At 70.2% G+C, this 56413-nt stretch carries 53 protein-coding genes, 1 tRNA gene and 1 pseudogene (2 of these 55 only partly in view); 43 read left to right on the top strand and 12 right to left on the bottom strand.

Annotated elements, in window-relative coordinates; translation table 11 throughout:
- From moaC to ACFPYL_RS24200, 8 genes are all read left to right on the top strand, one after another.
- Positions 1 to 70 carry the end of a cyclic pyranopterin monophosphate synthase MoaC gene (moaC, locus tag ACFPYL_RS24235; RefSeq protein ID WP_379160828.1) on the top strand. The gene continues 404 nt to the left of window position 1, outside the view, so the window shows 70 of its 474 coding nt (coding positions 405-474); its start codon lies off the left edge, out of view; the stop codon is at positions 68 to 70.
- Positions 67 to 546: a MogA/MoaB family molybdenum cofactor biosynthesis protein gene (locus tag ACFPYL_RS24230; RefSeq protein WP_379160826.1), complete on the top strand. Its 480-nt coding sequence runs from the start codon at positions 67 to 69 to the stop codon at positions 544 to 546. Before moaC ends, ACFPYL_RS24230 begins: the two co-directional genes overlap by 4 nt.
- On the top strand, positions 543 to 1145 hold the full coding sequence (locus tag ACFPYL_RS24225) for a GNAT family N-acetyltransferase (RefSeq protein WP_379160823.1): 603 nt from the start codon (positions 543 to 545) through the stop codon (positions 1143 to 1145). The genes ACFPYL_RS24230 and ACFPYL_RS24225 overlap by 4 nt, the downstream gene beginning before the upstream one ends.
- Before the next feature lie 61 nt (positions 1146 to 1206).
- A complete protein-coding gene (sepX, locus tag ACFPYL_RS24220; RefSeq protein WP_379160820.1) occupies positions 1207 to 2058 on the top strand; it encodes a divisome protein SepX/GlpR in 852 nt (283 codons plus the stop codon).
- Positions 2055 to 2528 (top strand): SRPBCC family protein, encoded by a 474-nt coding sequence (locus ACFPYL_RS24215; protein ID WP_379160898.1) that lies wholly within the window; start codon positions 2055 to 2057, stop codon positions 2526 to 2528. The genes sepX and ACFPYL_RS24215 overlap by 4 nt, the downstream gene beginning before the upstream one ends.
- 59 nt (positions 2529 to 2587) lie before the next feature.
- Positions 2588 to 2663 (top strand) — tRNA-Ala (locus ACFPYL_RS24210).
- 156 nt (positions 2664 to 2819) lie between these two features.
- On the top strand, positions 2820 to 3056 hold the full coding sequence (locus tag ACFPYL_RS24205; RefSeq protein ID WP_379160817.1) for a helix-turn-helix transcriptional regulator: 237 nt from the start codon (positions 2820 to 2822) through the stop codon (positions 3054 to 3056).
- A 50-nt stretch (positions 3057 to 3106) separates the two neighbouring features.
- Positions 3107 to 4327, top strand: coding sequence for a tyrosine-type recombinase/integrase (locus ACFPYL_RS24200; protein WP_379160813.1), 1221 nt, complete (start codon positions 3107 to 3109; stop codon positions 4325 to 4327).
- A 92-nt stretch (positions 4328 to 4419) separates the two neighbouring features.
- On the opposite strand, the gene ACFPYL_RS24195 is transcribed toward ACFPYL_RS24200, so the two are convergent.
- Positions 4420 to 4599: a hypothetical protein gene (locus ACFPYL_RS24195; RefSeq protein ID WP_379160810.1), complete on the bottom strand. Its 180-nt coding sequence runs from the start codon at positions 4597 to 4599 to the stop codon at positions 4420 to 4422.
- 142 nt (positions 4600 to 4741) lie between these two features.
- Positions 4742 to 7339, bottom strand: a complete 2598-nt coding sequence (gene mobF, locus ACFPYL_RS24190; RefSeq protein ID WP_379160807.1) for a MobF family relaxase — start codon at positions 7337 to 7339, stop codon at positions 4742 to 4744.
- A 322-nt stretch (positions 7340 to 7661) separates the two neighbouring features.
- On the opposite strand from mobF, the pseudogene ACFPYL_RS24185 reads away from it, so the two are divergent.
- Positions 7662 to 7972: pseudogene (locus ACFPYL_RS24185) on the top strand (integrase core domain-containing protein); the annotation flags it as partial.
- A 41-nt stretch (positions 7973 to 8013) separates the two neighbouring features.
- Here the strand turns inward: ACFPYL_RS24185 and ACFPYL_RS24180 are convergent.
- Positions 8014 to 8625 (bottom strand): TetR/AcrR family transcriptional regulator, encoded by a 612-nt coding sequence (locus ACFPYL_RS24180; protein WP_379160804.1) that lies wholly within the window; start codon positions 8623 to 8625, stop codon positions 8014 to 8016.
- A gap of 120 nt (positions 8626 to 8745) precedes the next feature.
- On the opposite strand from ACFPYL_RS24180, the gene ACFPYL_RS24175 reads away from it, so the two are divergent.
- The 15 genes from ACFPYL_RS24175 to ACFPYL_RS24105 all read left to right on the top strand — a co-directional run bounded on the left by ACFPYL_RS24175 (position 8746) and on the right by ACFPYL_RS24105 (position 27357).
- On the top strand, positions 8746 to 9966 hold the full coding sequence (locus ACFPYL_RS24175; RefSeq protein WP_379160801.1) for an FAD-dependent oxidoreductase: 1221 nt from the start codon (positions 8746 to 8748) through the stop codon (positions 9964 to 9966).
- A gap of 101 nt (positions 9967 to 10067) precedes the next feature.
- Positions 10068 to 11018 (top strand): LysR family transcriptional regulator, encoded by a 951-nt coding sequence (locus ACFPYL_RS24170; RefSeq protein WP_379160798.1) that lies wholly within the window; start codon positions 10068 to 10070, stop codon positions 11016 to 11018.
- An 89-nt stretch (positions 11019 to 11107) separates the two neighbouring features.
- The gene (locus ACFPYL_RS24165; RefSeq protein ID WP_379160795.1) at positions 11108 to 12331 is read left to right on the top strand and encodes an ROK family transcriptional regulator; all 1224 of its coding nucleotides are present in this window, start codon (positions 11108 to 11110) and stop codon (positions 12329 to 12331) included.
- Positions 12332 to 12696: 365 nt separating this feature from the next.
- Positions 12697 to 13974 carry an ABC transporter substrate-binding protein gene (locus ACFPYL_RS24160; protein ID WP_379160793.1) on the top strand — a complete coding sequence of 426 codons (1278 nt, stop codon included), beginning with the start codon at positions 12697 to 12699 and terminating at the stop codon, positions 13972 to 13974.
- A gap of 191 nt (positions 13975 to 14165) precedes the next feature.
- Complete coding sequence (locus ACFPYL_RS24155) at positions 14166 to 16286, top strand: ABC transporter permease (protein ID WP_379160791.1); 2121 nt, start codon at positions 14166 to 14168, stop codon at positions 16284 to 16286.
- Entirely contained in the window at positions 16283 to 17074 is a 792-nt protein-coding gene (locus ACFPYL_RS24150) for an ABC transporter ATP-binding protein (protein WP_379160788.1), read from the top strand. The genes ACFPYL_RS24155 and ACFPYL_RS24150 overlap by 4 nt, the downstream gene beginning before the upstream one ends.
- Positions 17071 to 17832 (top strand): ABC transporter ATP-binding protein, encoded by a 762-nt coding sequence (locus ACFPYL_RS24145; protein ID WP_379160786.1) that lies wholly within the window; start codon positions 17071 to 17073, stop codon positions 17830 to 17832. The genes ACFPYL_RS24150 and ACFPYL_RS24145 overlap by 4 nt, the downstream gene beginning before the upstream one ends.
- Positions 17829 to 19370 carry a GMC oxidoreductase gene (locus tag ACFPYL_RS24140; protein WP_379160783.1) on the top strand — a complete coding sequence of 514 codons (1542 nt, stop codon included), beginning with the start codon at positions 17829 to 17831 and terminating at the stop codon, positions 19368 to 19370. Before ACFPYL_RS24145 ends, ACFPYL_RS24140 begins: the two co-directional genes overlap by 4 nt.
- Positions 19371 to 19374: 4 nt before the next feature.
- On the top strand, positions 19375 to 20679 hold the full coding sequence (locus tag ACFPYL_RS24135; RefSeq protein ID WP_379160780.1) for a C-glycoside deglycosidase beta subunit domain-containing protein: 1305 nt from the start codon (positions 19375 to 19377) through the stop codon (positions 20677 to 20679).
- 58 nt (positions 20680 to 20737) lie between these two features.
- Positions 20738 to 21871 carry a Gfo/Idh/MocA family protein gene (locus ACFPYL_RS24130; RefSeq protein ID WP_379160778.1) on the top strand — a complete coding sequence of 378 codons (1134 nt, stop codon included), beginning with the start codon at positions 20738 to 20740 and terminating at the stop codon, positions 21869 to 21871.
- A gap of 168 nt (positions 21872 to 22039) precedes the next feature.
- Complete coding sequence (locus ACFPYL_RS24125; protein WP_379160776.1) at positions 22040 to 23170, top strand: FAD-dependent monooxygenase; 1131 nt, start codon at positions 22040 to 22042, stop codon at positions 23168 to 23170.
- A 25-nt stretch (positions 23171 to 23195) separates the two neighbouring features.
- Positions 23196 to 24170, top strand: coding sequence for a VOC family protein (locus ACFPYL_RS24120; protein ID WP_379160773.1), 975 nt, complete (start codon positions 23196 to 23198; stop codon positions 24168 to 24170).
- A gap of 11 nt (positions 24171 to 24181) precedes the next feature.
- Positions 24182 to 25165 carry a fumarylacetoacetate hydrolase family protein gene (locus ACFPYL_RS24115; RefSeq protein WP_379160770.1) on the top strand — a complete coding sequence of 328 codons (984 nt, stop codon included), beginning with the start codon at positions 24182 to 24184 and terminating at the stop codon, positions 25163 to 25165.
- Between the two features lie 27 nt (positions 25166 to 25192).
- The gene (locus tag ACFPYL_RS24110; protein WP_379160767.1) at positions 25193 to 26362 is read left to right on the top strand and encodes an alpha/beta hydrolase family protein; all 1170 of its coding nucleotides are present in this window, start codon (positions 25193 to 25195) and stop codon (positions 26360 to 26362) included.
- On the top strand, positions 26359 to 27357 hold the full coding sequence (locus tag ACFPYL_RS24105; RefSeq protein WP_379160764.1) for a cyclase family protein: 999 nt from the start codon (positions 26359 to 26361) through the stop codon (positions 27355 to 27357). Before ACFPYL_RS24110 ends, ACFPYL_RS24105 begins: the two co-directional genes overlap by 4 nt.
- Positions 27358 to 28324: 967 nt before the next feature.
- On the opposite strand, the gene ACFPYL_RS24100 is transcribed toward ACFPYL_RS24105, so the two are convergent.
- On the bottom strand, positions 28325 to 28828 hold the full coding sequence (locus ACFPYL_RS24100) for a MarR family winged helix-turn-helix transcriptional regulator (protein WP_379160761.1): 504 nt from the start codon (positions 28826 to 28828) through the stop codon (positions 28325 to 28327).
- A 144-nt stretch (positions 28829 to 28972) separates the two neighbouring features.
- Between ACFPYL_RS24100 and ACFPYL_RS24095 the strand changes: the two genes are divergently transcribed.
- The 5 genes from ACFPYL_RS24095 (at position 28973) to ACFPYL_RS24075 (ending at position 35247) form a co-directional block, all read left to right on the top strand.
- Positions 28973 to 29386, top strand: a complete 414-nt coding sequence (locus ACFPYL_RS24095) for a hypothetical protein (RefSeq protein WP_379160758.1) — start codon at positions 28973 to 28975, stop codon at positions 29384 to 29386.
- Entirely contained in the window at positions 29383 to 31140 is a 1758-nt protein-coding gene (locus tag ACFPYL_RS24090; protein ID WP_379160755.1) for a glycoside hydrolase family 15 protein, read from the top strand. The genes ACFPYL_RS24095 and ACFPYL_RS24090 overlap by 4 nt, the downstream gene beginning before the upstream one ends.
- A gap of 21 nt (positions 31141 to 31161) precedes the next feature.
- Positions 31162 to 32193 (top strand): SDR family oxidoreductase, encoded by a 1032-nt coding sequence (locus tag ACFPYL_RS24085; protein WP_379160752.1) that lies wholly within the window; start codon positions 31162 to 31164, stop codon positions 32191 to 32193.
- Positions 32194 to 32506: 313 nt separating this feature from the next.
- The gene (locus ACFPYL_RS24080; protein WP_379160750.1) at positions 32507 to 33661 is read left to right on the top strand and encodes a permease; all 1155 of its coding nucleotides are present in this window, start codon (positions 32507 to 32509) and stop codon (positions 33659 to 33661) included.
- Positions 33658 to 35247, top strand: coding sequence for a phytoene desaturase family protein (locus ACFPYL_RS24075; protein WP_379160747.1), 1590 nt, complete (start codon positions 33658 to 33660; stop codon positions 35245 to 35247). The genes ACFPYL_RS24080 and ACFPYL_RS24075 overlap by 4 nt, the downstream gene beginning before the upstream one ends.
- A gap of 100 nt (positions 35248 to 35347) precedes the next feature.
- Here the strand turns inward: ACFPYL_RS24075 and ACFPYL_RS24070 are convergent, their stop codons facing one another.
- Complete coding sequence (locus ACFPYL_RS24070) at positions 35348 to 36700, bottom strand: DUF2254 domain-containing protein (RefSeq protein WP_379160744.1); 1353 nt, start codon at positions 36698 to 36700, stop codon at positions 35348 to 35350.
- 65 nt (positions 36701 to 36765) lie between these two features.
- Between ACFPYL_RS24070 and ACFPYL_RS24065 the strand changes: the two genes are divergently transcribed.
- Complete coding sequence (locus ACFPYL_RS24065; RefSeq protein WP_379160741.1) at positions 36766 to 36960, top strand: hypothetical protein; 195 nt, start codon at positions 36766 to 36768, stop codon at positions 36958 to 36960.
- Positions 36942 to 37379: a hypothetical protein gene (locus tag ACFPYL_RS24060; RefSeq protein WP_379160738.1), complete on the top strand. Its 438-nt coding sequence runs from the start codon at positions 36942 to 36944 to the stop codon at positions 37377 to 37379. The genes ACFPYL_RS24065 and ACFPYL_RS24060 overlap by 19 nt, the downstream gene beginning before the upstream one ends.
- A 47-nt stretch (positions 37380 to 37426) precedes the next feature.
- Here the strand turns inward: ACFPYL_RS24060 and ACFPYL_RS24055 are convergent, their stop codons facing one another.
- Positions 37427 to 38167: an alpha/beta fold hydrolase gene (locus tag ACFPYL_RS24055; protein WP_379160736.1), complete on the bottom strand. Its 741-nt coding sequence runs from the start codon at positions 38165 to 38167 to the stop codon at positions 37427 to 37429.
- 43 nt (positions 38168 to 38210) lie between these two features.
- Here ACFPYL_RS24055 and ACFPYL_RS24050 point away from each other — a divergent pair, with 43 nt between their 5' ends.
- The 3 genes from ACFPYL_RS24050 (at position 38211) to ACFPYL_RS24040 (ending at position 40736) form a co-directional block, all read left to right on the top strand.
- Complete coding sequence (locus ACFPYL_RS24050) at positions 38211 to 38462, top strand: hypothetical protein (RefSeq protein ID WP_379160733.1); 252 nt, start codon at positions 38211 to 38213, stop codon at positions 38460 to 38462.
- A 55-nt stretch (positions 38463 to 38517) separates the two neighbouring features.
- Positions 38518 to 39210: a hypothetical protein gene (locus ACFPYL_RS24045; protein WP_379160730.1), complete on the top strand. Its 693-nt coding sequence runs from the start codon at positions 38518 to 38520 to the stop codon at positions 39208 to 39210.
- A gap of 80 nt (positions 39211 to 39290) precedes the next feature.
- A complete protein-coding gene (locus ACFPYL_RS24040; RefSeq protein ID WP_379160728.1) occupies positions 39291 to 40736 on the top strand; it encodes a PepSY-associated TM helix domain-containing protein in 1446 nt (481 codons plus the stop codon).
- Between the two features lie 10 nt (positions 40737 to 40746).
- Here the strand turns inward: ACFPYL_RS24040 and ACFPYL_RS24035 are convergent, their stop codons facing one another.
- Positions 40747 to 41007 (bottom strand): DUF3263 domain-containing protein, encoded by a 261-nt coding sequence (locus ACFPYL_RS24035; protein WP_379160725.1) that lies wholly within the window; start codon positions 41005 to 41007, stop codon positions 40747 to 40749.
- A gap of 10 nt (positions 41008 to 41017) precedes the next feature.
- Positions 41018 to 41425, bottom strand: a complete 408-nt coding sequence (locus ACFPYL_RS24030; RefSeq protein ID WP_379160722.1) for a pyridoxamine 5'-phosphate oxidase family protein — start codon at positions 41423 to 41425, stop codon at positions 41018 to 41020.
- A gap of 39 nt (positions 41426 to 41464) precedes the next feature.
- Here ACFPYL_RS24030 and ACFPYL_RS24025 point away from each other — a divergent pair, with 39 nt between their 5' ends.
- Entirely contained in the window at positions 41465 to 42409 is a 945-nt protein-coding gene (locus tag ACFPYL_RS24025) for an SDR family NAD(P)-dependent oxidoreductase (RefSeq protein ID WP_379160719.1), read from the top strand.
- Between the two features lie 200 nt (positions 42410 to 42609).
- Here ACFPYL_RS24025 and ACFPYL_RS24020 read toward each other — a convergent pair whose 3' ends face one another.
- Positions 42610 to 44289, bottom strand: a complete 1680-nt coding sequence (locus ACFPYL_RS24020; RefSeq protein ID WP_379160716.1) for a dolichyl-phosphate-mannose--protein mannosyltransferase — start codon at positions 44287 to 44289, stop codon at positions 42610 to 42612.
- Between the two features lie 18 nt (positions 44290 to 44307).
- Between ACFPYL_RS24020 and rsmI the strand changes: the two genes are divergently transcribed.
- The 3 genes from rsmI to ACFPYL_RS24005 are packed head-to-tail and all read left to right on the top strand — an operon-like array spanning position 44308 to position 46831.
- Positions 44308 to 45162, top strand: coding sequence for a 16S rRNA (cytidine(1402)-2'-O)-methyltransferase (gene rsmI, locus ACFPYL_RS24015; RefSeq protein WP_379160713.1), 855 nt, complete (start codon positions 44308 to 44310; stop codon positions 45160 to 45162).
- Entirely contained in the window at positions 45159 to 46013 is an 855-nt protein-coding gene (locus ACFPYL_RS24010; protein ID WP_379160710.1) for an alpha/beta fold hydrolase, read from the top strand. Before rsmI ends, ACFPYL_RS24010 begins: the two co-directional genes overlap by 4 nt.
- Entirely contained in the window at positions 46010 to 46831 is an 822-nt protein-coding gene (locus tag ACFPYL_RS24005) for a TatD family hydrolase (protein ID WP_379160708.1), read from the top strand. Before ACFPYL_RS24010 ends, ACFPYL_RS24005 begins: the two co-directional genes overlap by 4 nt.
- 10 nt (positions 46832 to 46841) lie before the next feature.
- On the opposite strand, the gene ACFPYL_RS24000 is transcribed toward ACFPYL_RS24005, so the two are convergent.
- Positions 46842 to 48110 (bottom strand): alpha/beta hydrolase domain-containing protein, encoded by a 1269-nt coding sequence (locus ACFPYL_RS24000; protein ID WP_379160705.1) that lies wholly within the window; start codon positions 48108 to 48110, stop codon positions 46842 to 46844.
- A gap of 190 nt (positions 48111 to 48300) precedes the next feature.
- Here ACFPYL_RS24000 and ACFPYL_RS23995 point away from each other — a divergent pair, with 190 nt between their 5' ends.
- Positions 48301 to 49455: a transglycosylase family protein gene (locus ACFPYL_RS23995; protein WP_379160702.1), complete on the top strand. Its 1155-nt coding sequence runs from the start codon at positions 48301 to 48303 to the stop codon at positions 49453 to 49455.
- Positions 49456 to 49485: 30 nt separating this feature from the next.
- Here the strand turns inward: ACFPYL_RS23995 and ACFPYL_RS23990 are convergent, their stop codons facing one another.
- Complete coding sequence (locus ACFPYL_RS23990) at positions 49486 to 52395, bottom strand: immune inhibitor A domain-containing protein (RefSeq protein WP_379160699.1); 2910 nt, start codon at positions 52393 to 52395, stop codon at positions 49486 to 49488.
- 118 nt (positions 52396 to 52513) lie between these two features.
- Between ACFPYL_RS23990 and rsmA the strand changes: the two genes are divergently transcribed.
- From rsmA to ACFPYL_RS23970, 4 genes are read left to right on the top strand one after another with little or no spacing between them, the layout of a single operon-like run.
- Positions 52514 to 53386, top strand: coding sequence for a 16S rRNA (adenine(1518)-N(6)/adenine(1519)-N(6))-dimethyltransferase RsmA (gene rsmA, locus ACFPYL_RS23985; RefSeq protein ID WP_379160696.1), 873 nt, complete (start codon positions 52514 to 52516; stop codon positions 53384 to 53386).
- Positions 53383 to 54285, top strand: a complete 903-nt coding sequence (locus ACFPYL_RS23980; RefSeq protein WP_379160694.1) for a 4-(cytidine 5'-diphospho)-2-C-methyl-D-erythritol kinase — start codon at positions 53383 to 53385, stop codon at positions 54283 to 54285. The genes rsmA and ACFPYL_RS23980 overlap by 4 nt, the downstream gene beginning before the upstream one ends.
- Positions 54278 to 56077, top strand: a complete 1800-nt coding sequence (locus tag ACFPYL_RS23975; RefSeq protein WP_379160691.1) for an ABC-F family ATP-binding cassette domain-containing protein — start codon at positions 54278 to 54280, stop codon at positions 56075 to 56077. The genes ACFPYL_RS23980 and ACFPYL_RS23975 overlap by 8 nt, the downstream gene beginning before the upstream one ends.
- Positions 56078 to 56125: 48 nt before the next feature.
- Positions 56126 to 56305 carry a hypothetical protein gene (locus ACFPYL_RS23970; RefSeq protein WP_379160688.1) on the top strand — a complete coding sequence of 60 codons (180 nt, stop codon included), beginning with the start codon at positions 56126 to 56128 and terminating at the stop codon, positions 56303 to 56305.
- Positions 56306 to 56312: 7 nt separating this feature from the next.
- Here ACFPYL_RS23970 and ACFPYL_RS23965 read toward each other — a convergent pair whose 3' ends face one another.
- Positions 56313 to 56413, bottom strand: the 3' end of a protein-coding gene (locus ACFPYL_RS23965) for a MarR family winged helix-turn-helix transcriptional regulator (protein WP_379160685.1). It continues 388 nt past the right edge of the window; the window shows 101 of its 489 coding nt (coding positions 389-489); its start codon lies beyond the right edge, outside the window; its stop codon occupies positions 56313 to 56315.

Below are 56413 nucleotides of genomic sequence, written 5' to 3'. Positions count from 1 at the left end.
CGCCGTGATCAGCGACGTGCGGGTCGAGACCAAGACCGGCGGCAAGTCCGGGGACTGGGCTCGCTCATGAGCTCGCTCCGCGGTGAGGTGGTCGTCGCGTCCAACCGCGCGGCGGCGGGTGTCTACGAGGACGAGACCGGTCCCGTGATCGTCGACTTCCTGACGGAGCTGGGCTTCGTGGTCGACGCACCCCTCGTCGTACCGGACGGCGAACCCGTCGGCGAGGCGATCGCCGCCGCGATCACCGGCGGCGCCCGCGTCGTGCTCACCACCGGCGGCACCGGTCTCACCCCGACCGACCGAACCCCCGAGGTCACCCGGCCGCTGCTCGACTTCGAGGTGCCGGGCATCGCCGACGCCATCCGCACGTACGGCGTCACGCACGGCATCCCCACCGCCGTCCTGTCCCGGGGCCTCGCGGGCGTCGCGGGCAGCTGCCTGGTGGTCAACCTGCCCGGCTCGAAGGGCGGGGTGAAGGACGGCCTCGCGGTCCTCCGGCCGATCCTCGTGCACGCCGTCGAGCAGGTCGTGGGGAGCGATCATTGAGCCGCGGCTGGCCGGCCCGTCTCCAGTCGGGTGACGTGACGGTCCGGCCGCTGGCCGCGTCCGACGCGAAGGCGTGGCGCGACGCGCGCCGTCGCAACGGCGCCTGGCTGACCCCCTGGGACGCGACCGTGCCCCCCGGTGCCGACGGCCGGCCGTCGACGTTCGGCAGCCTGGTGCGCCGGCTGCACCGGCAGGCGCGCGCGGGCACGACGTACCCCTTCGCGATCGAGGTCGACGGCCGCTTCGCGGGCCAGGTGACGGTCAACAACATCGTGCGCGGCTCGGCGCAGTTCGCGTCCGTGGGCTACTGGATCGACCAGCAGTACGCCGGGCGCGGGGTGATGCCGCGCGCCGTGGCGATGGTGATCGACCACTGCTTCACGCAGGCGCGGCTGCACCGCATCGAGGTCGCGATCCGGCCCGAGAACTCCAACTCCCTGCGGGTGGTGGAGAAGCTCGGGCTGCGGGAGGTCGGCTACGCGCCGAGGTTCCTGCACATCGACGGCGCGTGGCGCGACCACCGCCTCTACGCCGTCACCGTGGAGGAGTGTCCACACGGGCTGCTCGCCCGCCTGGAGTCCCAGCAGTCACATGAGTGAATTTGCGACACACCTGTGGACATCCGAAGGTCCATGAGGTAGTCCTCATAACCTCGTCCTCGTGGACCTGAGCGCACTGATCTTCGTCGCCGTCGCCGTGGCGTGGGCGATTTACCTCGTCCCGATGGCGCTCAAGCACCACACCGAGGTCAGTCGGAGCCGGTCGGTGGACCGCTTCTCCGACAAGCTCCGGGTGCTCGCCCGCCGTGAGCCCGTCGACAAGAACACGGCTCGCCTGGTCACCGAGAGCAAGGTCGAGAGCAAGGTCCAGATCAAGACCGAGCTCACCGTCGAGGTGCCGGCCCCGGTCGCGGCACCCGAGCTGACCCCCGCGCAGCTGCGGGCCCGCCGGGCCGCCGCGAAGCGCGCGACCAAGCGCCGCCGCAACGTGCTCGCCGTGCTGCTCGTCGCCAACCTCGTCGTCATCGGCGTCGCCGCGTTCTCCGTGATCGCCTGGCCGTACGTCGCGATCCCCGCGGGCCTGCTCGTCGCGTGGCTGGTGGCCTGCCGCCTGATGGTCAAGGGCGAGCGCAAGGTCCTCGCGCCGACGACCCGGATGCCGGTCGAGACGCCCGCGAAGGAGGAGCAGGTCGAGGCCACCGAGCCCGCCGCCGAGGTCGCTGGCCAGGTCGCGGCGGAGGTCTCCGACGAGATCGACCCGATGCAGGACACCTCCGCCGGCATCGCCGCGATCGTCGACCCGGCGATGTGGGACCCGGTGCCGGTCACCCTCCCGACGTACGTCACCAAGCCGGCGGCCACGCGCCGTACGGTCCGCACCATCGACCTCGACTCCACCGGCGTGTGGACCTCCGGTCGCACCGACGCCGACGCCCAGCTGGCGCGGGAGGCGGACAAGGCGGCGCGCAAGACGCGTCGCGACGGTGACGACCAGCAGGCGGTCGGCTCCTGACGGACGCGCTGCGGCTCTCCCGGTCCCGGACGTTCCCGGTCGGGGTGGCCCGTGCGTTCGACGCGGTGCTGCCGCTGCCGCTGCCCCAGCTCTTCGACCGGCGCTACGCCGCGCTGCCCGCGATCCGCGAGGTGCGCGACCAGGACGGCGAGTGGGGCACCGTCGGCCAGACCCGCACCATCGTGCTCGCCGACCGCAGCACGATGCGCGAGACCCTGGTCTCCGTCGAGCGGCCGGCGTCGTTCGGCTACCGGATCGACCAGGTGCACGGCCCGCTGCGGCCGCTGGCGGCGTCGATCGACGGACTCTGGGCCTTCGAGAAGGCCGGCACGGGCGTCCGGATCACGTGGTCCTGGACGGTCCACCCGTCGTCCACCGCGACCTCGTTGCTGATGCCCGCCCTGGGCCGGATGTGGCAGGGCTACGCCCGTCAGGCACTCGAGCGGCTCGAGGAACTGCTGGTCACCTGACGCACCGGCGGGCCGATTCGGTGACGCCAGAATGTGGGTGCTAACGTTTCCGACGCACTGGGGCTGTGGCGCAGTTGGTAGCGCGTCTCGTTCGCAATGAGAAGGTCAGGGGTTCGAATCCCCTCAGCTCCACCAAACATGCAGGTCAGGCGGTAACTCCAGGCTCCTCCCAGAGGAGACTGAGTGAAAAGTCGGCACAAACTCGGCACTTCAGCCAGCCCCGACCCGGCGTCTCGGCGCCGCCGGGGGTGGTCTCGGAGGCTCTTGGTGCGCGTTGCGCACCTGAGAGTCATGGAGACCACCAATGTGCACCCCGCCACCCTCAACGCCGTGGTGTCGATCTCGGAGCTGGCCGCTGATCTCGGCGTGAGCGTCCAGACGCTCTACGACCTGCGGAGCCAGGGCCGCGGACCGCGCGGGTTCCGGGTGGGCCGCGAGCTGCGGTTCCGGGTCACCGAGGTCGAGGCCTGGCTTGCCGGCCTCGAGGAGGCCGACGAGCGGCGACACCCGCGCCGGGGCGCGCCATGAGTGGCGGCCGGCCGCGGACCTCGATCGGCACCTACGGCGAGATCTACGTCATGACCCGCCACGGCCGGTGTGTGGCCGAGACCCGCATCCGCGATGCGGACGGGCGGCTTCGCAAGGTCACTGCCACGGCTGGCTCTCAGCGGGCCGCCACGACCCGGCTGAAGGAGCGGCTGCTGGACCGTCCTGACCGCGGCGTGAACGGCACGCTGAGCCCGTCCACGCCGTTTCCTGCGCTCGCGCAGCTGTGGCTGGCTGACCTGGACCGGCGGGACCTGACCGAGACCACCAAGAACGGCTACCGCGACCACCTGCGCCTGCACGTCGGCCCGGCGCTTGAGCACTTCACCCTCGGTGAGATCACCACCGGCCGGGTCGAGTGGTTCCTGAAGTCCCAGGCCGCCGTGTCCACCTCCATGGCCCGGCGATCGCGGACGCTGCTGAACCTGCTCTTCGGGTTCGCGCTGCGCCACGATGCCGTGGGCCGCAATCCGGTCGAGGGCACCTCCCCGCTCCCGGCGCCCAAGCGCTCACCCCAGGCGCTCACCCTGGAACAGGTCGCCGCTATCCGCGCCGCAGCCGCGTCCTGGCGCACGGAGCCGGGCCTGCCCGGCCCGAAGAGCGACGGCAACGTCCGCGACATCATCGAGGTCCTGCTCGGCACCGCAATGCGCCCCGGCGAGGCGCTCGCGCTGCGTCCCTGCGACATCACCGATGACGAGCGCGGGATGGTCTTACACGTGACCGGCACGGTCGTCTATACGCGTGCCTCCGGCACCTACCGCCAGTCCCATCCCAAGACCCACGCCTCCGCGCGCCGCATCCCGGTCCCGGACTTCGCGGCCCAGGTGCTGCGCCGACGGCTGGCCGCCCTGCGCCCTGAGGACTCGGAGCGGACGATCTTCGCCAACCGGACCGGCGGACCGCTGAGCCCCTACAACGTGCGCCGCACCTTTCGCGACTTCCTCCAGCTCGCCGGCCTGGAGGAGACCGGCATCAGCCTGCGCTGGTACCGCCGCACCGGCGCGACCGTGGTCGCCCGGGGCATGGGCAGCGACGCCGCAGCCACCTTCCTCGGCCACACCTCGAGCGCGATCACCGAGGGCCACTACATCGAGAAAGACCTCAGCGTCGACCTCACCCCTGCCGCGCACCTTCAGCGGACGCTGCGCCCAGTTGGACCCGACGGAACCCTGCTCGACCGCCCCGCTGCACGCGGGGAAGAAACCCTTCTCCGCGCTGTCGACCAGGAGGCAGACGATGCCGTCGGTTAGCGATCCCTACGGCTGTGCACCCGGTGCACAGCCGATCCCTCCGCCGCGATCACCGGCTCCGGACCGGGTCCGGAACCGTAGCCACCCGATCGTCAGCTCCGGTCCCGCACCCGGTGCGGAGCCGTAGCCTCCGGCAGTGCGTCCGACGCACCGCCGTACGGTCCCGCGTCCGACGCGGAACCGGAGACTCGGTAGTGGACCGGGTCCACGACCGCGACCTCGGGCTGCAGCCCGACGACGCTCCCGTGAGCGGGATCTGTGGGCTCGCGCATGGGTGGAGGCTAGAGAAGGGTTGTTACCGGATCCCGGGAACAACGAGGGGGAACGTTGGGGGAACGCTGTGGATAACTTCGCGTTTGCGCAGGTCAGACTGCGTACCCCCGAAAGTTCGAACGTTTTCGCTCCAGAGTCTTGTCAGAGCCCGATTTCGGGGCCGGTCGGTGCTGGCGGGAGGTGCTCGGTCACCGGGGGAACGTTGGGAACAGTGCTGCGGCGGGGACCGGCGACCGTCCCGTAGCGGTCGATGGCGTCGACCGCTTGTCGTCGGGCGTGTGCGGGTCCGAGGTCGGCGCGGTCGCGGGCGAAGACGTCGATCCATTGGCGGCGGGCGTCGTCGAGGTCGTCGGCGACCAGGTGTGCGGTGTTGTGGCGGCGGCCGCGGGTCATGGCGACGTAGGCGGAGGCGGCTCCGGTGTGCTCACCGATCACGACGTGGGCTGTGTCGACGGTCTCGCCTTGCGCGCCGTGGACGGTGGTGGCGTAGGCGAGCTCGACGTGCCGGGCCGCGTATTGGGCCGGCACGTTCCGGTCGCGGCCATGACCGTGGAGAATCAGGCTGCCGTCGTTGCCGATGCCGGTGACGGTCCAGGTCTGTCGGTTGGCGACCTGGAGGTCGGGGTCGTTGCGACGGGTCGCGATCCGGTCCCCGAGACCGATCCGCTCGCCGGACGCCGTGGTGACGGTGGCCGCGGTCTCGTCGTTGGGCGAGCGGCGGTCACGGATGCTGGCGTTGAGATCGGCGACCTGCTCACGGGTGCCGGCGATGACCAAGTCCCCCCGGGCGCCGGCCTTGGCGAGCGCGGCGAGGCGCTCGACTTCCGTCTGATGGAGCACGATCTGCCCGCGCCGGACGAGCGTGTCGAACACGGCGGCCGGGTCGTTTCCGGCCCGCATGCGCAGGGACAGGGCGGCGTAGGCGGGGTCGGTGAACCGGTGCACGGTCTCGATGGTGACCACGCCCGTAGGGTGCGCGAACGCGATGGCATGGTCGAGGACCCCGCCGCGCCCGACGGCGGGGAGCTGGTGCCGGTCCCCGACCAGCGCGACCCGGGCGCCAGCCTCGTCCGCGAGCGTCAGGAGCGCGAGGGCGACGTCCTGGTCGAGCATCCCCGCCTCGTCGACCAACAGCAGATCCCCGGGCCGCAGCCGTGCGGCCCGGCTGGGCGTGGGGTCGGGGTCGCGGCGCCAACGGCCGTCGTCGTCCCAGCGCCACCCGTGCTGGTGAATCAACCAGGACGCGGAGCGTCCCTCGGCGCCGGTCTCGGCGGCGGCGACCTCGGCCGCCTTCAAGGTGGGTGTGACGACGACGAGACGGCGTCCTCGTCGTGCGAGCCGCTGCTGTGCGGCCCGCAGTGCGGTCGTCTTCCCGGCACCAGCGGCCCCTTCGACCACGACCAGACTCCCGTCACCGGCCAGCGTGCCGACCATGGCTGCTTGGGTCGGCTCGACCCGTCCGTTGAACCAGGCCTGGCGCGCAGGTCTGGTTCCGCGTCGGGCCAGTCGGGTGATCAGGTCGGCCTCGACATCCAGTACGCGCGCCGCGGTGAGGGACCGCACGTGCTCCGGCACCTCGGTCCGCTCGAGCAACCGGGTACAGCGCTCCGTGGCCCGTGCGGCGATGTCCTCGGCGAGCTCGCGTCTCGCGGCTCGCTCCGCGACCAGCCCGGTCTGGGCGAGCAGGACCTCGGTCCTGCCGCGGATGTCGGCGGTGTTCCACGCTGAGCGCTTCGACCCGAGGCGCGAGACGACCAGGTCGGCGGCGCCGTCGCGGTCGACCCATCCCGGCTGAGTTCCCTCGAGCGGCACGGAGGAGGCAGGGTCCTGGTAGCCGAGGTCGCGCAATTGGCTGTTCCAGCGAGCGATCAGCTCGGATCCGTCCTGTGGGACGACCTTGTCTGGGCGGGCCTGCGCCCACGCGCGCCGGTCCCATCCGTCCCGTAATCGCGGCCCCGGCTCCTCGTCGGGATGCTCGGCACGCCACTCGACTTCGTAGCGATCGACGTTGCGGCGGATCTGAGCCGCCCGGGCGCTGAAGGCGCCTACATATGGCTTGAGCTGCCGGATCTCGCCGGTCTCGGGGTCGATCGTGTACCCGTGCGCAGCCAGGACGCGTCGGAACTGCGGGTCGGTGGCGACCGCGGCGTGTCCGATCCCGTTGATCGCCTCTATCGAGTCGCGGATCCCCACCGAGTGGATCCCACGCCACCTCCCGGCGGCCCAGACCCGGGCGTTGACCTGCAGGTGGAGGTGACGGTGCGGGTCACCGGCACGCGAGGTGTAGTGCCGGATCACCGCCGCCTCGACCTGCTCGACCGGGACCTGCACCTGCCGGCCCCGCGGACCCACCCGCGTCGTCGCATGCGCGGCGACCCAGCCCACGATCTCCACCGCCGCACGATCCTGGGCCGCGTCCAGCGCATCGGAGATCTCCGGGTGCAGCGCGGCCGCGAGCGACCAGGTCTTGGGACCGTTCACGACGACCTCGACGAACCGCAGCCCGTCCGCGTTCGTGCGGAGCCGACCCTTCCTCGAGCCGGTGTCGACGTCGATCCCGCCGACCCACTGCTCGTAGGTGTCGCCGTCCATCGAACCCACCACGTCGACGTCGCCGGGTGTGGCGACCAAGCGGGTCGCGACGCCGGCGCCCTCGGCGAGGTAGTAGTCATCGGCGCGCGAGCGGTCTCGCTCCACGTACGCCCGCGCCGCCTTCGCAGCGCCGCGGTAGAACTTCACCCCGCCATGCACCCGACCACCCCCGAGACCCTGTGATCTCAAGGTGCGCATCGCCGACCTACGGGACTCCGTAGCATGTGTGCCGCCTGAAATGAAGCGGCTGCGGCGACAGTTCGAGTGCGGAGAGGACGCGATTCTGGCAGCCGAGAACGGTCGGTACTAACCAACGATCAGAGGGCAATGCGGGAAAGGAGAAGATGGGCCTGGGGTGGGTCCCGGCAGAGCTACGTGCGAACCCTCCAGCGTGTGATCGGCCACCTCTCGCCGACGTCGGCACCGAAGCGAATCGCTAACCGTGAGTCCACAAACGGTTGAATCCGGTCAGTACACGAGCATCCGGTTCACCGAACACCTAGAGATCGAAGGGATCCGCCCCTCGATCGGCTCAGTCGGCGACGCCTTCGACAACGCCCTAGTGGAGTCCATCAACGGCCTGTACAAGACCGAGTGCATCCGCACCACGGTCTTCCACCCCGGGCCGTACAAGACGCTCGCCGACGTCGAGTACGCGACAGCCGGCTGGGTCGACTGGTACAACAACCGCAGGCTCCACGGCTCTCTCGGGATGATCACCCGGAGCGAGCACGAGACGGCCTACTACGAGGCCCCAACCGAGAGCCGCAACCCGCATAGCAGCGGCAGAGAACCTGGGGCGCTTCAGTCCCTGATTGCCGTCATGTGGTCCATGCGGCTACGGCGATTTCCTGCAGGGCCTCGACAAACTGGGCGTCGTCAACCGGGGTTGGAGTGGCGAAGTCGGCGCCGAATCCAGTCCGAAGGACGAGCGCCCCAAATACCATCTGGAAGACCGCGGCGCGACGTGCGTGCATGCCTGGCGTCGTCACCGGATCCGTGAGGCGATCGAACGTCGCAGCCAGGGCGTTGCTCGCGTCGACACCTCGATTCCGAACCGCTTCGTTCGTCGCGGAGATGATGATGACTGCACGCAGAAAATCGCGGTGCGTGAAGAAGATCGAGACGATGGTCCCGACGGCCTGCCCGACCAAAGTCATCTCATCGGGGTCTCCCCAGGGCTGGCTCGCGAGCTCGGTCTCGGTTGCGCGGATTCCGGCGATCCCGTGCTCGTAGACGGCGAGAAAGAGGGCGTCCTTGTTAGGCGTCCTCCGGTAGATCGTCGGCGGGGTCACCCCCGCCCGTTCGCAGACCGCCGCGATGGTGAATCCTTCGCTGCCCTTCTCGGTCAGGACGGCAACCCCGGCATCAAGGACTCGGCTCCATGCCTCGCGGCTCCGTCGCTGCTGGGCGGGGCGCACTGACAGATCCATGCGTGAAGTCTCTCCGATCGGCGGCTCGGTCTCGGTCCGCGCAACGCACTGCGCTTGACAGGCAGTGACGGCAGTCACACACTACCGTAACGTTAGCAATCGTTACTGTTAGGGAGAGCAATGAACGACAGTCGCCCCGATGGGTTGCGGAAGAAGGGAAGGGTCGCGGTCATCGGCTCTGGCCCCGCGGGTATGGCGACCGCGCTGTCGGTCGCCCAAAGTGGTCACGAAGTTCAAATCTTCGAGCGCTACCGCGAGGCGCGCCCTGCCGGGAACATCCTCAACCTGTGGCCGCCGCCGCTGAAGGCCCTGCGCGCGATGGGTGTCGACACCGACGACCTGGGTGCCCCCTGCCACGTTCAATTCCGCAACCTCAAGGGGAAGGTGCGCGTCGACGTGAAGCTCGCTCCAGAGGTCCAGGAGGAGTACCACGGCAGTTTCATCGGACTTCTCAGGCCTGACCTCTACGAGCGCATGCTCGCAGCTGTTCCGCCCGGAGTTCTCCAGTTCAACCGGAACGTCACCGGCTTCTCCCAAGACGAGCGTTCCGTGAAGCTCTCCTTCGATGACGGCGGCACGGAGGACTTCGACGTCCTCATCGGCGCCGACGGCATCGACTCCCTCGTGCGCCGCACGCTGTGGGGCGATGAGCCCAAGCGTGAGCACCGGCTGCACATCTTCGGCGGCTACACCTTCGCCTCACCTCCGGGTGCCGAGGCCGGCCAGGCGGTGCTCACCCACTCCCGCACCGTTCAGGGCAGCTGGACCGCGATCCGATCCAAGGGGCGTGACGGGTTCCAGTGGTGGGTCCTCGAGGCCACCGACCCCGACGCGCCGGCACCGGCCGACGCCCACGCGGCGGCGACCCAACTCGCCCAGGGCTTCCCAGTCCCTTTGGGCGACCTGATCGCTGGGACCGACCCGGCCAATGTGCAGCGCTGGATCCTGCGCGACCGGCCAGCACTTCCGCAGTGGTCGAAGGGACGCGCCACCCTCGTGGGCGACGCCGCCCACCCGACCTCCCCCTACGCCGCGTACGGCGCCGGGATGGCGATCGAGGACGGCTTCTTCGTCGGCCGAGCCCTCCGCGGCATCGACCTGACGGATGCAGCGGCGGTGGGCAACGCCTTGCAGACGTACGAAGACCCGCGCAAGCCGCACACCGCCCAGCAGGTCAAGCTCGCCTGGATGAACGGAAAGATCTTCCACCACACCCCTGCCCCGCTGCGTCCGGTTCGTGACTTCGTCATGGACCGCACGCCGTTCCTGCAGAAAGTCGTGGGCGACGCGAGCCCCGGCGAGATCATGAAGCAGCTCGCACTTATCGACGAGCAACTCTGACGCCGAGCAAACTTGCCAACCCTGTGTGGGTGCGGCGCTGTGAACGACTATCGATGTCGTTCGCGCCGCCGCCCTGCTCGCGAGAGCCCTAGGGTGACACCGTGGAGCACGACAGCCTCAGGAACCTGGACCTGAACCTGCTCCGGACGCTCGACGCACTCCTACAGGAGCGACACGTCACCCGAGCCGCCGAGCGCCTCGGGCTCAGCCAACCGGCTGTCAGTGCCGCGCTCAGCCGGCTACGCCGCCACTTCGGTGACGAGCTCCTGGTCCGCTCGGGCAACCGCCTCGAACTGACGGCGCTCGCTGAACAACTCCTCGGGAACGCCGAGGCCGCGCTTGCCGGGGTACGCCGCGTCTTCGACGCCACGCCGCTGTTCGACCCCGAGACCTCCCGACGCGAGTTCACCCTCGTCACCTCCGACTACGCCACCGCCATCCTCGGCGAACCCCTGACCGCGATGGTCGACGAACAGGCGCCAGGCGTCCGGCTTCGGTTCCAGGCCCAGACCGTCGGCTCGGTCGACCACCCCATGGAGACCCTGCGCGCCGTCGACGGCATGGTCCTTCCGCACGGATTCCTAGCCGACATCCCCGTACTCGACCTCTACGAGGACCAGTGGGTCTGCATCGTGTCGGCCGACAACGACACAGTCGGTGACGAACTGACACGCGAGGACCTCGAACGACTTCCCTGGGTCGACGTCTTCCACCGCCCCACTGCGTTCACACCAGCGCTGCGCCAGCTCCAGGTACTCGGTGTCGAACCGCGCGTCGACGTCGTGGTCGAACAGTTCCTCGCTCTGCCGTTCATGGTCGGAGGCACGAGCCGGATCGCCGTCATCCAGGCGCAGCTCGCCCGGCGGATGGCTGGCCCCGCCAACGTACGAGTCCTGCCTTGCCCCTGGGACGTCGTGCCCCTCAAGGAAGCCTTCTGGTACCACCCCAGCCACCGGGCAGATCCAGCCCACGCGTGGCTCCGACAGATCCTCAGTCTCGCTGCCGAAACCATCGAACGCCCCGCCCCTGGACCTCGAGAAGCACCCAAGTGAACGGCAACACTTCTGCCGCCGAACGGTGAAAGTGGGCTAACCTAGCCCTCCCACACACCCTCCTCAGGGTCCACGAACGGAAGCCACGCGTGTCCCAAGAGCGCCTCGCAAGCCTGGTCGCGGTTCTGAACGCGATCCGCCACTCGGACGGTGTCACCCAGCCCGAGCTGGTCAACGAGGTGCGCCTGGGGCGCAGCGTCGTGGCCCAGCGAGTCTCCGAACTCGAAGAACTCGGACTCGTCTCCACCGGCGGCCTGGCACCGTCAACAGGCGGCCGCGCCCCGCGACGGCTCCAACTGCGCGCCGACGCCGGCATTGTCGTCAGCGTCGACATCGCAGCCCGCGAACTCCTCGTCGCCACCGCAGACCTGTCGGGAGCGATCATCGACGTCTCCGGCGAGCCCATCGACGTCGTCGACGCCCCCGAGACCGTGCTAGCCGCCGCAGAGCGGCACATCGACAAGCTGCTGGACGGCAACGACAGCCCCCTGCTCGGCATCGGGGTCGCGATCCCCGGCCCCGTCGAGTTCAAGACCGGGCTACCGGTCATGCCGCCGATCATGCCGGCCTGGAACCGCTGGCCCCTGCGAGACCAACTGAGCCAGCGGTACGGCGTGCCCACGTGGGTCGACAACGACGTCAACGTCTTGACCCTCGGCGAGCTCCGCGCAAACCCGGACGCCAAGAGCGCCGGCAACGTCGTCTTCATGTTCGTCGACGTCGGCATCGGCGCCGGAATCGCAGTCGCGGGCCAGATCTACCGCGGTGCAAACGGCTCCGCGGGCGACATCGGACATGTCGCCATTCCCGAAGGCGGTAACGCGATCTGTCGGTGCGGGAACATCGGCTGCCTCGAGGCCGTGGCCGGTGCAGCAGCCCTCGAGCGGGAGGGGCAGGTTCTCGCGCAGACCCGTCAGAGCGCCGCGCTCGCCAAGATCCTCGACGAGACCGGAGCGGTCCGCGCCCTCGACATCACAATCGCGGCCGAAGCCGGCGACCCGACCGCGCGCGCGATGCTGCAGCGCTCAGCAACGCTGGTGGGCGGAACCCTCGCCACCCTGGTCAGCTTCTTCAACCCCAACCTCGTGATCATCGGCGGCGGTATCGCCCGCGCCCGAGACTTCGTCGTGAACGGCATCCGCGAGGGGGTCTTCCGTCGCTCCCTGCCGCTCTCGACCCAGGACCTGCGCATCGAGATGTCCGCCCTCGGTGAGCGTGGCGGCATCATCGGCGCCGCCCACCTCGTCCTCGATGAGATATTCACCGTCGACCACGTCGAGCGCCTCGTCGAAGCCGCCGGGGGCCGACAGTAGCCGACGGCATCGCGCCCGAAGCGGCACTCGCCTCCCGAGGCGGCCAGGCCGGAGCCTCAGCCGCTCCGCCGCCCGTGTGTCGCACCGCGGCTCGGGGTACCCGCGTAGCGCTCTCGCGCCGACATTCATCCGGCGAATGACGGCTATCAGCCAAGAGGCGGTCGTCGTACGTTGACTTCTTCCGTCGAGAGGAAGAAGTATGTGGTTGCTGTCACGTGACGGCGGTCACCAGCCTTGGCGGCCACCTACTCGGGGCAGGGAGTCCGGCAAAGGCCGGCCGACTTGCGATCACCCATCCGGGACGAACCAGCTTCACCGCCGGGACGCAGCGGATGGAACACCACACTCACGACAACGAGGTTCACATGAAGCGACACAAGGTTCGCTCGGCGATGGGTGCGGCCGCCGTTCTGGCGGTACTGCTCACCGGCTGCTCCGAGGAGGCCCCGAACTCCAGCAACGACGACTCGTCGACGGACTCGACCTCCGAGATCGACCAGTCGATCGGCTCCGAGTTCACCGGTGGTACCGAGGGCAAGGCGGACGACTCCGCTGAGCCGATCAAGGTCGGCTTGATCAACCAGGAGGGTGGCCAGATCTCCAACCCGGAGGCTGCCGTCGCCGTCCAGGCCGCGTTCGACTACATCAACGCCGAGCAGGGAGGCATCGGCGGACGCCCCCTCGAGGTCGAGGTCTGCAAGGTCACCGCGACCGAGGAGTCGGCACAGCAGTGCGCGCAGAAGTTCCTCAACGACGACAGCATCCCGGTCGTCATGCAAGGCGGACTCAACGTCGGCACCGACGCCGTCCACAACACCCTGGACGGCGCGAAGCCTGACGTCGTCTCCATGGCGAACCCGGGCTCGGACACGACTGCCGAGAACACCTTCGCGGTGAACCCGAGCGTGCTCGCCTCGCTGCCCGGTGTCGGCGGCTATGCGCTCTCGCAGGGCTTCAAGGACCTGGCCACCGTCGTCGCCAGCGACCCCGGCAGCCTCGCCATCGGCCAAACCGCCGAGGGCATCTACAAGTCCATGGGCCTCTCGTCGACCATCACGACCTACCCGCCGGGCAGCACCGACCTGACCAGCACCTACACCTCGGCCCTGTCGAAGAAGCCGGACGCGCTCGCCCCGGCCGTAGTCACCGCGGGCGACTGCCTCGCATCCGCCAAGGCGCTGGACTCGATCGGCTCGGACACACCCGTCCTCGGGTCGGCGCTGTGCGCCACCGAGAGCCTCCGCGACGCCTTCGGGGACTTCCCGAAGTGGTCCTACGAGTCCAGCAACCTGCTGCTCTTCGCGCCCGATGAGACCGGCCAGGTCGACTTCTACAAGGCCGTCATGTCCAAGTACGCCGGTGAGGACGCCGAGATCGGCATCGACGCCCCGCAGGCCTTCGGCGCAGCGTTCCTGCTCGCGAACGTCCTGAACACCGTTGGGCCGGACGACATCAGCTCTGACTCGATCTCCAAGGGTCTCGCCGCCTACACCGGCGGCGTCATCCTCGGCACGCCGAAGGTCGCCTTCGGCTCGGCAGCGAGCATGGGCATGCCGACGCTGTCGGGCATGGCGGACCGGTTCTACACCTATGAGGGTGACGGCAACTGGACCGCGAGCGACTGGCAGAACCTGCCCCAGTGATCTGTTGGCGCCGGCCCAACGTGGTGCTGGGTCGGCGCCAACACGCTCAAGTCACTGAGCCGCAGCAGCGGCACACACCTGGGAACCACGCACCCATCTGAATCGCCACAAACTCGACCTCGACGGGCTCTGGCCGCAGACGTCCAGCACGGCCATCGTCGAGACACACGCACAACGGATTGGAGGTAGCCGTGCAGCAGATCCTGCTCTTCGCAGTCCTCGGCCTGGGCACCGGCGCCTTGATAGCCGGACTCGGCCTCAGTCTGGTCGCCACCTACCGCGGTACCGGGATGATCAACGTCGCCACCGGCGCCATTGCGATGTTCGGCGCCTACGTCTTCTACGGGCTCCGCTCCGGCGGTTACCTCCTCTTCGACGGCCTGTACGTCGCGGGCGGAGAAGGATTCGTCCTGCCGCTCGCGCCGGCCGTCGTCCTCACACTCGTCGTGTGCGCCGTCTTGGGTATCGCCCTGCACTTCCTCGTCCTTCGGCCACTGCGCCGCCAGTCGCCCCTGGCCAAGCTCGTCGCCTCGGTTGGTGTGCTGCTGGTGCTCCAGGCTTACGTCCTGCTCGAGTTCGGAACTCAGGGCCTCCCCGCCCCTGACGTCCTTCCGACCGAACCGGTCAAGGTCTTCGGCGGCAACGTGCCCAGCAACCGGCTGCACCTGCTGGCCATCGTCATCGTGCTCGCCGTCGCCCTCGCGCTCGTCTACCGGTTCACTCGCTTCGGCGTCGCGACCCGCGCGGCTCAGGAGAGCGAGACCGAGGCGGCGCTCTCCGGCCTCTCGGCCTCACGTCTGGGGTTGGCGAACACCGTCATCGCCTGCGTCATCGCCGGCGGCCTCGGCATCTTCGTCGCTCCGCTGACCCAGCTCGACCCAGGCACCATCGCACTCGCTGTGGTCCCGGCGCTCGGCGCCGCCCTGCTCGCGAGGTTCACCTCGTTCGCTGGGGTCGCGATCGCCGGCATCGGCATGGGCATCCTCGCCTCACTAGTGACGTTCGCTCAGACGAAGACCTGGTACCCCACCACCGAAGGCGTGCCCTGGCCCGGGGTCACCGACTTCCTGTACTTCCTCATCATCGTCGTCGCCCTGCTGTGGCGCGGGCAGAGCCTCCCCGACCGGGGCGCGCTGGTCGAGCCGCGGCTTCCGCAGGCGCCGGCACCGGACAAGATCCTGCGACCTGCGCTCACCTGGGGCGTTGTCACGACGATCGGCCTGTTCGTCCTGCCCTACGACCTTCGCCAGGCACTCATCCTCTCGCTCATCGGCGCGATCGCCTGCCTGTCGCTGGTTCTGCTCGCCGGGTACGTCGGCCAGGTCTCGCTCTTCCAGTTCGGGCTCGCCGGCGTAGCCGGAGTCATCCTGTCCAAGCTGACCACCGACGCGGGCGTGCCCTGGTTCATCGCCGCCCTCGCCGGCATCGTCGGCGCCTGCGTCCTCGGACTGCTGATGGCACTGCCCGCCCTGAGAGTTCGCGGAGTCCAGCTCGCCATTCTCACCCTCGCCGGCGCTGTCGCCCTCAGCAGCTTCGGGTTCGGCAACACCCGCTGGGGAGTGCCCGCGTCCGGCGCCCACGTCCCGCAGCCGTCGGTGCTCGGCTTCTCGATCGGTACCGACTCGTCTGTCCAGGGACTCGACGGCGCCCGACCAAGCCCACTCTTCGGAGTCATCGTGCTGCTGGTGCTCATCGGCTGCGCCGTCGTCGTCGCCAACGTCCGCCGGGGCAACCTCGGCAAGCAGATGCTCGCCGTCCGGTCCAACGAGCGTGCTGCCGCCGGCGTCGGAATCTCCCCGGCCCGGGTCAAGCTCCTCGCCTTCACGATCGCCACCGTCATCATGGCGCTCGCCGGCATCTGCTACAGCTTCAACTTCAGCGCCCTGGACCCCAGCCGGTTCACCGCCTTCAACACCCTCAGTCTGGTGGCATTCGCCTACCTCGGCGGCATCACCACTATCCGCGGCGCCGTCCTCGGCGGCCTGCTCATCACCCAGGGACTGCTTAGCTACGCGCTGAACAACTTCTTCGGCGTCTCGGTCACCTTCCAGCTCATCCTCGCCGGCGTCCTGCTGATCTTCACCGTGATCACCAACCCCGACGGCATCGCCCTCGCCCCACCGCCCCGGTGGCCCGGACGGCTCATGCGACGCCTGCGCGGTGACACACCGACCGACGCGACGTCTGCGGTCGCCCCCGCAGACGGCGCAGACAGCGCAGGCGGCGCAGGCGGCGCCGGCGCGCTGCCCGTGACCGAGAACAACGGCGACAGCAACGGTGGACTCATGACGGCGAAGGGGGTGCAGCGATGACCGACCGACTACGCACCGATGGGCTCAGCGTCCGCTACGGCGGCAACCTCGCCCTCGACTCCGTCGACCTGCGCATCGGCGAAGGTGAGCTGGTTGGGCTCATCGGCCCGAATGGGGCCGGCAAGACCACCTACATCGACGCCGTGACCGGCTTCACCAAGAGCACCGGCCAGGTCTGGGTCGACGAAGAGGAGCTCACCTCCTCCAAGCCACACCAGCGGGTCAACCGCGGACTCGGCCGCACCTGGCAAGGCGCCGAGCTCTACGCCGACCTGACCGTCCGAGAGAACCTGGAGGTCGGCGGCGGCAGCCACTCATTGTTCAGTCTCCTGCGCGAAGTCGTCACCGGCCGTCAGTCGCCGCCGCGGGCCGTCGACGACGTCAGCGACCTCCTCGGCATCACCGACATCCTCGACCGTCAACCCGAGGACCTGTCCCAGGGACAGCGCAAGTCCGTCGACGTCGGCCGCGCCCTCGCCGCCGGCTCCCGGGTCCTGTGCCTGGACGAGCCAGCTGCCGGACTCGACTCGGCGGAGAGCCAACAGCTCGGCGCCACCCTTCGACAGGTCGTCGCCGACGGCACCTCGCTGCTCCTCGTCGATCACGACATGGGCCTGGTGCTCAGCGTGTGCGACCGCATCTACGTCCTCGACCTCGGCCGCGTCATCGCAGAAGGCACCCCGGACGAGATCCGCAACTCACCAGCGGTCATCGAGGCCTACCTCGGAGCCGACGACACCGCCACCGTGGGCGGCCCCGACACCAACGTGGAAGGAGCCGAACGTTGAGCACTCCACTGCTCGAGCTCGACCGACTCACCCTCGGCTACACGAGCTCTCCCGTCGTACGCGACCTGTCACTCCAGGTCGGCGCCGGCCAGGTGATCTCGCTGCTAGGACCCAACGGAGCCGGCAAGTCCACGACGTTGCGCGCCTGCTCGCGACTGCTCGACCCGATGAGCGGACGCGTGTTGTTCCGTGGCGTGGACACCGCTGACCTCAGTGCAGTCCAGGTCGCCCGCCAGGGCCTGGTACAGATGTCTGACGAGCGCAGCGTGTTCCGTGCGCTCACCGTCGAAGAACACTTCAAGCTCCGCCACCGGGGACAGCGTCTCGACAAGACCGTCGCGTACGACTACTTCCCGGCGCTCGCCAAGCTCGCCAAGCGCCGCACGGGTCTGTTGTCCGGAGGCGAACAGCAGATGCTGGGCCTCGGCCGTGCCCTCGCGCGCCGACCCGAAGTGCTCATGGTCGACGAACTCAGCCTGGGGCTGGCGCCCGTCATCGTGCAGCGCCTACTGCCGATCCTGCGGCGCTACGCCGACGAGACCAGCAGCGGAGTCCTGCTTATCGAGCAGCACGTCCAGATGGCGCTCTCCATCTCCGACCACGCCTACGTGCTGGTCCACGGCGACCTCATCCTCGACGGTCCCGCCGACCAGCTCGCACGCGACCGACACCTCCTCACCGCCAGCTACATGGGCGAAAGCGGCGGCCAGCACGCCGCCAGCGAACCCACCAACCTCCAGGACGCGAACAAGCCATGACCCGACACATCCCCGCCGATGTCGACGTCGCGATCGTCGGCAGCGGCCCTACCGGTGCTGCCTACGCACGGATCCTCAGCGAAGAGTGCCCGACCGCACGGATCGCCCTCTTCGAGGTCGGCCCCCTTATCTCCGACCCCCCGGGCACCCACGTCAAGAACATCGCAAACGCCGACGAACGCGCCCGAGCCCAGCGACTCTCCGAAGGCCCGTCCCCGCTCGGCGACGACACCTCGACCAACACCATGGACGGCTACGCCGACGCCGCGCCACGGCTCGTCCGTCCCGGCACCTTCCTTCTGCGCGACGGCTACCAGCAGCCCGGCGAGGACGGACTGCCCGGAGCGGCCATGTCAGCCAACGTCGGCGGCATGGGCGCCCACTGGACCGGCGCCTGCCCGCGTCCCGGCGACAGCGAGCGCATCTCCTACCTCAACAACCTCGACGACCTCCTCGCCGAGGCCGAACGACTCCTCGCCGTCGACGCCCACGCCTTCGACGACGCCCCCTTCGCCAGCGAGGTCCGCAAGCGGCTCGCCGACGCCCTCGACAACGGCCGCGACCCGACCCGCCGCGTCGCGTCGATGCCGCTCGCGGTGGTGCGGCACGACGACGGTCGTGTGACCTGGTCCGGGTCCGATGTCGTCTTCGGCGATGTCACCCGAGCCAACCCCAACTTCACGCTGGTCTCCGACGCCCTCGTGACACGGGTCCTCCACGCGAACGGACGCGCCGCCGGCCTCCTGATCAAGGACATGGCAGACGGGACCGAGCTCACCGTGTCGGCGCGCCAAGTGGTCGTCGCAGGCGACAGCCTGCGTACCCCTCAACTGCTCTGGGCATCCAACATCCGCCCCGCCGCGCTGGGCCGCTACCTCAACGACCAGCCCCAGACGGTGTACGCGGTCCGGTTGCGTGACGTCGACAGCGAGGCCGACAACCCCGACGTCGACGGCGACACCGCCATCGTCGCCCACTCCGGCGTGAACTGGGTTCCCTTCACCGACGATGAGCCGTTCCACGGGCAGGTCATGCAGCTCGACGCATCCCCGGTGCCGCTCGCAGACGACGACATCCCCACCCCTGGCACCATCGTCGGGCTCGGCTGGTTCTGCGCGAAGGACGTCCAGGCCAGCGACCGCGTCGAGTTCAGCGACACCGACGTCGACGACTACGGCATGCCGGCCATGTCGATCCACTACCGGCTCACCGACAACGACCACGCCTCGATCGCTGCCGCCCGAGCCGCCGTCGTGCGAGTAGGAGCAGCGCTCGGCGAAGCGTTGGACCCCGAGCCGCTCACCTTCGGCCCCGGAGCATCCCTGCACTACCAGGGCACGGTCCGCATGGGAGAGACCAACGACGGGACCTCGGTCTGCTCGCCGACCTCGGAGGTCTGGGACATCGACGGCCTCTACGTCGCCGGCAACGGCGTCATCCCCACCCCGACAGCCTGCAACCCCACCTTGACTGCAGTCGCCCTCGCCGTCGCCGGCGCCCGCGACATCGCCACCCACATTCTCGTCGAGAGGAACTGACGCCATGCTCGAACTCAGCCTGATCCAGACCCGAGGCTTCACCAACGTCACCGAGAACGGAACCGTCACCGGATTCCAGTTCCTGCTCCGCATGCCCAACTACCGCGGAGTGTGGGGCAGCCTGGTCGACGGAATCGAGATCACCGTCGACGGCCAGTCCTTCCCCGCCAACGCCGCGAGGTGGACCCTCGGCGGCCGCGCCTACACCCTCGACGAGCTACAGCGCACCGAAGGACTCCACTGGCAACTCGACGAGCTCGCGACCATCACTGTGCCGGTCCAGGGTGGCCTCAAGCCGGGCGTCCACGACCTCGCGGTCAGCGTGCTGCTCCGCTCGCCCTACATCCCTGCCTTCGTCCTGCCGCTCCGCTTCGACGACCGCCGGCAGGCGACCCTGGTCCCGGAGACCACCGACATCCCGGGCGGCTTCAAGTACGGCGTCTCCACCTACAGCTTCACCGGTGACCTCCACACACTGATGACCCTCGAGGACGCCATGGCCGACATCGCCGACCTGGGCGCAACCGGCATCGAACTCCTCACGCAGACCAACATCCCCGGCTACCCCGACCCCAGCGCCGCGTGGATCGACGAATGGCACCGCCTCACCAAGACCTACGGCCTCACCCCGACCAACATCTCATCCTGGGTCGACAACCAGATGTGGCTCGACCGCGACCTGACCGTCGAGGAGGCCACCGCGCAGCTGCAGCGCGACATGCGCCTGGCCCACGAGCTCGGGTTCACCTCGATCCGGCCGAAGTTCGGCGTCACCTCGCCCGAGCTCGACCCGCACCCGACCTGGGAGGAGACCGTGCTGCGCAGCCTCGACCTCGCCCAGGAGCTCGACGTGCTGATCCTCCCGGAGATCCACAGCCCTACCCCAATCAAGCACCCGGTCACCCAGGGCTACATCGAGTTCATCGACCGCACCGGCACCGACCACTTCAAGCTGATGATCGACACCGGCATCTTCCAAACCGTCGTCGTCGACGACGGCCACCCCGGCTTCGATCCAGACGAGGTCCCGCCGTTCCTGCAGCCCCTCAAGGTTCCCGCCTCGGAGCTGACCGAGATCCTTCCCTACGTCGGGTTCGTCCAGGCGAAGTTCTTCGAGGTCGACGAGACCGTCACCGATCTCCACGTCCCGTGGCGCGACGTCCTCACCGCCCTCCACGCCGGCGGCTACAGCGGCTGGCTCTCCAGCGAGTACGAAGGTCGTCGCGATCCCTACCGCGCCCGCGACCAGATCCGCCGCCAGCACCTCCTCATGCGCTCCATCGAAGCGGATCTCCACCGTCATGCCTGACCCGGCGAACCAAGCCGTCCGTCCCGCGACGGAAGGCAGACCGACCCTCCGCGTGGCCATGATCGGGCACGCCTTCATGGGCAAGGCGCACTCGCAGGCATGGCGGACCGCGGCCCGCATGTTCGAGCTACCCGTCGAGCCCGTCATGGCCGTGCTCTGCGGACAAGACATCGGCCGCGCCACCGCGGCAGCAGTACAGCTGGGATGGGCCGAGGCCGCCGACGACTGGCGCAGCGTCATCGCGCGCGACGACATCGACCTCGTCGACATCTGCACGCCGGGCGACAGCCACGCCGAGATCGCGATCGCAGCTCTCGAAGCATGCAAGCATGTGATCTGCGAGAAGCCCTTGGCCAACAGCACCCTGGAAGCCGAAGCCATGGCCAACGCCGCGGCCCAGGCGCACGCCACAGGAGCGCGCGCCATGGTCGGCTTCACCTACCGTCGAGTCCCCGCCGTCGCGCTCGCCCGCCAGCTCATCGCCAACGGCCGAGTCGGAGACGTCCGGCATGTCCGCGCCCAGTACCTCCAAGACTGGATCGCCGACCCCGAAGCCCCCATGAACTGGCGCCTGGAGAAAGACCGAGCCGGAAGCGGTGCGCTGGGCGACATCGGTGCCCACATCGTCGACCTCACCCAGTACCTCCTCGACGACCAGATCGCGCAAGTCACCGCCGATCTTCGTACCTTCGTGAAGGACCGACCCATCGCCGGCACCGGTGACGCACTGATACCGGATCGCCGCGGCCTGGTGACAGTCGACGACGCTGCCGCGTTCATCGCGACCTTCGCCGGCGGCGCCCTGGGCGTGTTCGAGGCCACCCGGTTCGCCACCGGCCGCAAGAACGCGATCCGCATCGAGATCAATGGCTCCTGCGGCAGCCTCGCCTTCGACTTCGAGGACATGAACGTCCTGCACTTCTACGACGCCACCGAGCCGGCGGCCACTGCAGGGTTTCGCCGCATCCTCGCGACCGAACCCGAGCACCCGTACGTCGAGGCATGGTGGCCCGCCGGGCACGGGCTCGGCTACGAGCACGGGTTCACCCACCAGATCGTCGACTTCGTCAACGCCGTCGCTGCCGGCACGGACCCGACACCCACGTTCGTGGACGGACTTCACGTTCAACACGTCCTCGACACGATCGAACGCAGCGCCGAGGCCCGTTCGTGGCAACCCGTCGCGCCATAGGCGACGTCGCGTCACCAACCAGCACTTCCAGGTCTAACTCCACTCCTGTCCACCCACCACTGATTCATCTGATGGATGAAGCAGATAGCGAAACGAGGGCTTCCTGATGACGTCAGGACAACGGACAGTTGCAGTCGCCACGTCAACTCGGAACGGAGCGCACTAGTCGTGCCCGCAGTAGAACACGTCCTCATCATTGGGGCCGGTGCCGCCGGCACCGCGGCCGCGATCCTCCTCGCCGAGGCTGGCGTGTCCGTCGACCTGATCGACAACAAGCCCGACGTCAACGCGCTCGGTTCGGGAATCACGCTGCAGGGCAACGCCCTGCGCGCCCTGCGCGATCTGGGCGTCTGGGACGCCGTCTCGAACCGCGGCTACGCCTTCGACACGCTCGGGTTGCGGGCGCCCGACCCGGACGGGACGCTCCTCGTCGAGCTGACCGACGTGCGCACCGGCGGTGACGACCTGCCCGCCACCCTCGGGATGTATCGCCCCGATCTCGCCCGCATTCTCGTCGAGCGTGCCGTCGATGCTGGCGCCAAGGTCCGCTTCGGAACGAGCTGCACCGCCCTCGACCAGGACGACGCCGGGGTCAATGTCGCCTTCGCCGACGGCTCCTCCGCCCGCTACGATCTCGTCGTCGGCGCCGACGGCGTGCGGTCGTGGACGCGTGACGCGATCGGCATCGAGCTCGAGACTCGAAGCACCGGTATGGGCATCTGGCGCATCTTCGCGCCACGTCCGGCGTCGGTGACGCGCACTGACCTCGTCTACGGCGGGCCTTGCTACATCGCCGGCTACTGCCCGACCGGCGAGGACAGCCTCTACGCCTACCTCGTGGAGGACGCGCAGGACCGGTTCGACCTCACCCCCGAGGAGTCCCTCGAGGTGATGCGCGGGCTGGCAGAGGCCTACCACGGTCCCTGGGACGAGATCCGGGCGTCGATGACGGACCCGTCCCGCGTCAACTACACCTGGTTCGAGACGCACCTCCTCGAGGGCGCGTGGAACCGCGGTCGCGTCGTGGTGATCGGCGACGCCGCCCACATGTGTCCGCCGACCCTCGCCCAGGGTGCCGCCCAGGCACTGGAGGACGCGACCGTGCTAGCGGAGCTCCTGCTCGCCCATGACGACGTCATCGACGAGCTGTGGGTCGCCTTCACCGATCGACGCCAGGCGCGAGCCGGTGAGGTCGTGGCCGCGTCGGTCCAGCTCGGCCAGTGGCTGCTGGACCACGAGCAGGGCGACGTACCCGGCCTGATGGCCCACGTCGCCCACCTCCTCGCCGAACGCCCCTGACCCCTGCATGCCGAAGGAGAATCACGTGACCGAGCAGACCATCAACGCACCCGTCGACGACCAGGGCGACCGACTCATCACCCACCTGCGCCACGTCGACCTGGCGGTGCCGGACTACGACAAGCAGTTCGCCTTCTACACAGAGATGTGGGGGCTGACGCCGGAGACAACTGACGACGGCATCGCCTTCCTCGCCGCCGAGGGGTCACCCGAGCAGTACTCCGTCCGGTTGCGCAGGGCCGACGAGAAGCGCCTCGACCTCATCTCCTTCGGCGCCGCCACCCCCGCCGACGTCGACCAGATGGCCCAACGGCTCGGCTCCGACGGTGTTCAGCTCGTCACCGAACCCGGCGCCATGGACACCCCGGGTAGCGGCTACGGGTTCCGCTTCTTCGACATCGACGGCCGCACCATCGAGATCTCCGCCGACGTCGCCGTCCGCCAGCACCGCAAGATCGAGGGGGGCGAGTCCATCCCGGTCAAGCTGTCGCATGTCGTCATCAACTCGCCGAACCCCGAGACGACCGTCGGGTTCTACGAGAGGCACATGAAGTTCGCGCTCTCCGACACCCTGTTCTCTCCGCACATGGGCGAGGTCATGTGGTTCATGCGGACCAACCCGGCGCACCACAGCTTGGCTATCGCCCGCGGCCCCCACGTGGCGCTGCACCACGCCTCCTTCGAGATGCGTGGCATCGACGAGTACATGCGCGGCACCGGCCGGCTTCTGCGCGCCGGCGTGGAGAAGGTCTGGGGCCCCGGCCGGCACATGGCCGGCAACAACACCTTCAGCTACTTCCTCGACCCGCACGGCAACACCATCGAGTACACCACCGAGCTCGTGGAGCTCGACGAGGACACCTGGCACCCCCACCTCTACGACTTCTCCGACCCCGAAGTCACCGACCAGTGGGGCACTGCCAACCCGATGAACGAGCTCGTCGCCAAGCAGTCGTTCAACGACCCGGATCGCGGTGTCTTCATCGCACCCCCCGTCTGAGCGAGCACCGGATGAAGCTCGCCACCTACCTGGACCACGCCGACACATCCTCGACCTCTGTCGGCGTGGTCCAGAACCACCGCGTTCACCGCATCGCTGACGTGCGTTCCATGCGAGACCTGATCGCCCTCGGTCTCGACGCTGCGCTCGCGGCCGGCGAACGGGCGCTCGTCCAGCCCGGCACCGACCTCGACCAGGTCCGCCTGCTCCCGCCGCTCGAGCCGGCGAGCATCCGCGACTTCGTCGCGTTCGAGGAGCATGTCGAAGGCGTTCGGCGCAGCATCGACGGCGCTGCTGGCGTGGTTGACGCCTGGTACGACGCGCCCACGTTCTACTTCACCAACCCTCACGCCATCGTCGGGCCTGACGCCGAGGTCGCGTTTCCTGCTCGCAGCCTCGCGCGCGACTTCGAGCTCGAGGTCGCCGTGATCGTCGGCGGCGAAGGCCGCTCCCTGAACTCCGACGAAGCCAGCCAGGCGATCTTCGGCTACACCATCCTCAACGACTGGTCCGCCCGCGACCTCCAGAGCCGCGAGATGCAGGTCGGCCTGGGGCCGGCGAAAGGCAAGGACTTCGCCACCAGCCTCGGCCCGTGGATCGTCACGGCAGACCAGCTGAAGCCCTATCGCGACCCCGACGGGTTCCTGGCCCTGGAATGCGTCGTCGACGTCAACGGAGCCAGGGTGGGACATGACCTGCTGTCCAACATGGGCTGGACCTTTGAGTCGATGATCGCCTACGCCTCCCGTGACAGCCGCGTCGTCGCCGGCGACGTACTCGGCTCAGGGACCACCGGGAACGGAGGCTGCCTCGCCGAGCTGTGGGGGCTCAACGGACGCCAAGACCCGCCCCCGCTCCGCGACGGCGACACCGTGACCATCACCGTGCAGGGCATCGGCACCCTCACCAACACGATCACCACCGCGCCGCCCGCTCCAGAACTACCGACGTTTCGGCGGCCAGCACGCCAACGCAATCTCCGAACGACCGCCTGAGACCCACAACGCAGCAGAGGAATCCCGATGTACGAGTACTTCGCCGGCAACTACGTATGGAACCTGGGCGTCGTCGCGACCCTCAACAGCGGCGGCATGATCGACGAAGTCGACCGCGCATGTCGCCCGCTTCGAGAACTCGCGGCGCAGGGATCCGACGTCGGGACTGAGCAGTTCATGACCGCGTGGCGCACGGTCGCAGACCAACTGGACGCCCAGGCCGTGGACGCGGAGAAGGACGGCCACCTGCGAACCGCCGGACAGAAGTACTTCCGCGCCTCCGTCTACGTCTCCCAGGCCGAACGCATGCAGAGCGCGAGGTCGATAACGCGCAACGAGGAGTACCAGCGCAGCGTCGACCTCCTCGTCAAGGCACTCGAGCTGACCGACCCCAAGACGACCCCTGTCGAGATCCCGTACACCGCCGACGGCACGACCAGCAGCCTGCCCGCGTACTTCACCGACGCGTCCACCGGAGGCCTGAAGGCCCCTGTGCTGATCATGTGGAACGGCCTGGACTCGACCAAGGAGATGATGGTCGGCTCCGGCATCCACACCGAACTCGCCGCCCGTGGGATCTCCACCCTCATGGTCGACTGCCCCGGCAGCGGCGCCGCCCTGCGGCTGCGCGGTCTCACTGCCCGCGTCGACACCGAAGTCTGGGCTGCCGCATGCGTCGACTGGCTCGAGCAGCGCGCCGGCGTACGCACCGACCGTATCGGTCTTGCCGGCTGGTCCCTCGGCGGCTACTACGCACCCCGCGCGGCGGCGTTCGAAAAGCGACTCGCGCTCTGCGTCGCGTGGGGGGCCAACCACGACTGGGGCGCCGTCCAGAAGCGACGCCTCGACCGGGAAGGCGAGAACCCCGTCCCGCACTACTGGGACCACGTCATGTGGGTGTGGGGTGAGACCGACCTCGACATGTTCATTAAGAAGGCAGAGGCCGTGAACCTCGACGGCGTCGTCGAGCACATCACCGTGCCGTTCCTGATCGCGCACGGGGGGAACGACCGCCAGATCCCCCTTGCCTACGCTCACCGCTCCTACGAACAGGCCGTCAACAGCCCGAAGCGGGAACTGCGCATCTTCACGCCAGAAGAGGGAGCAACCGAGCACATCGGCCTCGACCACCTTCCCCACGTCGCGACCTTCATCGCGGACTGGGTCACCGACACCTTCACCGAGCTCGACGCATGACGCTAGACCCGGCAAGGCACGACCCCGCCGACCCGGAGGGCGCCATCAAGGCGGCCGCCCAGCGGGTCTCCAACTGGGGGCGATGGGGGAGTGAGGACGTACACGGCACCCTCAACTTCCTCGACGATGACAAGCGTCGAGCTGCTGCGGCGCTGGTTCACGCCGGTACGCCGTATTCACTGTCCCAGTCCTTCGACATGGACGGTCCGCAGAAGGGCTGGCGCCGCCGGACCAACCCGATTCACACGATGCTCGACACCGGCACGGACCACGTAGCTGGCGTTCAAGGCTTTCCGCACGGGATCGGCGGCGCGGACGACGTCATCACCATGCCGCTGCAGTGCTCGACGCAGTGGGACGGTCTCGGGCACATCTTCTCGCACGGCAGGGCTTGGAACGACCGCCCTGCCGACCAAGTGGTCTCCGGCCTCGGAGACGCGGTCACCGGCATCGAGACCGTCGGCGCCTTGATGTGTGGACGCGGAGTCCTGCTGGATGTCGGCCGAGCAGTGCGTTCCGACGGCGAGCTCCCGGACGGCTATGCCATCTCAGAACGCGACCTCGAGGAGACCATCCGGGTCCAAGGTCCGACGTCGAACGTGGGTGCCGGCGACATCGTCATCGTGCGCACCGGCCAGCTCACGCGAGTCCGTCGGAGCCTGGCAGCCGGTGACGGCTGGGGCGACTACGCCGGCGGACCTGCCCCCGGACTCTCGTTTGGCACCGTCGACTGGCTCCATCGAACCCAGATAGCAGCCATCGCGACCGATACGTGGGGATTCGAGGTTCGACCCAACGAGTTCCACGACGCGTTTCAACCGCTCCACCAGGTCGCCATCCCTCACTTAGGCCTCTTCATCGGTGAGATGTGGGATGCAGACGAGCTTGCTGCCGCCTGTGCTACCGATGGACGGTACGAGTTCCTGCTCACTGCTGCTCCGCTGATGGTGACCGGGGCAGTTGGAGCTCCGGTGCACCCGATCGCACTTCGTTAGTTCTCGCCCCCGACGCGTACCCTCAGCGGAAGAGCCCCGCGACGGCAAGAGTCCCATCGACGTGCCACTCAGCAGGAGCTTCACCGCATCGCGAAGGCATGCTCCTCGCGCAGTGCCGGTACCTGTGCCGACGCGGAACGAAGCCTCGCGCATGCAACTGATGTGGGTAGCGGCCCCGCCCGGCGACGCTACCGCGCCCCGGCTAGGTCGTAGTGAAACGGTCGTCGCTGGATCCGACAGGTTGCTCGTCGCGCGTGATGGCGATTGCTTTGCCCCCGAATTGCCCCCGTCAGAACCGAGGACTACCAACGACGGTCAACGTCGTGAAACGCATAACCGCAGGTCAGGCGGCTAGTGTCAACGATCGCTGCCCACCACCGTTCACGGGGACAGGTTCCGCTTTATCGATTGAAATCGGCCGCTGCGCAGATCGGAGGGTCTGACTGCTCGGTTCGCGCACTACCTCAGCGACGCCGACCCGCCCGCCGGGCTCAGACCACCTGTGTCGGATTCATGCTCAAGACCACAAGAAGTCGGCACAAACTCGGCACTTCAGATGCGCCAAGGCGACGCGAGAGCGCGACGGCCGAAACGAGTTGTGCGGTACTCTGAGATTGCGAAAGCCCAATCCTGCTTGGAGATTGACGCCAGATCAGCGAGTTTGTAGGAGCTTCTCCGAAGAACGCGGCGGTGCACCTGCACCCCTGCTGGGAAGAGAAGGTCAGGGGTTCGAATCCCCTCAGCTCCACCATGTGATCTCGCAGGAGATCCCGGACAGGCCGGACCGAGATCTTGGGTCCGGCCTTCGGTTTTGTCCCGGTTCTAGGTCAAACCCCGAGCATCAGCATCGCAGCCGAGTACGGTGCAATCTCCCGTCGAACAGCCGACGCCCCGAGAGCCAGCCTGAGCGACCCAGCGGCCAGCAGTGCTGATCGCATGGCTGGGTCGCGCTCCGGTGGGAAGGCCGCTACCCCGGGTCGACCCCTTCGAGCGCACTGTTCAGAGCACTCATGGACCGCACGACTGCGCTTATCTCGCCCGGTGGAAGTCTGGTCAGTGCAGCACGGATGTCGCCTCGGCGGGCGGTCGAGACCTCGGCCAGCAGTGCACGGCCTGCTGGGGTAAGGACCACCTCTACTCGTCGACGATCGGACTCTGCACGAACCCGGTCCACGAGTCCGTTGCGGTGCAGCCGCTGACAATGTCGGCCGGCATTCGACTGGTCGACTCCGAGACGATCGGCGATCTGGTTCACCGCCAGCGCACCGTGATCGGAGAGGATGACGAGAACTCGGTGTTGGGCGACGGTGATCTCGATGGAGGCGTTGAGCACGGCGCGTACCGAGATCGCGACCAGTGCCCTGCTGGTCACGAGCAGCGCGTCGGCCGCGCCGTCGATCTCGTCGGTCTCGGTCGCGCGATGACTCCGCGGCATCGAGGTCTCCATTCTTTCGACGATGTTGTCGAACATTACATGCGGGTGCGCATGCAATTCGTTGAACTGGTCACTGTCTTTAGTGAGAGATCCAACCCGGGGTTGGGCGGGAGGGCCTCCGTGGCGCCGCGACCAGCGACGTGACTCAGCGCAACATAGAGGATCGGCAGGAGTTCGATCATGGCGCAGATGCCGGATCACGACGAAGGAGCACGGGGGCACCGCGTACGTCCTCGTTGGACCTGGGGCGCGCTGGTCGTCATGCTCGTCGGCGCCGCCGTGGTGGGCTGGGGTGTCTGGGTGGTGTCGTGGGCGTGGTCGATCGCCGGCGCGCTCGTTCTCGTCGCGGGGGCAGCTCTCGCCTGGTTCGGCGGTCTGTTCTACGACATACACTCTCGTGCTGGCGTCGGAGCAGAGATGAAGGATCTGATCGCCGGTGAGTCCCACCTAGGGCCGGATCCCCGTGCGAGGGTCGACGACGCCAAGGCTCGCGAGATCGCTCGCAGCGATGCTGAGGCGCTGCGCGAGCGTCAGGAAGCTACGGCGGCGAGCAAGCCGCAGCTGTTCGGTCGTCGGCACCGCCGAGCCCGATGAGTGGCGACGGCCAGGGGCTGTCGATCGTCCCGGAGACCCTTCGACAGTACGCGTTGATCGCCGACGGAGAGCGAGGCGCTCTGGTCGGCCCCCGCGGTGACATCGCCTTCTTGTGCGCGCCCCGGTGGCATGACGACGCTGTGTTCAGCCATCTCCTGGGGGGAGCAGGGGTCTACGCGGTCCAGCCGAGCGACCCGCGCTTCGTCTGGGGCGGCGGCTATGAGGCGGGCACCCTGATCTGGCGCAGTCGGTGGCTGGTCGGCGATTCCGTGGTCGAGTGCCGCGACGCGCTGGCCTTTCCGGGTGATCCGGATCGCGTGGTCCTGCTGCGGCGCGTGGAGGCGGTGCACGGCGACGCGTTTTTGAACATCGTCCTGGACTGCCGTGCAGCATTCGGGGCAGCGCCGATGCACCTGCGCGCCGCTGGCGACGACACCTGGGTCGGCCGGAGCGGCGAGCTTCACCTGCGATGGTCCGGTGCACCTGTACGTCTCGCGCGCGGTCGTCCACTCGACGAGACGGTGCAGCTCGAGCTGACGATCGCCACCGGGGAGTCACACGACCTGGTCCTCGAGCTCTCGCGACGGCCCTTCGAGGATGCTCCCGCGGATCCGGTCGGCCTGTGGGCGCGAACCGAGCAGTCCTGGCGCGACCAGGTCGGGCCCGACACCGGCTCGTTGGCGCCCCGCGACGCCACCCACGCCCGCGCAGTGCTCCGGGGCCTGACCAGTCGCAGCGGCGCGCTGGTCGCCGCAGCGACGACCAGCCTGCCGGAGCGCGCCGACGAGGGCCGCGACTACGACTACCGATTCGCCTGGATCCGCGACCAGTGCATCGCGGGCCAGGCGGCCGCCGTCGCGGGAGACGACTTTCTGGTGCGCAGCGCCGTGGAGTTCGTGGGCGCACGGCTTCGCGCGGACAAGGACCAGCTGGTGCCCGCCTACACGGTCGACGGCGAACCGGTGGCGAGTCAGCGCACGCTCGACCTCCCCGGTTATCCCGGAGCGCCACGCGTGCGGGCCGGCAACCGTGTCCGTGGTCAGTTCCAGCTGGACGCCTTCGGGGAGGCTCTGCTGCTGTTCGCCGCCGCCGACCGAGCCGACCTGCTCGACGCAGACGGCTGGCGGGCAGTCGAGGAGGCCGTTGCCGCGATCATGGGCCGCCACCACGAACCCGGCGCCGGCATCTGGGAGGTCGAACCGCGACGTTGGGCCCACTCGCGCCTGATCTGCGCGGGTGGTCTACGAGCAGTCGCCGACAGGAGGGGTCACGGCGCGGACGACTGGCGCCGGTTGGCCGACCACCTGGTGGCCGAGACCGAGCGCGAGTGTCTGCACGAGAGCGGACGCTGGCAGCGTTCTCCCTGCGATCCGGGCGTGGACGCCGCACTGCTGCTACCGGGCCTGCGGGGCGCCGTGCCGCCGGACCACCCGGCGTACGTCGCCACCTGGAACGCCGTCGGTGACGAGCTGGCCGAGGACGGCTACGTCTACCGGTTCCGGCAGCAGCCCGGCCCGCTGCACGACGCCGAAGGCGCGTTCCTCCTGTGCGGGTTCCTGATGGCGCAGGCCACTCACCAACAGGGGCGGCCGGTCGACGCCGTGCGGTGGTTCGAGAGGTCCCGCGCCGCGGTGGGCCCACCGGGTCTCTTCACCGAGGAGTTCGACGTCGAACGACGCCAGCTGCGCGGCAACCTGCCCCAGGCCTTCGTCCATGCCGCGTTCCTGGAGACCGCCCACACCCTCGCCCACTGAAACCGACCGAAGGAGAGCACGATGAACAGTTCCACGTCCGCCCGTCGGACCAGGGTGGTCGCCATCACCGGGGCGTCCGGAGGCATTGGCCGGGCCACCGCCCGCGCCTTTGCCGAACGCGGCGATGCCGTGGCTCTGATCGCGCGCGGCGAGCGCGGCCTGGACGGCGCGCGCCACGATGTGGAGGAGCTCGGTGGGACGGCGGCTACCTATGCGGTCGACGTGGCCGACGCGGCCGCGCTCGACGCGGTTGCTGAACGCGTCGAGGACGACCTGGGTCCGATCGACGTCTGGGTCAACGTGGCCTTCACCTCCGTCTTCGCCAGGTTCGTCGACATCGAACCGGAGGAGTTCCGCCGGGTGACCGAGGTGAACTACCTCGGGTACGTCAACGGGACCCGCTCCGCCCTGCGCCGCATGTCTGTTCGCAACCAGGGCACGATCGTGCAGGTGGGGTCGACCCTGGCCTATCGGGGGATCCCGTTGCAGAGTGCCTACTGCGGCTCCAAGCACGCCCTCCAGGGGTTTCACGAGTCGCTGCGCACCGAGCTGCTCCACGACAAGAGTGGCGTGCGCACCACGATGGTCCAGATGCCGGCCGTCAACACGCCGCAGTTCTCATGGGTCCTCTCGCGGCTGCCCGACCAGGCGCAGCCGGTGCCGCCGATCTACCAGCCCGAGGTCGCCGCGCGAGCCGTGGTGTACGCCGCCGACCACCCGCGCCGGCGCGAGTACTGGGTCGGGGAGAGCACGATGCTCACGCTGCTCGCCAATGCTGTCGCACCAGGCGTCCTCGATCGCTATCTCGCGTGGGCCGGGTTCGCCTCTCAGCAGACGGGCGATCCCAAGCCGGCGGACCAGCCCGCCAACCTGTGGGAGCCGGCCGACGGGCCGGACGGGCGGGACTTCGGCCCGCACGGCGTCTTCGACGACCGAGCGGTCGCCGCCTCGCCGCAGGTCTGGGCGTCCCAGCACCATGCGGCGGTCATCGGTACCGCCGCCGGCGCCGCGCTGGCGGGTCTCGCTCTCGCCGTACGCCGGAGGCAACGATGACTCCGGCTCGAGGGGCTCGACTGGTACTGGGGTGTGTCCTCGTCATTGCGCCCCACCGACTGCTCGGCCTGGTCGGCGCCGAAGACGCAGACGAGCGCACGACTCGTGAGGTCGCCCGCGTCCTGGGTGCCCGTTACCTCCTCCAGGGCGTCACCGGGCGCCCCACCGGAAGGGCGGCGGCAGCGGTCGAGGCGGCCCACGCCGCGAGCATGCTGCCGCTGGCCGTCCGCAGTCCGCGTCACCGAGGAGCGGCCCTGGTCAGCGCGGGTGTCGCCGCCGCTCTCGGACTGGCTGACCTGGTCGAGCAGCATCGATGAGGGTCGTGCACGCCGTCGTCGACGCCCTCGTGACCTCCGGCACGATGGCCTGGCAGATCGCCTGGTCACTGGTGCTCGGCTTCACCCTGTCGGCGGTGGTCCAGGCACTGGTGCGTCGCGAGACCGTCAGCCGCCTGCTCGGCGACGACCGGCCGGCGACGCTCGCCAAGGCGACCGGCCTGGGGGCCGCGTCCTCCTCGTGCTCCTACGCGGCAGTCGCGCTGGCGCGCTCACTCTTCCGCAAGGGGGCCAGCTTCACCGCCGCGATGGTCTTCGAGATCGCCAGCACCAACCTCGTCCTGGAGCTCGGCATCATCCTGGTCCTGCTGCTCGGCTGGCCCTTCGCGCTCGCCGAGTTCGTCGGCGGCCCGATCATCATCGTCCTGGTGGCCCTCGCCTTCCGCGTCGTCGTACGCCGCCGGATCGTCGACGCGGCACGCGAGCAGGCTCAGAAGGGGATCGCCGGCACGATGGAGGGGCACGCCAGCATGGACATGTCGATCGACGCCGACGGTGGGCTGCTCAGCCGCCTGTTCAGCCGCGCGGGCTACACCTCCGTCAGCCACATCTTCGTGATGGAGTGGGCCGCCGTCCTCCGTGACATCGTCATCGGCCTGCTCGTCGCCGGAGCCGTCGCCACGTGGGTGCCGGACTCGTTCTGGCAGACGCTCTTCCTGACCGATCAGCCCACCCTGTCGAAGCTCTGGGGTCCCATCGTCGGGCCGGTGATCTCGGTGCTGAGCTTCGTCTGCTCGGTCGGCAACGTCCCCCTCGCCGCCGTCCTGTGGAACAGCGGCCTCAGCTTCGGTGGCGTGGTCGCGTTCCTCTACGCCGACCTCATCATCATCCCGATCCTGCTGATCTACCGGAAGTACTACGGCACGCGGATGATGTTCGTCCTGCTCGGCGTCTTCTACACGTCCATGGTGATCGCGGGCTACGCCGTCGAGGTCCTCTTCGGACTCACTGGGCTCGTGCCCGAGCACGGCGGCGCTGAGGTCGGCGAGTCCGGGATCTCGTGGAACTACACGACCTGGCTCAACCTCGCCTTCGGGGTGCTTGCGTTCGCACTCGTGAGCCGCTTCTTCGCCACAGGTGGCAAGAAGATGCTGGCCATGATGGGCGGCGCACCCGGTGAGGAGACGTCGTGAGCCTCGCGACGCGCAGCCGGCCGCACGCTGTCGTCGTCGGATCAGGACCCAACGGGCTGGTCGCAGCCAACGTGCTGCTCGACGCCGGCTGGACGGTGCTGGTCCTGGAAGCGCAGGCCACACCGGGCGGCGCCGTCAGGAGCGACACGGACGTCCATCCCGACTACGTCCACGACACCATGAGCTCCTTCTACCCCCTGGCCGCGGGCTCTCCTGTCATGCAACGGCTTCAGCTGGAGGAGCACGGCCTCACGTGGCGGCACGCGCCCGCAGTTCTCGGCCACTTCCACCCGGCGTCCGGCCACTGGGCCATCCTTCATCGCGACCGTGACGAGACCGCTCGCATGCTCGAGGAGCAACAGCCGGGCGACGGCGAAGCCTGGCACCAGCTCTGCGAGACGTGGGACGTCATCGGCGCAGACCTGGCCGGCGCGCTCCTCTCACCGTTTCCGCCCGTGCGGAACACGCTCGGCGGGCTCAGGCGCGTGCGTCGAGCGGGGGGACTCGACCTGGTCCGCCAGCTGCTCACACCCGCGGCCGAGCTCGGACGTCAGCTCTTCGACGGGCCGAGCTCACGGCTGCTTCTCGCCGGCAACGCAAGCCACTCCGACATCCCCCTGGACGCACCAGGCTCCGGGCTGATGGCGCTCCTTCTCGCCATGCTCGGTCAGACCAGCGGCTGGCCGGTCCCCGAAGGCGGCGCCGGGAATCTCACCCGTGCGTTGGCCCGCCGAGCCGAGTCCCTCGGTGGCACGATCCGGTGCGACGCCGAAGTCGTCCGCATCGAGACGGACCGAGGACGCGTGATCGGCATGCTCCTCGCCAGTGGTGAGCGAATCGACGCTCGAGTGGTTGTTGCCGACGTCGCGGCCCCACATCTGTATGGCACCCTCCTGTCTCGGGAGGCCCTGCCGCAACGAACCGTGCGCAGGATGAGCCGGTTCCAGCTCGACCCCGGCACCGTCAAGATCGATTGGGCACTGTCGGGCCCGGTGCCCTGGGCTGTTCCGCCGCCGTACGCCCCAGGCACGATCCACGTTGCCGACTCGGTCGACGAGCTGACCGCGTCCACCGCCCAGATCGCCGCTCATGCCGTCCCGGCCCGGCCGTTCTTGCTCGCCGGCCAGATGACAACGGCTGATCCGACTCGGTCGCCCTCGGGAACCGAGTCGATGTGGGCCTATACGCACGTTCCGCAGGAGACCCGTGCCGATGCCGGGGGAGGAGGAATCCGGGGAACCTGGGACGACAGCGACCTGCAGCGTCTCGCCGATCGGATGCAGGGACGGCTCGAGGAGCTGGCGCCGGGCTTCGGCGACCTCGTCGTCGCACGTCGGGCGCTCGGGCCTCGTGAGCTCGAGTCCCGCGACGCGAACCTGATCGGGGGCGCCATCAACGGCGGCACCGCCCAGCTGCAGCAACAGCTCGTCTTCCGCCCGATCGCGGGGTCGGGGCGTCCCGAGACCCCGGTGCGGGGCCTGTACCTGGGGTCGGCGTCGGCGCACCCCGGCGGTGGCGTCCATGGCGCCGCTGGCAACAACGCTGCCCGTGCAGCCATCGCGCACCGGCGACTGCGCGTGCGCTGATGCACGCGTTGCCACGTCGAGAGATGGGTGAGTCGCGACGAGGGGTGAGCGCCAGGCAGAGCTTGGACCAGGCGGTCCGCAGCGCTGGGGTGGGTGGCGTTCACCGAATGTCCAGGTTGCGCTGGATCTTGCTGTCCATCGCGTCGAGCTTCGCCCTCTCGAAGGCATCGAACGGCTGGGCTGCGACCGTCGCGCGCAGTCGCTCCAGCTCGTCGCGGACAACGGGCCGCTGGTCGGGGTCCGCCCGGGAGCTGAGGTCCAGCAGTACCTGGTGAAGCTTCTGCAGCACCTGCGGATCCTGGGCGCCGTACCGCCGCGGCTGCGACACGCCGAGGTCGACGTAGCTGGCGAGGTCGGGTCGGTGCAACACGACCCTGACCCGGTCATCGGCGTCCCGCATCAGCCCAGGACCCAGGTCGCGGTCGCTCAACGCGCACAGGAACGACGAGATGTGTCCGAGAGCATGGATGGCCGTCGTCGGGTCGTTGATGCCGGGCGAGAGCGCCTTGTTCGCGACGTCGGTCAACTGGCGCAAGCCGTAACCGACGTCCTGGGTCGAGGTCCGCTCGAACCCGAGATGGACGCAGTCGCCCGCACGGGCTCGGATCCTTTCGCCGGCTTCGACCGAGAGTGGGGATCCTGTGGTCGACCACACCCTTCCCAGACGTGTTCCACGCACCAGGAAGACGCCCGGGTGCGCCTCGAGGCTCAACGTCACCCCCTCGTCGACCGCGACGTCGAGCAACCCCCGTTCGTCGACCCAGGTCAAGAAGCCGTCGTCGGTGGCGAGCAGCTCCTCCGAACCCGCGGGCGGTGTGGGGACAGTTCCGCGGTCGCCTCGCTCGTCACGGCGCTCGCCGGCAGGGGCACGTTCGTCGAGCACGGTGTTCATCGTGCTCATGGCCTCACGATGCACGTTGCGAAGCATCGTCTCCACGCGGATCTGCTCGGTCAGGTGGGCCAGGAACAGCACCAGACCCAGCACGCTGGCGACGGCGAGCACGAACGCCACGGTCACTGCCACCTGTGGCACCAGCTCGACATCCCCAACCTCATCCGAGCCTCGGACGGCCCGAAGGACGGTGAGCGCATAGGTGAAGGTCGCCAGGAACAGGGCGAGCGTCACCTGGACGAACTGGTCACGGGTGAACGTTCGAAGCAACCGCGGAGAGAACTGGCTGCTCGCGAGCTGCAGGGTGACCACTGTCAGCGAGAACGTCAGCGCGGTCACCGTGATCATCGACGAGGCGATCGCACCCAACAGCGATCGCGCAGCGTCCGCATCACCGCCGAAGAGCCACGCCGTCACCCGACTCGGCAGGTCGTCGTCGATCACCGAGTCCACCTCAGGAAGGCCCAGCCCGAGCGCGAGCGCACAGAGCACCGCGATCGTTGGGAGTGGCCACAACCGGGTACGAAAGCCGTCGCGGATGGTTGCGTACCAGGTGCCCATGACGGTGAGCCTGCCACCGGACGCACAACCCACACCTGCGACAGAGAGGTGGCCATGACGTGTTGATGACCATCGCAGTGATCGTCGTCGTCTCGGCGGCACTCGTCGCCGGCGCGGCCTGGGGCATCTACGGGGCGTTGCCTGATCGGCTCGAGGGGTTCATCATCGCGCTCGCCGGCGGCGCTCTCATCGTCTCGAGCGTGCTCGAGCTCATCGACCCCGCCACGGACGTCGCTCCCCTGTGGACCGTCGCCGTCTGAGGGCTGCTGGCCGCCATCACTCTCGACGGGATCCCGAGAACCTCGCACTCGGTGTCGCGCTGATCGGGGCGGGGCCACTGCAGGTCGCGTCCCTGTCGGGCTCGATCTTCCTCTCCAACCTGCCGGAGGCCGCAGGCGGCGCTCAGGAGATGGCGCAAGGTCGGTCGAAACCGAAGGTTCTCGGCCTCTGGACCGCGACGGCGCTGTTGCTCTCGGCCGCCGCCCTGGCCGGCAATCTCCTTTTCACCGGACTGCCTCAGGAGGCTCTGGACCTCATCCGCTGTGTGGCCGGTGGTGCCGCCGTGGCCTCCTTGGCCACCGAGGTCTTTCCCAAAGCCTTCAAGGAGGAGAGCTGTCTGACCGGGATCGCCACCGCCATCGGACTGGTCCTCGCCATCGGACTCGCCCACCTCGGCTGACGATCCAGCCGGTCAGCGACAGATGCCCGGCAGCTGGAGCGACGTGCTCAGGCGGTGCTCACTGCCGCCAGGAACGCCCCCACCATCGGTTCGACCAGGTCCGGGCGGTCGCTCGCGACCAGGTGACCGGCGGCCGGCACGATCGCCAGCTGGGCGCCCGGAATGCTCTGCGAGATCAGGAGCGTGTGGTCGGCCCGGACCATGTCGTGGTCGCCGGCGACGACCAGCGTCGGCGCCCGGATCGTCGCCAGCATCTCGAGGGTGATCTGGGGCTCGCTGAGCCACATCCTGCTCAGCTTCTCGATCACCACCGGCCCGTGGTCGGCGCCGTCGGGGGAGAGGTCGGCGTACTCGCGGTCCAGCAGCGCTGCGGCCTCCGCGGTCATCGTGTGCTCGGCCTCCTCGTCGGACACGAACCCGCCGGGGTCGAGGTTCGCGCTGATCGCCACCAGCGACCGCACCCGGGCCGGGTGGTCGATGGCCAGCATCAGGCCGAGGATCGCGCCATCGCTGAAGCCGACCACGTGGACGGCGTCGAGGCCGAGCGCGTCGAGGTAGGCGACCGCCTCCGCGAGCGAGGCGGCGTAGCTGAACGGGCCCTCGCGGTCCGCCGTGCGCCCGTGCCCGGTCCCTTCGGGAGCGTGCACCTGATGGGTGGCGGCCAGCGCGTCCCCGAGCGGGCGCAGGTTCTCGAGCGTCGCGTAGCCGCCGTGCAGAAGCAGCAACGGCTCCCCGGCGCCCTGGATCTCGTGGTACGTCGGGTGGCCGAGGAGGTGGAGGTAGGGCACGGCGAGAACCCTAGAGCGACCACCGTCCGGGCAGGATCGACACGTGCTCGAACGACCCGTCGTCCACCGTCCGCCGCCCGGCCCGATCCCCGGCGCGGTGCTGGGCGCTGCGGCGGGGCTGCTGCTGGCGGTCGTCTGGAGGTACGGCGCCTCGGACCTGGCCCTCGCGGTCAGCCTGGTCTTCGCCGGACTGGTCGCTGTCCTGCTGGCGGGCTCGCCGGGCTGGCGGCCGTTCGGGACGGCGCTGCTCGCCGCAGCCGCGATCACGCTCGGCGTGCTGGTGGTGGTCGCCTGACGGGCGGGCGCCCGCCGAGACGTCGGTCTGACGCGCACGTGGGAGGATGAGCGCCGTGGAGACCCGGATCGACGCGTGCGTGCTGTGGATGCGCGCGCTCCTGATGGGCTCCCTGGCGTTCTTCCTGGGCGTCGTCGGCCACGTGAGCGCCGACGGTCTCCTGCCCGGACCCGCCCTCCTTGCGGTCATGCTCGCGATGTCGGTGCTGCTCAGCGCCCCGATGCTGAGCAGGCCGGCCTCGACCACGCGGATCGTGGCGATGCTCGTCGGCGGCCAGACCCTGCTCCACCTCGTCCTGTCGGTGACCGCCGGCCACGCCGGTGACCGTACGACGACGGCGGTGGCGACCCGCACCGCCGCCGTGGGCAGCCTGCCGATCGTCGACGGCCGCCGCCTCGGCTCGCTCCAGGACGCCTACACCGGCGCGAGCGACCAGCCCGGCGCGCTCGCGCCGACGCTGCCCGTCGGCCACCTGATCAGCGACCTGTCGGCGCACGCGCCGATGATGGTCGCCCACCTCGTCGTCGCCGCGCTCGTCGGCCTCTGGCTCGCGTACGGCGAGCGCTGCCTCTGGACGATCCTGGCCCTGACCGGCCGTCGCATCCTCGCCGCTGCCTGGGCGATCCAGCCGGTCGTCGCCGCTCCTCGGCTCACCCTCCTCGACTCCGTGCTCGCCCCCGCTGGACCGCGCTCGGTCTGGCTGGTCCGCCCCGACTCCCGTCGCGGGCCTCCTCTCCTCGCCGCCTGACCAGCGACCCACGCCGTACCCGACCGAGGGTGACGGCGCACTCGCGCGTTCCCACGCGCGCCCACTCTTCGAGGAGACCCATGACCGACGTCCTCGCGCCCCGGCGCGAACCCGACGACCCAGCCCGACCACCCCGACCCTCACGACCGACCAGCTCCGGAGGATGGTTCCGCGCCGTCTGGCGCTGGCACTTCTTCGCCAGCTTCCTGGTCGTCCCGGTGCTGCTGCTCCTGGCGACCACCGGCCTGATCTACCTCTTCCGCTTCCAGCTCGAACCCCTGATGCACCCCGACCTGATGAAGGTCGACCCGCCGGCCGGGGCCGTGGCACAGCCCTACCTCCAGCAGCTGGCGGTGGTCGAGAAGGCCTACCCCGGCTCGACGGCGGTGTCGCTGACTGAGCCCAAGAACGCCGAGAGCCCGACCGTCGTGTCGGTCACAACCGCCGACGGCGAAGGCCGTGACGTCTACGTGAGCCCGTACGGCCCGGAGGTGCTCGGCTCGCTGAACCCGGACACCACGCTCTCGGGCACCGCGATCCGCCTGCACGCCGACCTGATGACCGGGAGCAGGTGGGGCGGCTACGTCCTCGAGCTCGGGGCGTGCTGGGCGATCGTGATGGCGCTGACCGGCTACTACCTCTTCGTGCGCGGCTTCCGGGCTCGGAGGCGGGCCCGCAAGGCGGACCGGACCGGCGCGCGGCTGCGCTGGCGGCACGGCCTGGTGGGGGCCGTCGCCGGGGTCGGGCTGCTGACGCTGCTGGTCAGCGGCCTGCCGTGGACCGACTTCTGGGGTGCCAAGGTGCAGACCCTCGCGACCGAGCGTGGCACCTCGATGTGGAGCCTCGACCACGGCGCCGTCAGCAACCCGTCCTCGACGCTCGACGAGTCGCTGCCGCACTCCCACGCGAAGGACATCCCGTGGGCGCAGCAGGAGTCCGAGGTCCCGTCGTCGACCCCACCCGCGAGCGGTGAGCGCAGCGTGGCCAACGTCGACACGGCGATCGCGGTCGCCGACCAGGCCGGGCTGCGGCACCCGATGACCGTCGCCGTGCCGGCCGCCGACGACGCGTCCGGCGTCTACTCGGTGATCGGCTACGCCTTCGACGCGCCGTCGGACGAGAAGACCGTGCACGTGGACCGGTACGGCGGCGAGGTGGTCTCGACGTACGGCTTCGACGACTACCCGGCGCTGGCCAAGGTGGTGTCGCAGGGCATCGGGCTCCACGAGGGCCGCAGCCTCGGGCTGTGGTCGTTCTGGGGCTCCGCGCTGATGTGCATGGGCATCATCTTCATGTGCCTGAGCGGGCCCCTGATGTGGTGGCGCCGGCGACCGAAGGGTGGCGCGACGGTCGGGGCGCCGCGCGGCCGGATGCCGATCCGGGCCACGCCGCTGCTGGCGGTCGGCCTGGTCGCGCTCGGCGTCTTCCTGCCGTTCTTCGGGCTGTCGCTGCTCGTCGTGCTGCTGCTCGACCAGCTGGTGCTGCGGCGGGTCCCGGCGTTGGGCAGGTGGTTCGCGACGACCTAGGTCGGGTCGGTCAGGTGGCGGACCGCCGGGCGCTGCGCTCCTCGTGGCGGGCGGTCCGCCGCCGGCGCAGGCGACGGACGAGCCGGGGCGCGTGCGCCTCGGCGGCCGGGAGGTCGATCAGCCGGTTGAGCAGCTGGTGGTAGCCGGTCGGGGTGAGGTCGAACCGCTCGCGGACCGCCTCGTCCTTCGTCCCGGCGTGGGCGACCCAGTCCTGCTCGAACGCGAGGATCTCGCGGTCGAGGTCGCTGAGCTGGTCGCCTTCGTGGTGCATGGGGAAATCCTCACACGAGGCCGGAGGAGACGAGGAATCGGTCCACCTCGATCCGCAGCGCCACCCGGAGCGGGTTCGGCCTCGGGGCGCGGTAGCGCGCGGCGTACCGCTCCATCGCCCGCGTGACCGACTCCTCGTCGGAGCGGACCTCGGCCACGCCCTCGAGGGTCGACCACCGGCGGCCCTCGACCTGGCACGCCGCGACCCGCCCGTCGGCCGCGGCCTGGTGGGCCTTGCGGGAGGAGCCGTTGGTGATCACCCAGGCGCAGCGCTGCTCCGCGTCGAGCGCGACCCCGACCGGCACGACGTGCGGGCTGCCGTCCGCCCGCAGCGTGGTCAGCGTGCACAGGTGTCGCTCGGTCCAGAACTCCAGGAGGGTCGGGGGAAAGTCGGCCCAGCCGGGCTGCCATGACGTCACGCGCACATGCTGGCACGGCTGCCTGGATACGTTCGGGGCATGCCCTCCTTCGCCTCGGTCGTCGACACCCTGATGGACCGCACGGTCGCGCCCGGCTACACCCGGCTCGGCCCCGCCGTACGCCGGCACCTGTCGACCTGGCCGGCCGACCCGCCTCCCGACGCGCTCGCGGGCAAGCGGGCGCTGGTGACCGGTGCCAGCAGTGGCCTGGGGATCGCGACCGCCGAGGGGCTGGCGGCGCTGGGCGCCGAGGTCGTGCTCGTCGTCCGCGACACCGACAAGGGCGCCGCGGTGGTGCGCGAGGTCCAGGGCCGGCTGCCGCTCGCCCGGCTGGACGTGCAGCGCTGCGACCTGGCGGACCTGGGCGACGTACGCCGGTTCGTCGCGACCGCCGACGACCACGTCGACGTGCTCGTGCACAACGCCGGCGCGATGCCGCCCACCCGCACCGAGTCGCCGCAGGGCCACGAGATGACGATGGCGCTGCACGTGCTCGCGCCGGTGCTGATGACCGAGCTGATGGGGGAGCGGCTCCGGGACGGCCGGGTGGTCCTGGTGACCTCGGGCGGCATGTACGGCCAGCGGCTGCGCGCCGACGACCCGGAGTACCTCGACGGCGACTACTCGCCGACGACCGCCTACGCCCGCAGCAAGCGCGCCCAGGTCGAGCTGCTGCCGGTCCTCCAGCGGCGGTGGGCCGGGCTCGGTCTGGACGTGCACGCCACCCACCCGGGCTGGGCGGACACCCCCGGCGTCGCCGAGTCGCTGCCGACCTTCCGCAAGCTCACCGGGCCGCTGCTGCGCGACGCCGCCGGCGGTGCCGACACGACCGTCTGGCTCTCGGCCGTCGCCCCGGCGCCGGAGGGCGGTCGGCTCTGGCACGACCGTCGGCCGCGCCCGACCCACCTGCTCCGTCGTACCCGCATCGGGGTCGAGGAGCGTGACCGGATGTGGGCATGGGTGGCCGCGCAGCTCGGGCTGTGACGTCGGGGTGGTTTCGAGGCTCGCTCCGCTCGCACCTCAACCACCGACACGGTGGTTGAGGTGCGAGGCGCGCCAGCGCCGAGCCTCGAAACCACCAGCCGCTGGGTCTCGATACGCCGGTCGCGAGCTCGTCCCTCGCTCGCGCGGCTACTCGACCTGGCTGCTGCGTCCGAGCCTTCGCAAGCTCAGGCTCGGGCAGCTCAGATCCACCTGGTGAACCAGATCCGGTCCAGCCACTCGCCGTGGGTGAGCAGCTGGTTGGTCCAGATCGGCCAGAACCAGGCGAAGTTCAGGAGCACCAGCACCAGGTAGGCGCCGACCACGACGACGCCGGCCGTACGCCGCGGGCTGGGCGCCGTCGAGCGCCCCAGGATCCGCCCGATCGCCAACGTCAGGGCGAGCACGATGAACGGCAGGGTGATGATCGCGTAGAACGAGAAGATCGGCCGGTCGTCGTACTGGAGCCACGGCAGCCAGGTGGAGGCGGCACCGACGACGGCGACGCCGTAGCGCCAGTCCCGCGCGCCGACCCACATCACCAGCGCGAAGAGCAGCGCGAGGCACCCGGCCCACCAGATCGCGGGCGAGCCGAGCAGCAGCACCTGGCGCAGGCAGTCGCTGCCCGCGGGCGCGTCGCAGCCCTGGGTGCCGGGCTGGATGTCGGTGTCGGCGGCGACCCCGACGGGGCGGTTGAGCAGCAGCCAGCCGCCGGGGTTGGAGGCGTAGTCGTGGGTGCTGTCGTTGAGGAAGTGGGTGTGGAAGTCGTAGACGTCCTGGTGGTAGTACCAGAGCGACCGCAGCGACTGGGTCACCTCGCCCGGGCCGGAGGCGTCGGGCTCGGTGCGCGTCGGCCAGTCCTGGCCCCCGGCGTAGTGGGTGTACTGGGTCGCCGAGAGGTTCTGCTCGTAGGTGTGGGCGTTCATCAGCCAGCCGGTCCAGCTCGCGACGTACACGATGAAGCCGACCAGCACGATCTGGACGAACGCCGGGATGCCGTCGGCGAGCACCGACTTCGGCACCGACCAGCGGACGCCGAACGAGCGGCGTGCGCCGGCCGACCAGATCCAGGCCAGCAGCCCGAAGGCGGCCATCGGGTAGAGCGCCTCCCACTTGCTGCCGCACGCGAGGCCCCAGCAGATGCCGGCGAGGAGCAGCCAGGGCCGGAACAGCAGGCGGCGTACGGGTCCCCAGGCCTGCGCGTCGTTGATCTGCTCGGGCACGAGGCGGGCCATCCGGGCGCGGTACCAGTCGCGGTCGGCCACGATGCAGTGCACGCCGCAGAGGATGAAGAACGCGACGAAGATGTCGAGCAGCGCGAGCCGGGAGAGCACGAAGTGCAGGCCGTCGAAGGCCAGCAGCAGGCCGGCGATGCAGCCCAGCAATGTCGACCCGGTGAGGCGCCGGGCGAAGCGGCACATGACCAGGACCATCAGTGCGCCGACGACGGCCGCGGAGACCCGCCAGCCGAAGGGGTCCATGCCGAAGGCCTTCTCGCCGAGGGCGATCAGCCACTTGCCGACGTCGGGGTGGACGGCCATCTCCGGCGTCGTCTTCCACTGCCCGGTCGTCTGGCCCGCGAGGATGTGGTCGTTGGCCTTCTCGACGTAGTCGCGGGCGTAGCCGTAGTGCAGCAGCGACCAGGCGTCCTTGGCGTAGTAGGTCTCGTCGAACTCGAACTCGTGCGGCTTGCCGAGGTTCCACATCCGCAGGAAGAGCGCGAGCAGGGCGACGGAGATGCTGCTCGCCCAGCCGACGAACGGGTCCTCCGCGCGCATCCGGCCCCGGGCCCGCTGCCACGCGGACGGTACGGCGTGACCGGCCGCGTTGGTGGAGAGCCCGACACGCTCCTGCGGAGGCTCAGGCGGCGCGGCGGTCGTCACGGTGGAAGACTCTAGGACGTGACTCCTGACGCCGGCGTGCTCGTCCTCGCAGCCACGCCGATCGGACGGGTCGCCGATGCGCCGCCCCGGCTCGCCGAGGAGCTGGCGACGGCCGACGTGGTCGCGGCCGAGGACACCCGGCGGCTGCGCCGTCTCACCGGCGACCTGGGCGTGACGGTCACCGGGCGGGTCGTCTCCTACTTCGAGGGCAACGAGTCGGCGCGCACCCCGGTGCTGCTCGAAGCGCTGCTCGCCGGCGAGCGGGTGCTGCTGGTGACCGACGCCGGGATGCCGAGCGTCTCGGACCCCGGCTACCGGCTGGTCGCCGCTGCCGTCGAGCACGACGTGCAGGTCACCGCCGTGCCCGGTCCGTCGGCGGTCCTCACCGCGTTGGCCGTCAGCGGGCTGCCGGTCGACCGGTTCTGCTTCGAGGGGTTCCTGCCGCGCAAGGCGGGGGAGCGGTCGCGCCGCCTGGACTCGCTGGCGACGGAGGAGCGGACGATGGTCTTCTTCGAGGCGCCGCACCGCACCGAGGCCGCCCTGGCCGCGATGGCCGAGGCCTGGGGCGTCGACCGTGCCGCGGCGGTCTGCCGCGAGCTCACCAAGACCCATGAGGAGGTACGCCGCGGTCCGCTCGGCGAGCTGGTCGGCTGGGCCGCCGAGGGAGTGCGCGGCGAGGTCACGATCGTGGTCTCGGGTGCCGAGCCGCACGCCGAGGTCGGCTCCGACCCGGCCAGCCTGCTGGCGGCGGTCGCGGAGCTCGAGGCGGACGGGGTACGCCGCAAGGAGGCGATCGTCGAGGTCGCCCGGCGCGCCGGCGTACCGAAGCGTGAGGTCTACAACCTGGTGCACGGGGGAGAACCACAGTCATGACGACTCAGCGCATCCACGCCCTGCGCCACGACGACCTCAGCTTCGACGTGTACGACGAGGGGCCGCTGGAGGGCAAGCCGGTGGTGCTGCTGCACGGCTTCCCCGAGCGCAGCTCGACGTGGCGGCTGGTCGCGCCGGTGCTGCACGACGCGGGGATGCGCACCTTCGCGATCGACCAGCGCGGCTACTCGCCGGGCGCGCGACCGCCGCGGCGCCGCGACTACCGGATGCACCTCCTGGTCGGCGACGTCGTCGCGCTGATCGAGCGGATCGGCGGTCCGGTCCACCTCGCCGGCCACGACTGGGGCGCCGCGGTCGGCTGGGCGGTCACGATGCGGCGGCCCGACCTGGTGCGCAGCTGGACCGCGGTGTCGGTGCCGCACCCGGCGGCGTTCGCGCGGGCGATGAAGACGAAGAGCCAGCGTCGGCGCTCGCGCTACATGGCGATGTTCAACATCCCGCTGCTGCCCGAGCTGACCGCCCGCAAGGCCGGCGGCCGCTTCGACCAGAGCATGGCCAAGGCCGGGATGACCGCGGACGAGGTGGCGCGCTTCCGCCAGGAGATCGTGGAGTACGGCGCGCTCCCGCACGCGCTCGGCTGGTATCGCGCGCTGCCGCTCCTCAAGCCCGGCTCGACCGACCACAAGACCACGGTGCCGACGACGTTCCTGTGGAGCGACCGCGACATCGCGATCACCCGCGGCGGCGCCGAGGCGACCCGCGCGTGGGTGGATGCGCCGTACCAGTTCATCGAGCTCAGCGGCGTCAGCCACTGGATCCCGACCCAGGCGTCCGACGACTGCGCCGCGGCGATCATCGAGCGGGTGCTGGCCTCCGAGGTCGGTGCATGAAGCCTCCGGCACCCGAGCCGCTGCCGCACCCCGTCGTCGACAACCACTGCCACCTCGACATCGCGCGGGGTGACGACGACGCCGTACCCGTCGACGAGGCGCTGGCCGCCGCGGCGGCCGTCGGCGTGACCCGGATCGTGCAGATCGGCTGCGACCTGCGCGGTGCGCGCTGGGCGGTCGAGGCGGCGGCGACCCACTCCTCGCTCGTCGCCGGGGTGGCGCTGCACCCCAACGACGCCCCGCGGGTGCCGTCGCTCGACGACGCGATGGCCGAGATCGAGGCGCTCGCCGCCGCGCACGACAAGGTGCGGGCGGTGGGGGAGACCGGCCTGGACTTCTTCCGCACCGGCGAGGACGGGCGGGCCGTGCAGGAGGAGTCGTTCCGCCGCCACATCGACCTCGCGAAGCGCCTCGACAAGACCCTGGTCATCCACGACCGCGACGCCCACGACGAGGTGCTCCGGGTGCTCGACTCCGAGGGCATCCCCGAGCGCTGGGTGATGCACTGCTTCTCCGGCGACGCGGCGTTCGCCCGGGAGTGCCTCGACCGAGGGGCGCACCTCTCGTTCGCCGGGACGGTCACCTTCAAGAACGCCGCACCCCTCCGCGACGCGCTCGCCGTCGCGCCTCCCGACCGGGTCCTGGTCGAGACCGACGCCCCGTACCTCACCCCGGTGCCGCACCGCGGCCAGGTCAACGGCTCCTACCTGGTGCCGCTCACGGTCCGCGCCATGGCCGACGTCCGCGGCGACGACCTCGGCGACCTGTGCGCCGCGATCGAGGCGAACACGTTCGCGGCGTTCGGCGGGGGCTGGTAGCTACCGCCAGCTACCGCGCCTCGGCGAGCACGGCGTCGCGGTCCTCGGCCAGCACGAAGCCGGCCTCGATCGCAGCATCGGTCGCAACGGCGTACGCCGCCAGGTAGTCCTCGTGCGACGCCCAGACCGGGTGCGGCAGGGGGAGGGTGCGCCCGAAGAGCGCGCAGATCGGCGAGGCGCCCGGGGCGGCGTACCCGGACAGCACGTCGGCCGGCGCGTCGACGACCGGCGTCCGCACCCCGCCCACCACGTTGCCCACGGCGTCGAGCTCGAAGGCGCCGTCGACCACCGACAGCCGCGGCGCCGACGGTGCGGGCGCACCACCCCGCGCCCACGACTCGAGCCACCGCAGGGCCGCGCGGACGACGTACGCCTGCTGGCCGCGGTTGACCGGGTCCGGGCACCCGAGGAACGTCTCGAAGTCGCCGATCTGGAAGTGGTCCGCGTGGGCGGCGCCGGCGACCTCCCACAGCCGCAGCTGCGCGGCGTCGGGCTGCCGAGCACGCAGGTAGGCGATCCGGCCGAAGAGGTCGCCCTCGGTCTGCACGATGATCACCGGCACGTCGGTGTCGTCGCGGATCGGCGTCGGTGCCAGATCGATCCGGACGGCGAGGTCGATGCCCTGCCCCGGCTCCCCGAGCGGCATCGCGGACCCGGGCCGGCTGTGCACCAGGAACCCGTCGAAGACACGCGTCCGGTCGTGCACGTCGTTGACGTAGGTCGTGAGCGCGAACGCCGACTGCGACTCCCCGACCGCCAGCACGCAGGTGGCGCCGAGGTCGGCGGCCAGCCCGCGCGCGACCTGCGTGTAGATGTCGTAGGCGTAGGCGTCGCCGGGGTGCGACAGGGCGCCGTACCGCTCCGGGTCGACGGCCTTCAGCCCCGACGTCCCGGCGCCGGAGTCGACCGCGGCCGCGCCGCCCTCGACGCCGATGAGCTGTGCGGACACCCCCGCCCACGCGTGCCCGCGGCGCACCAGCTCCTCGGCGAGGTAGGTCCAGTCGGGCGCGGCGTCGGAGCCGCTGCTGACGTTGAGCCACTCGACGACCAGCGTGCCCGAGAAGGCCGCGTCGTCGGCGGGTCGCCGCACCACCACCCGGGTCGCGTACGGCGCCGGCGGGTGCGGCGGCTCGGCGTACGAGACGGCCGTCCCGGCCGCCGTGGTCTCGCTCTGGACCCATTCGACGGCGTCGAGGTCTGGACCGGCGTTCGCGGCCATCAGGGAGACGCCGTTTCCGCTGGTCAGGGCGGTGAAAGAGGCGCGCGCGGGGTCGGTCACGCGTGGACTTTACCCACGAGATCCCGGTCACGACGGGCTGAAATATGACAAGTTCGGTTTGCAATCACCGGCGAAGGCTGGTGGTCTGAACCACTGATGGCCGGGATCGGGACCGATTCTGACTCACCTGCCGCAGCTGCAACCGGGCTGCCGGCACCCGAGGCCCGGAGAGCACGACGTTCGGAGAAGCGTGCCCGACAACGGACACACCACCTGGCTGCGCAGCGCAACCCGCAAGGCCACCACCAGCCGTCCCCTGATGATCGCCCTCGCAGCGGTGGCCGTCCTCGCGGTCGCCGGCAGCACGTGGGGCTACACCGCACTCAGCAAGACCGTGACCCTCACTCTCGACGGCAAGTCGGAGCAGGTGTCCGCCTTCGGCGGCACGGTCGGTGACGTCCTCGACGCCCAGGGCGTCGAGCTCACCGGCAAGGACGAGGTCCTGCCCGCGGTCGACCAGCCGATCACGGACGGCACCCGCATCTCGGTGCACTTCGCCCGCCCGTTCGAGGTCAGCGTCGACGGCAAGCCGACGACGTACTGGGTCACCTCCACCACCGTCTCCCGCGCCCTCGACGAGATCGGCCAGCGGTACGCCGGCGCCGACCTGTCGACCAGCCGCGGCGGCGCGATCGACCGCAAGGGCATGACGCTCGACGTCGTCACCCCCAAGGACCTGGTCGTCCAGATCGGCGACAAGAAGCCGGTCCACCGCACGCTCACCGCGCTGACCGTCGAGGACGCCCTCGACGAGATGGGCGTCGACCTCGGCAAGTACGACGAGACCAAGCCCGCCGCCGACCACGTGCTCGAGGACGGCGACAAGCTGGTCTTCACCAACGTGAAGGTCGTCCGCAAGCACGTCGACGGCGAGGTCATGGACTTCGGCACCGTCGAGCGCGACGACGACTCGATGTACGAGGGTGAGACCTCCGTCGTCCGCGACGGCCGGACCGGCCTGCGCGACGTCACCTACCGGATCGTCTACCGCAACGGCGAGATCTCGGTGAAGAAGGTGCTGCAGCAGGACGTGCAGCGCCAGCCCGTCGACGAGATCGTCGAGGTCGGCACCAAGGCACCGAGCACCAACTACGCCGGCGGCAACACCGTCTGGGACCGGCTCGCGCAGTGCGAGTCCGGCGGCAACTGGGCCATCAACACCGGCAACGGCTACTACGGCGGCCTCCAGTTCAACCTCGGCACCTGGCAGGCGAACGGCGGCTCCGGCCTGCCGAGCAACGCCAGCCGCGAGACCCAGATCGCGATCGCGACCAAGGTCCGCGACGCGTCGGGTGGGTACGGCGCCTGGCCGGCCTGCGCCGCGTCGCTCGGCCTGCCGCGCTGACGCTGTCCGACGACCCGTGGAGGGTGCGGGTCAGCGCACGCTGACCCGCACCGTCCGCTTCGCGGCCGCGAACCCCGGCGCACCGAGGTAGCGGACCACCAGCACGTGGCGCCCGCGTGCCCGGGCGGGCAGCCGGAGCCGCGCCGCACCCCGCTTCAGCGTGACGCGGCCGAGCGACCGGCCGTCGTACGACACCTGGATCCGGCCCGGAGCGGCGAGGTGGCCGGCGACGACACCGACCCGGACGCGGACCGGCCTGCCGGGACGCGCCGTGCCGGCGCCGACGTCGATCCGCACGTCACCGCGCAGGACCCGCCCGGTCGCGGCCGAGGTCGTCGTGGTCGACCGGTAGCCGCTGCGGGCGCCGGTGACCGACACCGACAGCCGGTGCCCGAGGTCCGCCGGCCGGATCAGGTAGGCCAATCCCTGAGCGCCCCGGATGACCTTGCCGTCGCGCAGCCAGCGCACGGACCGGGTGACGCCGTCCTGGAACCACGCCGGCGGGGTCGCCCGCACCGTGGCGCCGACCCGGACCTTCGCGGGCACGCGCGGCGGGGCCGTCGCGGCCACGAACCGCTTGCCGACCAGCAGCACCATCCGACCGGTCGACTCGTCGGACGAGACGACCTGGACCATCGTCCCGGTGCCGCCGACCCGGGTGCCGACCTGGAGGCCCGCCGGCCCGCCGGAGTCGTCGAGGTACGCCGTGCGGTCGCTGTCGTCGAACACCGGGACGCTCGACGCGGCCGGCACCCGGAGGCGGAGACCGCTGCTCGCGGTCATGTCGATGCCGGTGGTCCGGTCGACGTCGAAGGTGGCGTCGAACGTCTGCAGCCGGCCCGCTGCCAGCGGGCCGACGGCGCCCGCGGGGGTGCGCCAGACCTGGTTCGTCGGGCGGGCGTCGACCGGGAGGTTGGCGCCGCCGCCGGGGTGCGCGCTCGTGTCGTTGTCGCTGAAGTAGCCGTCGGCGTACCAGACGAGCAGGCCGTCCTGGTAGGCGAAGTGGTCGACCCGGTTCGGGTCGGCCTGGTCGTTGGCGCTGTAGGGCCCGCTCTTGAGCGTCGTGTCGTAGCCGCGGTACTGGCGGTTCTCCGCGAGGTAGTACTGCGGGAAGGTCACCTCGAACTCGTCGTCGAGCACGGTGTGGAAGCCCTCGGCGGTCCACGGGTGGCTCGCGCCGTACGTCGTGGTGTGGTCGCCGAGCGCGACGTCGTCGACGGCGATCCCGAAGCCGTGGGTCCGTCCGTCGGTGAGGTACTCCCAGCGCATCCGGACCGTCTCGCCCTCGAACGCGCTGAGGTCCGCAGTGAGGTCGACCCAGCTCGGGGTGGCTGCGCGGAAGTCCGCGTCCGGGTCCAGCACGGCGCCGCTCACGCCGGTGATCCCGAAGTTCGCGGGGTCGGGGCTGTCGGGGTCCACGGACGCGCTGGTGGGGACGTCGGTCCAGGTGGCGCCGTCGTCGTCGGAGACGCGCAGGTAGGCGTAGTCGAAGCCCGGCTCGATCTGGTAGGCCACCCGCGCCGAGAGCTCCGAGGCGCCCGGGGAGACGTGGATCGGCGGGCTGCTCGACGCCGCGAAGTACCGGTCGCCGGTGCCCGAGTAGAGGTAGGCGTCGTCCTCGCTGCCCGACATCGGGCCGGGATCGACCTGGTGACCGTCGGGCAGCTGCACGAGGACGGCCTGGGCGCCCGTCGAGGTGGCGTGGTTGGACGGGCCGAGCACGACCCGCTGCGGCGTGTCGGCCTGGCCGTCGACGGTCGCGAGCTGGTCGCCGTACCACCCGAGGAAGAGCTTCTCGGTCGCGCCCATGTGGTTGGGGGTCGTCCCGGTCGGTGCGCCCTGCTGGCTCATCCAGGATCCCGAGCTCATCAGGTTCCAGAAGCCGGTGCCGTTGTCGGGGTCGGCGCTCGCGGTGTCGTAGTAGTCGGGCAGGCCCAGGTCGTGGCCGAACTCGTGGGCGAAGACGCCGAGGCCGCCGTTCTCCGGCTCGGTCGTGAAGTCCAGCACGTAGTAACCGGTGTCGCCGATCTCGACACCGCCCTGGTGGGTGCACGCGGAGCAGCCGGCGGACGGGGTCGGGCCGCTGTCGGTCCACCAGCTCGCGCCGAAGCGCTGCGACCAGATCGCGTCGGGCCCGGCGCCGGCCTCTTCGCCGGCACCCGCGTGGATCGCCTGGAAGTGGTCGATGTAGCCGTCGGGCTCGTTGTAGTTGCCGTCGTGGTCGGCGTCGTAGCGGTCCCAGACGTCGAACTGGGCGAGGTAGTCCTTGGCCTGCTGGTCGGTCGTGCCGGCGGGCAGCGCGTCGTACCAGGCGTCGACGGTGTCGTCGACGTACTCGGCCAGCCGGTCGGCGCTCTCCTGCCCCTGGTCGACGTTGGCGCCGTAGTAGGACTCGGGGCGGTCGACCCGGACCCAGTCGGAGACGTCGCCCTCGACGTCGAAGCGGCCGCTCGACATCTCGTCGTACACGTCCTTGAACGACTCGCCGTCCTGCTCGGGAAGGCCGTTGAAGAACATGTCGAGGTAGTGCTGGCGGTTGAAGTCGGCGCGCCAGTAGTTGGCGTTGTCCTCGACCGGGGGAGCCGGGATCTGGTTGTGCTGGGGGCTTGCGTCGCCGAACTCGACCAGGAAGGTCAGCAGCTGCGCCTGCTGGGTGGCGGGGTAGCTGATGTCCGTGCCGTCCGCGAGCCGGATCCGCCGGTTGCTGCCGCGCCCGGCAAGGCGGGCGTCTCCGGTCGCCAACGCGTCGACGGCCTGCTGGCGGCGGGCGTTGTCGCGCTGGGCGAGGGGGTGCAGACGGTTGTCCTCGCGGGCATGATCCGGCGCGACCTGTGTGGCCGCCCGACCGGTCGGCTCCGCGGGAGCGGGCGCGGCGGCGACGAAAGGCAGCAGGCTGGCGGCCGCGAGCGCGCTCACGGACGCGATGGCACGTCGGTTCATGGTTCCCTCCGAGTCGGCACGGCCCGAGACCCGCGGGGTGTGCTCGGACCCTATCGATTGCGAACCCTGCAACGTCCGGAAATCGGGTTCCACCACGCCGCTGACTACGCTGGCGACCATGTCCGAGACCCCCGCCGTGCCGCGCCTTCTCGGCCCGGCGGAGGTGCGCACCCTCGCGGCCCGGCTGGACCTGCGCCCGACCAAGCAGCGCGGCCAGAACTTCGTGATCGACCCCAACACCGTGCGCCGCATCGTGCGCGAGTCCGGGATCACCGCCGAGGACGTCGTCCTCGAGGTCGGTCCGGGGCTCGGCTCGCTGACGCTGGCCCTCCTGGAGGTCGCCGGCCGGGTGGTGGCGATCGAGCTGGACGACAAGCTCGCGAACCTGCTGCCGGAGACGATCGCGACGTACGCCCCCGACCAGGCCGCGCACGTCGAGGTGGTCCTCGCGGACGCGCTGCGCGTCGACGCGGTGCCCGGGCCGCCCCCGACCGCGCTGGTCGCCAACCTGCCCTACAACGTGTCGGTGCCCGTCCTCCTGCACCTGATGGCGCTGCTGCCGTCGCTGCGGCACGGGCTCGTCATGGTGCAGGCGGAGGTCGCCGACCGGCTCGCGGCCGAGCCCGGCTCCAAGGTGTACGGCGTGCCGTCGGTGAAGGCCGCCTGGTACGCCGACGTACGCCGGGCCGGCGCCGTCGGTCGCAACGTCTTCTGGCCGGCCCCCAACGTCGACTCCGGGCTGGTCGCCTGGACGCACCGCGAGCCGCCGACCACCTCGGTGTCGCGGGAGCGGGTCTTCGAGGTCGTCGACGCGGCGTTCGCGCACCGCCGCAAGGCCCTGCGCGGTGCGTTGCGCACCATCGCTCCCGGGGAGGCGGTCGACGCCGCCCTGGAGCAGGCGGGCATCGAGCCGTTGACCCGCGGCGAGACCCTGACCATCCACGACTTCGTCCGCATCGCAGAAGGACTTGCCCCCGAGGTGACACAGTGAGCATCACGGTGCGCGCGCCCGCCAAGATCAACCTCCACCTCGGCGTCGGCGCCCCGCGCGAGGACGGCTTCCACCCGCTCACGAGCGTCTACCAGGCCGTGGGGGTCTACGACGACCTCACGGTCGTCGACGCCGACGGCTGGCTCGTCGACGTCGCCGTGTCCGACTGGATGGACCGCAGCCACGTGCCGCTCGCCGGCGACAACATCGTCGACCGGGCCGCCGCGCTGCTCGCCGCGCACCACGGGCTCGCCGTCAGCGGCGACGTGCACATCGAGAAGGCGATCCCGGTCGCCGGTGGCATGGCCGGCGGGTCGGCCGACGCCGCCGCCGCGCTCGTCGGCCTCGACCGGCTCTGGGGCGCGAACACCTCCGACGACGACATGCTCGCGCTGGCCGCCCAGCTCGGCAGCGACGTCCCCTTCGCCCTCGTGGGTGGCACCGCGCTCGGCACCGGCCGCGGCGAGCTGGTCGAGCCGGTGGCCGACGCCGGCACCTGGTGGTGGGTCCTGGTGCCGTCGCCGATCGGGCTGTCGACGCCGGAGATCTACCGGCACTTCGACCGGCTCTTCCCGGACGCCCCCGCCGTACCCCCGATGCCCGAGCCGCTGCTCGCCGCCCTCGCCGCCGGCGACCCGCACGCGCTCGCGGCCGCCCTCCACAACGACCTCCAGCCGGCGGCGCTCGACCTGCGCCCCGACCTCGAGCGGCTGATCGCCGCCGGGGAGTCGGCCGGCGCGCTCCGCGGCGTCGTCACCGGCTCCGGTCCGACCTGCGTCTTCCTCTGCGAGTCGTCCGACCAGGCCCGCGCCACGGCCGCCGAGCTGCGCGAGGCGCACGACGTCGTCCTGGTCACGAACGGCGCGGTCGCGGGCGCGCACACGGTGACCTATGTCTAACCTCCTCAACCTCGAGCGCGTCTCCAAGTCGTACGGCGTCCGCCCCCTGCTCACCGAGGTCTCGCTCGGCATCGGGGTCGGTGAGCGGATCGGCATCGTCGGGCGCAACGGCGACGGCAAGACCACGCTGCTCGAGGTGATGACCGGGCTCGAGGAACCCGACTCCGGCCGGGTCTCGCAGCAGCGCGGCCTGCTGATCGGCTACCTGCACCAGGGCGACGAGCTCGACGACACCCACACCGTGCGGGAGGCCGTGCTCGGTGGGCGGTCCGACCACGAGTGGGCGGCCGACGTCCGGATGCGCGAGATCGTGGAGGTGCTGCTCGCCGGCGTCGCCCTGGACCGGGCCGTCGACGGTCTCTCGGGCGGCGAGCGCCGGCGCTGCTCGCTGGCCGCGCTGCTGCTCGGCGACCACGACCTGGTCGTGCTCGACGAGCCGACCAACCACCTCGACGTCGAGGCCGTCGCCTGGCTGGCCCAGCACCTGGTGAAGCGCTCGTCGGCCCTGGTGGTCGTCACCCACGACCGGTGGTTCCTCGACGAGGTCTGCCAGTGGACCTGGGAGGTCCACGACGGAGCGGTCGACGCGTACGAGGGCGGCTATGCGGCGTACGTGCTGGCCAAGGCGGAGCGGTCCCGGCAGGCGTCGGCCTCCGAGATGCGCCGGCAGAACCTCGCCCGCAAGGAGCTCGCCTGGCTGCGGCGCGGTCCGCCGGCGCGGACGTCGAAGCCGAAGTTCCGCATCGACGCCGCCAACGCGCTGATCGAGGACGTGCCGCCCCCGCGGGACCGCCTCGAGCTCCAGAGGTTCGCGACCCAGCGGCTCGGCAAGGACGTCATCGACATCGAGGACGCCGACCTGGTCCGCGGCGAGCGCACCCTGCTCTCGCACGCCACCTGGCGGCTCGGTCCCGGCGACCGGGTCGGCATCGTCGGCGTCAACGGCGCCGGCAAGAGCTCGGTGCTCAACCTGATCTCGGGCGGGCTGGCTCCGCAGGCCGGCCGGGTGAAGCACGGCCGGACGGTCGCGCTGCGCCACCTCACCCAGCAGCTCGACGACCTCGACCCCGACGGTCGCGTGCTGCCGATGGTCGAGTCGGCCCGTCGGGTCACCCGGACCGCCGACGGCGCCGAGATCACGGCGAGCGCGATGCTGGAGCGCTTCGGCTTCACCGGCGACAAGCTGACCGCCCGGATCGGCGACCTGTCCGGCGGTGAGCGGCGCCGCTTCCAGCTGCTGATGCTGCTCCTCGACGAGCCCAACGTGCTGCTGCTCGACGAGCCCACCAACGACCTCGACATCGACACCCTCAACGTCCTCGAGGACTTCCTCGACGGCTGGCCGGGCACGTTGGTCGTGGTCTCCCACGACCGCTACTTCCTCGAGCGGGTCACCGACTCCGTCTGGGCCCTGCTCGGCGACGGCCAGATCTCGATGCTGCCTCGTGGGGTGGACGAGTACCTGGAGCGTCGTTCCCGCGCAATGGCGCTGGAACAGCAGGCACTCGAGCCCGCCGACCGCCGTCCCGACGCAATGGCGCCGGAACGACAGTCGGAGCCCCGCATCAAGCCGGGCAGCGCGGAGGAGCGGGCTGCCCGCAAGGTGATCGCCCGGATCGACCGGCAGCTGGAGCGCATCGCCGAGCAGGAGGAGAAGCTCAACCTCGAGATCGCCGAGCACGCGCAGGACTACGACCGCCTCGCCACGCTCAGCGCCCAGCTCGAGGTGCTCGCCAACGAGAAGGGCGAGCTCGAGCTGGAGTGGCTCGAGGCCGCCGAGGGGTTGGACTAGCCCGCACCGGGCAGGCTGTGGGCAAGCCAACCTCGGGAGGTACGTGTGGTGTGGGTAGCGGTCGTCTTCGGCGTCATCGCCCTGGTGATGCTGGTGTCCTGGAGCGGGCGTCGGGGGCGCGGCGTCGACCGCGACAGGTTGCGCGACACGCGGGTGCGTGATGCCCGCAAGGTGTCGGGCTACCGGATCCCACGGGCCACGCCGCCGCGACGCGACGACCGGTACTAGCGAGCGATCAGTCGGCGAACGGCGCCAGCAGGGTCCGCAGCAGTGCGGCGAGCCGGAGCCGGTCCTTCTCGGGCAGCCCGGCCAGGAACGTCTGCTCGGCGTCGAGCA

The organism is Nocardioides hankookensis, from assembly GCF_042658885.1.
Lineage (GTDB): Bacteria > Actinomycetota > Actinomycetes > Propionibacteriales > Nocardioidaceae > Nocardioides > Nocardioides hankookensis.
This window is presented reverse-complemented; position numbering and strand designations above follow the sequence as displayed.

Excerpts from the sequence above, each read along its gene's own strand:
- ACFPYL_RS24230 (WP_379160826.1), top strand. The coding sequence starts at position 67 with ATGAGCTCGCTCCGCGGTGAGGTGGTCGTCGCGTCCAACCGCGCGGCG.
- ACFPYL_RS24205 (WP_379160817.1), top strand. The coding sequence starts at position 2,820 with ATGGAGACCACCAATGTGCACCCCGCCACCCTCAACGCCGTGGTGTCG.
- ACFPYL_RS24200 (WP_379160813.1), top strand. The coding sequence starts at position 3,107 with ATGACCCGCCACGGCCGGTGTGTGGCCGAGACCCGCATCCGCGATGCG.
- ACFPYL_RS24195 (WP_379160810.1), bottom strand. The coding sequence starts at position 4,599 with ATGCGCGAGCCCACAGATCCCGCTCACGGGAGCGTCGTCGGGCTGCAG.
- ACFPYL_RS24180 (WP_379160804.1), bottom strand. The coding sequence starts at position 8,625 with ATGGATCTGTCAGTGCGCCCCGCCCAGCAGCGACGGAGCCGCGAGGCA.
- ACFPYL_RS24175 (WP_379160801.1), top strand. The coding sequence starts at position 8,746 with ATGAACGACAGTCGCCCCGATGGGTTGCGGAAGAAGGGAAGGGTCGCG.
- ACFPYL_RS24160 (WP_379160793.1), top strand. The coding sequence starts at position 12,697 with ATGAAGCGACACAAGGTTCGCTCGGCGATGGGTGCGGCCGCCGTTCTG.
- ACFPYL_RS24150 (WP_379160788.1), top strand. The coding sequence starts at position 16,283 with ATGACCGACCGACTACGCACCGATGGGCTCAGCGTCCGCTACGGCGGC.
- ACFPYL_RS24140 (WP_379160783.1), top strand. The coding sequence starts at position 17,829 with ATGACCCGACACATCCCCGCCGATGTCGACGTCGCGATCGTCGGCAGC.
- ACFPYL_RS24135 (WP_379160780.1), top strand. The coding sequence starts at position 19,375 with ATGCTCGAACTCAGCCTGATCCAGACCCGAGGCTTCACCAACGTCACC.
- ACFPYL_RS24130 (WP_379160778.1), top strand. The coding sequence starts at position 20,738 with ATGATCGGGCACGCCTTCATGGGCAAGGCGCACTCGCAGGCATGGCGG.
- ACFPYL_RS24115 (WP_379160770.1), top strand. The coding sequence starts at position 24,182 with ATGAAGCTCGCCACCTACCTGGACCACGCCGACACATCCTCGACCTCT.
- ACFPYL_RS24110 (WP_379160767.1), top strand. The coding sequence starts at position 25,193 with ATGTACGAGTACTTCGCCGGCAACTACGTATGGAACCTGGGCGTCGTC.
- ACFPYL_RS24105 (WP_379160764.1), top strand. The coding sequence starts at position 26,359 with ATGACGCTAGACCCGGCAAGGCACGACCCCGCCGACCCGGAGGGCGCC.
- ACFPYL_RS24100 (WP_379160761.1), bottom strand. The coding sequence starts at position 28,828 with ATGTTCGACAACATCGTCGAAAGAATGGAGACCTCGATGCCGCGGAGT.
- ACFPYL_RS24095 (WP_379160758.1), top strand. The coding sequence starts at position 28,973 with ATGGCGCAGATGCCGGATCACGACGAAGGAGCACGGGGGCACCGCGTA.
- ACFPYL_RS24090 (WP_379160755.1), top strand. The coding sequence starts at position 29,383 with ATGAGTGGCGACGGCCAGGGGCTGTCGATCGTCCCGGAGACCCTTCGA.
- ACFPYL_RS24085 (WP_379160752.1), top strand. The coding sequence starts at position 31,162 with ATGAACAGTTCCACGTCCGCCCGTCGGACCAGGGTGGTCGCCATCACC.
- ACFPYL_RS24080 (WP_379160750.1), top strand. The coding sequence starts at position 32,507 with ATGAGGGTCGTGCACGCCGTCGTCGACGCCCTCGTGACCTCCGGCACG.
- ACFPYL_RS24070 (WP_379160744.1), bottom strand. The coding sequence starts at position 36,700 with ATGGGCACCTGGTACGCAACCATCCGCGACGGCTTTCGTACCCGGTTG.
- ACFPYL_RS24065 (WP_379160741.1), top strand. The coding sequence starts at position 36,766 with ATGACCATCGCAGTGATCGTCGTCGTCTCGGCGGCACTCGTCGCCGGC.
- ACFPYL_RS24040 (WP_379160728.1), top strand. The coding sequence starts at position 39,291 with ATGACCGACGTCCTCGCGCCCCGGCGCGAACCCGACGACCCAGCCCGA.
- ACFPYL_RS24035 (WP_379160725.1), bottom strand. The coding sequence starts at position 41,007 with ATGCACCACGAAGGCGACCAGCTCAGCGACCTCGACCGCGAGATCCTC.
- ACFPYL_RS24025 (WP_379160719.1), top strand. The coding sequence starts at position 41,465 with ATGCCCTCCTTCGCCTCGGTCGTCGACACCCTGATGGACCGCACGGTC.
- ACFPYL_RS24010 (WP_379160710.1), top strand. The coding sequence starts at position 45,159 with ATGACGACTCAGCGCATCCACGCCCTGCGCCACGACGACCTCAGCTTC.
- ACFPYL_RS24005 (WP_379160708.1), top strand. The coding sequence starts at position 46,010 with ATGAAGCCTCCGGCACCCGAGCCGCTGCCGCACCCCGTCGTCGACAAC.
- ACFPYL_RS23990 (WP_379160699.1), bottom strand. The coding sequence starts at position 52,395 with ATGAACCGACGTGCCATCGCGTCCGTGAGCGCGCTCGCGGCCGCCAGC.
- rsmA (WP_379160696.1), top strand. The coding sequence starts at position 52,514 with ATGTCCGAGACCCCCGCCGTGCCGCGCCTTCTCGGCCCGGCGGAGGTG.
- ACFPYL_RS23975 (WP_379160691.1), top strand. The coding sequence starts at position 54,278 with ATGTCTAACCTCCTCAACCTCGAGCGCGTCTCCAAGTCGTACGGCGTC.